This is a genomic window from Nocardioides cavernae, from assembly GCF_013410035.1.
Lineage (GTDB): Bacteria > Actinomycetota > Actinomycetes > Propionibacteriales > Nocardioidaceae > Nocardioides > Nocardioides cavernae_A.
In genome coordinates this window covers 55,324-112,994 of record NZ_JACCBW010000005.1, presented here as the reverse complement: position 1 = coordinate 112,994, position 57,671 = coordinate 55,324, and the positions used below count along the sequence as shown (strand labels likewise).

Genomic DNA, 57,671 nt, shown 5'->3' with positions numbered 1-57,671 from the left:
GCATCGCGACATCAAACCAACAAACGTGCTCTGGGATGGCACCGCCCCGATCCTCACAGATTTCGCCCTGAGCAAGATCAAAGACCAGGTCGCAGCCGCCCAAGATGCGACGGTCGTCGGCAGCACAAACGCTCCTTGGGCGCCGCCAGACCACGCGTCTCGTGGATCGACGCGATTCGACGTGTACGGGCTCGCAGCCACGCTCCTTCAGTGCGTTACCGACTCGCCCATTCGAGACTTCCCCGACATCGCCAAGGCGCTGGCTGGGGCGGACGTCCCGCCGGATGTACTTGATTTGCTGTCTCGTAGCCTCGATCCGGAGCCGAGTAGGCGCCCTGCCGACGGCCAGGTGATGCTTGTCGAACTGCAGGCCATTCATGAGGCTCGACTTAGCAGATGGCGGAAGCAGAAGACCATCGTCTTCGAGCTGTCCAATACGGCGCGGCGTGCTCTTGAGGAGGAGTCACCTGATCGGCGTCCCGAGTCCGCCGTTCCCGGACTCCTCGGCGATGGGACGGTGGTGCTCCCCCGCCTGGAGACAGGCGCCGACGGAAAGTCGTACTACAACGCTGAGGGCTTTCGGCTCATCGGCGACCGCTTGGAGCTTGGAATGGTCTTCACGGACCAGTACCGGCTCCTGGCAAAGTGGGCCAAAGTAACCGACTTTGAAGCGCTTGAGCGGTTTCGCGCCAACGAGGATGCCGTTCCGATCGACGCTCGAGACTTCGCCTGGTCAGCCGAGCGTCCTGCCAATCCCAAGCAAGCAGCTCAGGCAGCCCTGGAACTGCGCACCCTGCTCAGCAAGGCAGTCCAGGACTTCAGCGACCGCTTCGGCGAAAGGTTCAAGCAGGCGCGACTAAATAGCTGGTCGCAACTCATCGACGCGAAGGAGCAACTCGAGAAGCGGCTCGAGGAGCCAATCTCCTACGAGGTCGTCGGTAGAAGCGGCATGGAGTTCGAACTCGAGTCACCGGCGCCTGTGCCTCCTGCCGTCCTGGACCAAGAGCGTGTGGCCAGACCTGACGACGACCCAACCGCTCGCGGCGTTCCGGTCAACGTCGTCGATGTGGCGGGCACCGACTTGGTCGTGCGCGCACTCCAAACCACTCGGGACATGCCACGCCACGGCGTGCTCGTGCGTGATCGCCGTCCCTCGCAAGCCGCCATAAAGCGGCAGAAGACGGCCCTCGCTGCTCTCCGCGAGGGCAGCTCGGCACGACCACACCTTCGCGAGATCGTCCTCGACCCGGAGGTCGCGACGGCGCCTGATCCGGTTGCCTTCGAGCCGATCACGCCCGACCTCGACGACGACAAGATCGCCGCGGTCGCCAACGCGCTCGGTTCAGAGGACATCTATCTAGTCGAAGGCCCACCAGGAACCGGAAAGACGTCATTTATCTGTGAACTGATCAACCAGTACCTGCGCGCCCGGCCAGGCGACAAGGTGCTGTTGGTCAGCCAGATGCACGTAGCGATCGACAACGCCGTCACACGCCTGTTCGACTCCGGTGTCGCGGACGTCGTCCGGCTCTCGAGTCGCGACGACAAAGTCGACCCGGATGCTTCGCACCTCCTGCTCGCAAACAAGCTCAGTGCTTGGACGGCCGAGATCGCCAAGCGTGCGCAAAACGGCTTGAGCGTTCTCGCTGAGCGCGAAGGAATCGAAGTCGAGTCCGTGTCCCTCGCCCTTCGAGCCGAGGAGGCACGGGCGGCTCTGCGGGAGGCTGCAGATCGTCGAGAGGCCCTAGGGGTCTTGGAGCCGTCGGACCGGCTAGACAATGAGGATCTTCCGGACGATCGCGCGACGATGCTGGCGGACTACTACCGCGCGTCCGAGCGGTCTGAGGAGGCGGCTGCAACCGTTCGAATGGCCGCCGGACGACTGGGCGAGGAGCTCTCCGCCGAACCAACTGACTCGGAGCTCGCCTCACTCATCGATCGTCTGGTGGGCACGAGCCCGGGACATCAACGAATTCGAGAGCTCCTGCAGATTCAGGGCGACTGGCTGAACAGCCTGACCGACCCTGGGGCGAGTGAGCCCCTCTTCCTGCCAACGCAACGGGTCGTTGCAGGCACCTGCATGGGATTCCTGTCGAACGCGAAAGTCCAAGAGATGCAGTTTGACCTCTGCATCATCGACGAGGCATCACGGGCCACCGCGTCCGAACTATTGGTTCCGATGACGCGCTCCAAGCGGTGGGTCATGGTCGGTGATCCACAACAGCTCCCCCCGATGGCGGAGGAGGTCTTCGAGCACAAGGACCTCGTCGACGAGTTCGAGCTGGACAAGCTTTTCCACAACTCCTCGCTGTTCGACATCCTCCTGGCCGAGTCGCCTGAAGCGTGCCGAACGCGACTTACCACGCAGCATCGGATGGCCGTCCCGATCGGGCGCCTGATCTCCGACACGTTCTATGACGGTGAGCTCACCCACGAGCCATACCCTGCCCTGCTTCCTGAGTCGGTTGAGGACAACGACCGCCTCGTCTGGTTCTCGACCAGCCGCCGAGCCGACCGTGGAGAAGAGCCCAAGCGGGCCCGCGGCGAAAGTTCCTCGAACAAGACCGAGGCACTCGAGATCGCAAAGCTACTCGCGCGGCTCGAGGGCAGCACGCAGCAGGGCGGCATGCGTCGCATCAAGGGCGGACCAGTATCAGTGCTTGTTCTCACCGGATATCGAGCCCAGTGTCTGGAGATCGAGCGCGCAATTCGACGCCTCAACCTGACCGGACTCAGCGTCACCGTGAACACGGTTGACGCGGTTCAAGGTCGTGAAGCAGACGTCGTCATCTTCTCAGTGACGCGAAGCAATCTCACCGGCGACTTCGGCTTCTTGGACGAGCGCTACTCCGGGCGGATCAACGTCGCTTTGTCACGTGCGAGAGACGTTCTCTGGATCGTCGGCGACTCGGAGTTCGCCGGCAGTAAAGAAGGTCCACTAGGTAGGGCGCTGACCCATATTGGTCGGCCGGGGATCGGAAGGATCGAATACCTGTGAGCCGCGACATCTATGCCGACGCCGCACGGCGTCATGCGCACGCGCTACCGGGACACACCCTGTTGGCGGCGGAGCCCTGCTACATCCCGGCGTCGGTACTCACGGTCGATGTCCTCGCTGAGGAAGTCGAGGACCTGGACAAGGCACAGAAGTACGCGCTCGCTGCCCTGCTGAACGGCATCTACACCGTCGAGGATCTCGAGCTCTTCATGGGCCTCACCCCAGAAGACACCGCAACTACGGTCGCGGGCCTACTCCGGTCGGAGTTCGTCGACTACCGCCCCCCTGCCCCGGGGCAGCCGCGAGTCCTCAGCCTGCTCCCCAATGGCCTTGAGGCTGCACGTGACGCGCGCGTGCGACGCCCGAAGCCGACGACCATCCAGGTGGTATACGACCGGCTCACAGGCGGCGTCACCAGCTGGCGCAGAAACTCGCTCGTGCGCTCCGGTACCGCCAGGAAGTCCCAATTCATCGTTCTGCCGCAGAAAGGCGGCGTCGACGTAGAGCGTGCTGACCTCACAGTCACTGCCATCTCTGACGCAATCGATGGGTACGCCCGTTCCGACTTCAAGATCCTCGGGGTCACCGGTGTAACGGAGAGCCGGAACTTCTATCGCGACGCCATCTTGCTCGTCTACAGGGACATTGACTCGAGCTCAGTTCGCCTGGGAATCGAGGTCGACGGCCAGTGGAGAGAGGAGCATCTGGCTGCACTCGAAGACGTCGACGCAGTCGACAAGCTCGGCATCAGCTCGACCGAAGAGGTCAGTTACGAGCCTGCGGACGAGCCCGGTCCCCGACTCTCGCGCGACGAAGTGATCGCGATCCAAACCGCGCTGAATGACGCCGACACCGCGCCGCAGGCGGACGATGACCGACTAGATCGCACCGCCATCCGGTGGCTCTCCATGGCCGACCACCCCGCGTGGCTGGATGACGCACTAACGGGACCGAAGCGTCGCCTTCTCATCATCAGCCCCTGGATCACAGGCTCCGTAGTGACCCGGCAGTTTGTTGGACGCCTCGAGCAACTAGCGCGAAGTGCAGATGTCACGATCTTCTGGGGTTTCGGCGACAACGCGAAGACAGATCGCCACGCCCTCCAGTCGCTGCACGACGCAGCTGGGCGGTCCTCGCGGCTCGCCGTCGTGCGCGTTGACGACACTCACGCGAAGATCCTCGTGAGCGATAGTTACTACGTGAAGACGAGTTTCAACTGGTTGTCGTTCCGGGGGGACTCGAACCGGAAGTTCCGCCAGGAGGAGGGCGACCTCGTCAGCGATCAGGTGTTGGCGGACCGTGCCTACGACCGGTACATGCGTGAGAACTGTGGCCTCGCTCTGGAGATCTTGGGGACCCTGCCCGAGAGGTACCGCACCTACGTCAATCCGGCGTCTTCAACTACGGGGCCCCCGCCGTCGTCGCCTGACGCCATGTCGCCGCCACGGCAGTCGCGAGCGGAAAGGAAGCGGGAGGCACTGAAGTCCTTGAGCGTCGGCGAGGTCGTCTCGGGCACGGTCAAGACCATTACGAACTTCGGCGCATTCGTCGATCTGGGCGAGGTTGACGGACTGGTTCACATCTCCCAACTTGCTGATCGCCGCGTAGACCACCCATCCGACGTGGTGTCCGTCGGCGACGCGGTCACGGTTCTCGTCCAGGATGTCGACCTTGACCGTGAGCGTGTCTCGCTCTCTCTCCGCGCCGTCCCGCAGTAGCCGCATGTCCGCCGTCCACCGGGTTGATGACGACCTCGCCGCCGCTGCACTCGCGAATCTCCTTAACGGCAACTCTCGCAAGCGGCCCGTTGTCGTCGTAACGATTCCGGCCGGTCGGACAGATCCGTGGATCGACGTCGAGGAGGTCGCACGTGAGGCCGGGAGCCTCGCCGACGTCTATCTGATGCCCACCGGGCCGTTCACCTGGGACTTCTCCGATCGGATGGCGGCGGGAACCCAGGTCTACGGTGGCGCCGGCCGCGTCTACCCCGTCGGACATGAGTGGGCCTCTGACCTCTCAAAGTCGCCGCTCCGATTCGCCTTCAACGAAGACGACGGAGACCGCGCCACACAGAAGCTCATCTCCGACATGCTCCGGATGGCCGCAGCGGCCGGGCTCCTCCAGTCAGTCCCCACCCGTGAACTCCGCAAGGTCGATACCACGGTGAAGATGGTCGTCGCCGGCCGAGCACTCGTGGACGTCGGGAATCTGTTCCCCGCCGCGATCGCAGAAGAACTTGCGGTCGATGACGTCCCGATCGATCGCATCGTGGAAGCCGGTCTGCGGATCGAGGGCTGGTACGACGCCGACAGCAACCGGGTCGACATCAGACAGAGCCTCCGGCGGCATGGTGAGGCCCTCGCGGCGTACGCCGTCGGTGACGTCGTCCTCAGCAAGGTCGCGAAGGTGCGCAACGGGAAGGCGGAGCTGGTCCTCTATCCCCAGACCACCACACCCCCGGTTGTCGTCACGGTCCTTCGTGCCGACGTCACCGCGAACCCTGAGGACGACCTCCGCACGCTCATGACCGTCGGCGAGGTCATTCCTGCCCGGGTAACGGCGACAGGGCCGAATTGGGCACTCGCCCTGCACGATGTCGATGATGACGAGCCGATCGTGTCGGCTCCCTCGCTGCTACCGGGCGGGCCGCCGTGGCTCAGCGAAGAGCCGGACCACTCCGAGGTCGACGAGCCTAAGGCTGTCACGTCCTTGCCGATGCCGCCGCCGGCGCCGACACCTGTGCAGGTGATCGAAGCGCCGTCGCCCACGCAGCCGCCGGCAGCCGCGACGCCGCGGCCGAGCCCGGCCATGCTCGACAGGAGCCGCCCCGGCCCGAGCCAGCGGCCGGCATCGGCGTCTCCTGCCCCTCACCGGCCGACCGAATCGACCCGAGGCCTGCTGCTCAAGGTCGACGGGCTGACTGCCGAGATTGCCGGGCTCAAGCGCGAGGTCGTCAACCTCCAGACCCAGGTGCTCGCGGGGTCCGACGAGCGCGAGCAGCTCCGATACCTGCTGGACCAGGCCGAGCGGCGGGCGAACAAGGCAGAGAACGACCTGAAGTCCACGCGTGCGCGGCTCCGGAAGGCAACCAGCACCGGCAAGTCCGAGAGCCCGGCTGGAAACGGCCCTCGATTCGCCGACCCCGAGCAGGAGTTCCGGTACCTCGTACTCACCCAGTGGGCTACTCGCACCCTTCCCAGCGAACAGCGAAACCGCCCGCTCGCCGACTTCATCATTGGCCCACGATTCCTCGAGTCGCTGGAACGACTCCAGGGAATCAAGCCAGAGAAGGTGGCCGACGTCGCCTTCGAGATCGTCACAGGACTGGCACCGCAGCTCCCCAGCCGCGAGGTCCACCATCTACGCGCGGGTCCGGGAGGCGACGACCCGGTGCGCGTCCGGGATGACGGAGCCATCGCGTGGCGGGCAAGTCTCCAGGTCAACACTCCCTCCGCTCGACGCATCCACTACTGGGTGCTTCCAACCGGCCAGATCGAGCTCGCCCGGGTTGCGACACACGACGACTTCGAAATCTAAGGAGAGCCGTAGTCCGGCCACCCCGGACGGATCCGAGCGCGGAGATTCCGAATTCCCGGGACAGAGCCAGCCAACCTGCTCCATGATTCTGCCCAGACCCCGCAGGTGACCCGAGACGCCTGCGGGGTCTTCTGTTCCCCGGAACGTGTCGGGCGTGCGGCGTAGCCTTCCTTCCATGGCCCCGATTCCGCACCAACCCCGCCCTCCGTGGCGGGTGTTGTTCACGGATCGGAGTCGTCACGATGGCGCACTCGCCTCACCGGCAGCACAAGGGCTGCCAGCTCTGTAAGCCCCACAAGAACCGCCGCCACGGCCGTGCAGTCCGCCATCCTTGGCCGGTGCTTCGCAAGACCGGCAAGCGCCGCCGTGTCCGCCGCCGGGATATCGGCGACGCCGCCGACGAGTAGGCCGGATCAACTGCAGGGAGCGCCCTCGCAGCAGGGCCTGATGTAACCGCAGCCGTCACAGCGCTCGTGAGAGGTCTCCCAGCGCATCAGCGTGTCGCAGTTCGGGCAAGGCTCCGTCAGGTCGGCCACGACCACAGGCTAGGTCGGTCGCCGACCCTTCTCCCGGCGACACGGCGGAGCGCCCGGTGCACCTCATCGATGAAGCCATCGACCGAGGAGCCACCGATGCCTACCTTCAACGACCCGGTCGCCGACGCCGACGAACTCCGGGAAGCAGTCCGCGGGCTTGCTCACGCGACGCGCACGATCGACGATCCGACCGCGATCTACGCGGTTCTGGGTTCCATCAGCTCCGCTCTCGCATCGCTGAGCCAGTCACTGCACCAGCTCGGCGAGTTCCACGACGGGCCGACTCGCAAGCAGGCGTGGATGAACGGCGATGCCAACGCCGGGCGGGCAGCGTCGTACCGAGAGTCCTGGGAGCTTCATCGCGCCGCCGAGATGATCCACCAGATCGCCGAATGCGTAGATCGGGCACACGAGATCGAGGCAACGATCGCCTACGACATCCGCGACTACCCGTCGTTCGCTCCGGTTCAGCGGACGACGCACCAGCCAGGGATGTCGCTGTGACCGGCTGGCAGGACGGGCGCCTCCACTCCGCCGTGCTCGTCTCACCGGGACGAGAACGGCGGCACGATCGCAGGCTCCGCAAGGCCGCGGCGCGAGAACTCCTGTCCGCCGATCGCGAAGCCCGGCGCGCGGAAGCCAAGCGCAAGGCCGAAGAACTGTCCACCGAGAAGCGGGCGACCGTGACCCTCCCCCGCGCCGGCGAACACGGTCCCGCCACGCTGCGGACTCCCGGACGATTCCGAGTGCCACGCCACCAGGACACCTCGGCGACCCTGGCGGGCGCGTACCCGTTCCTCGCCGAAGGCGGCCTCGGCAGCGAAGGCGTTTTCGTCGGCCAGGACCTCTACTCCGGGAGTTCTTTCGTCTACGACCCCTGGATTCTCTACGCACGCGGGCTCATTACCGCACCGAACCTCGTGCTCGCCGGGATCGTCGGTTCCGGCAAGTCCTGTCTCGCCAAGAGCCTCTACACGAGGTCGATCCCCTTCGGCCGCCGTGTCTACGTCCCCGGTGACCCGAAGGGCGAGCACACCGCCGTCGCCGAAGCCGTCGGCGGTCGCGCCATCGCGCTGGGACATGGCATGGCCAACCGTCTGAACCCGCTCGACGAGGGCCACCGTCCGTCCGGGTACGACGATGCCCAATGGGCCAGCCAGGTCGCATCTCGTCGCCGTGACCTCGTCGGTGCCCTGGCGGAGACCGTGCTCGAACGCCGGCTCACCCCGCTCGAGCACACGGCCGTCGACATCGCCATCGACCGCACCGTCCGCGGAGCCGACGTACCGGTCCTCCCGATGGTCGTCGACAGGCTCCTCGCCCCGGGCCCGGCGGACGACCCCGACGGCCGCCTCACGGAGGATGGACGACTGGTCGGTCACGCACTTCGGCGCCTCGTCGCGGGCGACCTCGCGGGACTGTTCGACGGGCCCTCGACTGTCGCGTTCGACCCGAGTCTGCCGATGATCTCCCTCGATCTGTCTCGCGTCACCGAGAACGCCACCCTCATATCCGTCCTGATGACCTGCGCGTCGGCGTGGATGGAATCGGCGTTGCTCGACCCGAACGGTGGCCAGCGCTGGGTCGTGTACGACGAGGCCTGGCGCCTGATGTCGCACCCGGCGCTGCTGCGCCGGATGGACGCCCACTGGCGCCTCGCGCGGCACTACGGGATCGCGAACATGCTGATCTTCCACAAGCTCACCGACCTCGACAATGTCGGCGACTCCGGCTCCGCCATGCGCGCTCTCGCCTCGTCGCTCCTCGCCAACGCCGAGACCCGCATCGTCTATCGCCAGGAAGCTGACCAGCTCGGCGCAGCGTCGGCGGCACTGGGGCTCACTGGCACCGAGCAGTCACTGATCCCCACGCTCGGCACCGGCCAAGGACTGTGGCGGATCAAGAACCGCTCTTTCGTCGTCCAGCACCAGATGCATCCCGCCGAACTCGAGCTCTTCGACACCACCGGACGCATGACAGGAACAGCGTCATGACCACTCAGGTTCGCGGTCGAGCGGCCCGCGAAGCGAAGCTCGAAGCGCTCCAGGAGCAGTTGTCCGAGTCCGTCGCTGCGCTGGTGACCGGCGAGGACTGGAAGCGCGCCCTGACCTTCGCCGCACAGTTCCGCGGGCGCAGCTTCGGGAACTCGATGCTGATCGCGGCGCAGCACTTCGCGGCGTACAAGGAGGGCAGGGTGCCCGAGCCGACGCCGACGTACGTCGCCGGCTTCCACCAGTGGCTCTCGCTCGGCCGCAGCGTCTCGAAGGGTCAGCACGGCTACGGCATCCTCGCACCAGTCACCGGCCGGTTCGCCTCGTTCACGCCCGACGACCCGAACTCCTGGCGACGCTTGGCGCGCAACGAGAAGCCGATGTCCGGCGAGTACGCCCGCACCCGAATGATCGGGGTCAAGCCGACCTACGTCTGGGACATCTCCCAGACCACAGGCGACCCTGTGCCCGAACTCCCCCGCCCATCCTTACTCCAGGGTGAGGCCCCGGCTGGACTCTGGGACGGGCTCGCCGACCAGATCACGGCCGCCGGCTTCGAGCTCCGTCTGGTCTCCTCGGCGGCGGCGATCGGCGGTGCCAACGGGCTGACTGACTTCCTCTCCCGCGAGGTCTCGGTCCGCGTGGACATGGACGAGGCGGCCCAGGTGAAGACGCTCGCCCACGAGCTCGGCCATGTTCTTCTCCACGCGCCATCTGAGAGCGCCCTGTCGACCGAGTCCGCCGCCGACGCGACCTTGCACCGTGGGATCGCCGAGGTGGAAGCCGAATCCGTCGCGCTCATGGTCGGTGCCGCACACGGGCTCGACACCTCCTCCTACACGGTGCCGTACGTTTCGACCTGGGCAGCGAGTGTCCCCGGCGAGAGCCCGGTCGAGGTCGTCCAGGCAGCCGCCGAACTTGTCCGCGCGACCGCGCTCGGCGTCCTCGACAAGGTCGACACCCAGCAGGTCGGCGACGGCAACCCGCCTAGGCTCGACCGAGAAGCCCTCGGCCACCGCACTGGGACAACTGCTGTCAGCACCACTGCACGCCGTGATGGGGCGGTGCTCGGGCTATGAAGATCCCCGTCGTGCTGAGCGTCGTTCACGTCGCCATCGACGCCGAGGGCGTGCTCGCGGTCGACGTTGATGGTGTCCCGCGCGATTCCGAACAGGACAGAACCCGCGGCGACCTTCGGGCCGTCATCGACGAGGTCACTTCAGACCTCGGCGCGCCTGTGCGCGTCGAGGTACGCGAGGCCGACGGCTCGACGTTCACCGACGTTGCGACTCCCCCGACGCCGGCACCAGCCGCCGCGGCGCAGCCACCCACTCCGCCACCGCCTGCGCTCGCTGGTGCCGGGTTTCAGCCCGGCGAGGAGGTCGCGCTGGCGTACGTCGTCGTACGTCAGAACGCCGATGCCGAAGGCAACGCGTCGGTCAACCTCCCTCCCGCGCTGCTCGCCGCAACCCGCGGCGGACTCGTGCTCCTCGGGATGACCTCACGGACAGTCACCCCGTTCGAGGCGCCGGCATGACCCCTCCGTCACGTGGTGCGAACGACGAGCTCGTGAACTTGGCGCTCATCGGGATGGTGGCGGCGCTCGCGTTGGCGCTCGTGCTCCGCACGGCTGCAATGGCCGCCGCGGTCGCAACGGGCGCGACGACGCCCGAAGGCGGGATCGCGAGCGGACTGCGTGTGCTCGCCGATCCGAGCCGACCGGCGCGGGCGTTTGAGGCGCCCGGGTTGTCAGCGATCGCGTACTGGTGCGTGGTGACGCTGTTCCTCGGCGTCTTCGCAACAGTCGCCTGGTGCGCGTGGCGAGTGGTCGCTCGGCTGCGGCACCGGGCTGCTCGTGATCCCCACCGCATCCACGGCACGGCAACCGCTCGTGACATCGAGACGGCCGCGTCGAAGAAGGCGCTCGTACGACGCGCCGCCACCCTCCGCCCCTCGATCCCCCACCCCCGCGCGAACGACGTCGGCTACCTGATCGGACGCAGTTGCGGCCGCGAGATCTGGGCATCGGTCGAGGACTCAATCCTCGTGATCGGACCGCCACGTTCCGGCAAGGGACTCCACCTCGTCATCAATGCCATCCTCGACGCGCCCGGCGCAGTCGTCACTACCTCCACCCGGCCGGACAACATCGCCGCCACCATCGACGCCCGCAAGGAACGAGGGCCGGTCGCCGTCTTCGACCCTCAACATCTCACGGCAGGGCTGCCTGTCGTCGGCGGCTGCGGCGTCCGATGGTCACCGATCCGCGGCTGCGAACACCCTCTGACCGCAATGATCCGCGCTGCGGGTCTCGCGTCATCGACCGGACTCTCCTCCGGCGGCACCGAGTCCGGCGGCTTCTGGGAAGGCAAGGCCCGCTCCGCACTCCAAGCACTCCTCCATGCAGCCGCGCTCGAGAAGCTACCGACTCGGGCCCTCTTCGAATGGTCGCTGTCCGCGTCTGCCGCAGCTGACGCCGTCGGCATCCTCGCCAGTCACCCGCAAGCCGCTGCAGGATGGTCGGACTCGGTCGAAGGCATGGTCAGCTCCGACCCTCGCACCCGTGACTCCATCTGGATGGCCGTCGCCCAAGCCCTCGCCTGCCTCGCCGACCCCGCCGTACTGGACGCCGTCAGCCCCGAGGCGGGCGAGGCGTTCGACCCGCGCGATTTCCTCACCCAGGACAGCACGCTCTACCTGCTCGCCACGGGAGCCGGCGCCGGTGCGTCGGGGCCGCTCGTCGCCGCGTTCATGGAAGACCTCACCGAGGTCGCACGCCACCTCGCCGCCGCGTCACCGGGCGCGCGCCTGGACCCTCCCGTCCTCATGGCGCTCGACGAGATCGGCAACCTCGCCCCCCTCCCCTCGCTGCCGGTCCTGATGGCCGAGGGCGGTGGGACCGGCATCACCACGATGCCAGTGCTGCAATCACTCGCCCAGGCGCGCAACAAGTGGGGAGACCATGCTGCCAACACCATCTGGGACGCCTCGATCGTGAAGGTCGTCCTGGGCGGAGCGTCGGCTTCCAAGGATCTGCAGGAACTGTCCGTCCTCATCGGCGAACGCGACGAGCGTTCGGACACCGTCACTATCAGCGACTACGGCGCGCGATCGCTTCAACGGTCGACACGGCGAGTCTCTGTGATGCCGCCGGAGCGCATCCGGACCCTGCCGTTCGGCACAGGCCTCGTCTTGCTTCGCAGCGCGCCGCCGATGGTCACCGATCTCCGTCCATTCACGGCACGGCAGGGCGTGGGCTGATTCCCACTCGGGCCTCGTACGCCTGTGGAAGGATCTCGATCATGCCTGCCGCCGTTCCTTCTCGGGCGTCTGGACGCAAGAGGGATCCGGTAACCCGGCTGGCTGCGAACCTCATGCAGGTGGAAGCGTGGGCGCGCAAGGGCAAGGTCGACCGGGCACGCGACATGCTCCAAGCTTGCAAGATTCTTCACCTGCCAGCTGTGCCGGAAGAACTGCGCGAACCTTGGGAGCGAAGGATCCGCCTTCTCGACGAGCGGCTCCCGGAGACGAGCTGGGATCCCTCTGGTCCAAGTTCGCCTGACGCGCCGCACACGCGTCGCCAGGAGAGGACGAGACCTACGCCGACGAGTACGGACGTTGTTGCGGCAGAATCAGTTGCAGTTCGAAGTCCTGTCTGGGAGCGCCTGGCAAGGGCACTCGACGATCGCCGCACTGAGGCAGCAACGCTGACCATCTCCGAGTTCCAGGCCCGATTCGACTACGTCGCGGCCGAATCCGGGGTCCAAGTCTGGGCAACACTCCGAAATGCTCCGCGCGCTGCTTGGTCCGCGCACCACGAGAGCCGCTTCATCCGGGAGGCGCGTGCGATCGCCCCCTCAGCGCTGGGGCTTGTTCCCGTCCACACGGCGCCTGACGTTGATGCCTCCGCTTGGCTCCTCGTATGGGCCTTCACATCCATCCCGGACGCCAGAGTTGCCGTGAAGAGTCAGTTCCTCGAGGCGTCGCCGGACACCGCACCGGAGTTGAAGGTCGAACGCCATCCGGTAGCGGCTGTGGCGGAGTTTGATCGGGCAGTCGAACGGTTGGGCAGTCGGCAATACCGACCGGGACAGGGCCGCAAACGGTTCGCGGTCACCAGCTGCGCGAGGTGCGGCCAACCGCTGTCCGACCCGAACAGCCTCATCCTGGGCATCGGTCCAGACTGCCTCAAGTACTTCGACCCGACGGTGTTGGTCGCGGCCAAGCAGTGGAAGCCCGGATCAGTTCGTGCTGTTGGGCGGACAATCAACAACTTCCTGGCCGCCGTGACCGGGGATTGGTAGCCGATCGGCTGAGTGCCTAGCCGCGTTGGTTCGTTCGACGCACCTCACTCCTGAGCGCGAGCGCAGTCAGGGCGCCGCCCGGATTCAGGAGTCAGGATGTCCATTCCCACCCAGATGAGCCTTGTCGGCTTTGTCGCGTCCGCGCCGGAGCTTCACTTCACCAAGCAGGGCGCCGAGTGCTGCCGGCTGCGCGTCGGCGTCGAGCAGTGGCGCAAGGAGGTCGACGGCAGCTTCACGAAGCTCGACCCGACATTCCACGACATGGTCGCCTTCGAGAGCACCGCCCGTGAGACCTACGCCCGCTTCCGCAAGGGCGACTCCTTCGTGGCCAGCGACTACGTCCACGAATACGAGGTGGACGGCCGCGAGGCCAGCGTCATCAAGGAGGAGTTCGTTGCCCGCAAGATCGGACACAACGCCAACAAGACCGACTACGTCGTTCATCGCGGACATCACGCCGCCGACCGGCCCCTGACCGCTGTGCCGCAGCCGCCCGCCGTCGGCCTCTGACCGGATCCTTCGATGAGTCCGTTTCCGGACGAGCCCGACGACGGTGATGCCTGGCGCAGCGCGACCGATCTGCTCGAACGCCCTCCGGTCCCAATCAACTGGAACCTCCTCGACGCCGAGCAGGCCGAGATCGAGTGGCATGACCTCGATCATTGGGTGAAGTGGCTCAAGAGCACCTTCGGCCTGCCGCCCAACATTGTGCCGCCGTACTGGCACCGTCACGACGAGCTCGTCTGGGAGCTCTCCGCGCTCCACTGCCACTGGCTGAGCTGCTACCACGAGTCAGCGTCACCGTCGGCTCCTATCGCATGGATGCGCGAGTTCTCCGACGCTCGCTACCGCCTCCGGGACTGAGTCTCGATCTGCGGCACGCGGCTCGATCGCGACCGCCCCACGAGGCAGACGACATGGCCCGGCGAGCCGGTATCCCAGGCAGGCACCGAGATCGAGATCCGGAATCGGGACGAAGACTTCGCGGAGTTCGTCCGAGAGGACGTCCTGCGTAGGCGCCGGATCGCGGCGATCGCCAACCAGCGGCTCATCGGCTGAGTCCAGGAGCACGCCATAGGCAGCCCGCGCGCGGACTCATCCACAGAAGTCCGGGCAGCCACGGCCAGACGACGACTCCCAGCTCAGGGTCGGTATCCGACCCACTGAAGGAGGGAAGATGCTTCTCCCCCACGCACAGACGCTCGCGCAAGCGAGGTCCTACGTCGCGGCGCTCGCCGACCGCGCCCTGACGCTCGATGCATCCTCCGCGTACGAGCGCGTCCTGCTCGAACTAGACCGCGTCCATGGCGACGAGTGCCCGGCACTCGACACCGAGGACCTCACCGACGACCGCGCCATTCTGCTCGCCGTCGCGAGCAACGCCATCGAGGAGCTCGAGAGCTACGGCATCGACGCTCTGTCGATCGAACTGATCTTGGCGATGCTCGTTGACGCGCACGACCTGGACATCGGCTGATGTACGGCGAGAACGGTGCCCAGATGCGCACAGAGCTGGCGGCACTGCTGCGTCAACACCGCATCATGCGCCGCCTCGCTGATGCTTCGTCCGCTGAGCGCGCCGCGGCCGGCCCACAGATCCTTCGGTTCCGTAAGACCGTTCTCGTCTGGTGCGCACAAGCCATGGGAGTGGCGCGACCTCTCACGTTCCCGAACATTCCGCAGAAGCCTGCCGATCCGTTCCGTGCGGCGAGCGATCACGGCGCCGCAGTGGCTGAGCTCGCTCGAGCCTTGGAGGCGGCTCGCGATCAGGCGACACGGCAGGCGTCGAGCCAGGAGTTCACGACCCCGAGCGCGAACAACGTCGTCGAGCACTGGCGCCTCGCCGCACGCGCTGCAGCCCTCGCCGAGCACGACACCGCGCCAGATCAGGCGACACACCTGACCGCAGCACAGGCGCGGACGATTGCAGGCGACGTCGCCGCGATCAGCCAGGCCCTCGTCGTGCTCGATCGCCGGTATCGCAGCACCCCCGGATGGGAGCCCCTCGCCGGGTGCGATCGACTCGGCTGGGCGGCGCTCGCCACGGCGCTGGACGTCAGCCTCGGGCAGCCCGACTACAGCGTCGACCAGACGGGCTGGCGCCCGCGGACCAAGCCCATTGGCGGCCCCGCCAAGCCGGGAGTCCTCGGCGTCCTCCAGGCCGAGCACAACCTCCTCGTGAGGCTGGCGTCCTTCCCCGATGCGATGAATCTCCGCCTGGTCGTCGACTCGCAGCGACTACTGAGCGCTGGTCTGGTGCCATACGCCAAGCGGATCGACCCCAACCTTGCTGGGGAATGGGGTACCCGCGCCGAGACCTACTCGCGCATCCAGCGAGAACTCCTCAACATCGGAGGGCGGCTCGGCAACGGCACGGCCGCCGCAGGCGAGGCGGCGAACGCCGTCAGCCGACTGAAGGCGCTGCGGCCGGAGGCGGTGATCGAGCCGAGGATGCTCGGCGGCTTCCAGACGCTGTTTCGTGGGGTCGACTCGCGCATCACCGACGTTCTCGAATCCGGAGTCGAACGAGGAGCCTTCGTCCAGCGCGTGACGGTCCCTCGGCTCGTGAGCGGCGACGGGCGCTTGGTCCATCCGGTCCGCGAACGTTTCGTGCCCGTCGCACGCGCGGCTGACCTCGAGGTCATCCGGACCGCCCGCGAGCACCTGCGACCCCCGGAAGAGCCCTCAGCTTCGTCGGCGGGGACGAGCCGGGCAGACCTCCACGCCGCCCTCATCCACCGTCCGCCCGCGAAGGGAGCGCAGCCCGATGTCCCAGGTCTCTAACGCGAAGGGCGGCGTCCCCAGGGCGCGGCAGAACATGGAGCGACTTCTCTCCGCCGACGAGGTGGCCGAGTTCCTCGGCATCCCGGTCGCCACGCTCTACCAGTGGCGACACAAGGGCTGTGGCCCAGACGCGTATCGCGTCGGGCGGCATCTCCGCTACGACCCGGCGACTGTTCGCGCGTGGCTGCAGGAGCATCTGGCGGTGGATCGTGGCGTGGGTTGAACGTCGGGAGCGCACATCGACCAACGGGAAGCGAACCGTCACCTACCGGGTCCGCTGGCGGGAGACCGATGGCCGAGCCCGTGCCAAGACCTTCCGGAGGAAGGTCGAGGCAGATCGCTTCGCCGCCATGGTGTCCGCCGACATCGTCCGCGGCCACTACATCGACCCCGATGCCGGCAAGGTGCGTTTCGACGACTACGCCGAACAGTGGCTGGCGGCGCAGACCTTTGAAGAGGGAACCGTCGAGATGGTCAAACTCCGCTTTCGGCTTCACGTCATGCCTCATCTCGGAAGTCGCAACCTCGCCGACATTCAGCCATCGACGATCCAGGGATGGCTACGCACCCTCACCGGCCTCTCGGGGAACTATCAGAAGGTCATGTACGCCAACGTGTCCTCGGTGTTCACGGCCGCCGTCGACGACGGCCTGATCCCGAAGAACCCGTGCAAGGCGCCATCGGTTCGGCGACCGAAGTCAGATCCAAGCAAGCTGAAACCCTGGACGCACGAGCAGGCGATGGCGGTACGCGATCACCTGCCGGACCAGTTCAAGCTCGTCGTCGATCTCGGAATCGGACTCGGGCTACGCCAGGGCGAGATCTTCGGGCTGTCGTTGGACGACATCGACCTCAACACCGGTGAGATCGAGATCAAGCGCCAGGTAAACCTGCTCGGGAGCAATCGCCAACTGTTCGGACTGCCGAAGGGGCGCAAGATTCGCACCGTCCCGCTCCCGGACCGCGTCCTCGAGCTCATTAACGACCACGTCACGCGCTACCCGCCGCGATCGGTGACACTGCCTTGGGACAAGAGCGATGGGCCGGAACGGAGCTTCGACCTGATCCTGTACTCGCGGGAGTCGCGTGCACTCAACCGCAACTACTTCAACCCGAAGATCTGGCGTCCAGCGCTCCGCGCGGCCGGCTTGGAGGCAAAGCGCGAGAACGGCTGTCACGCGCTGCGACACTTCTACGCCAGTACGCTCTTGGATGCGGGTGAGTCGATCCTCGCGCTGAGCGAGTACCTCGGGCACGCGGACCCCGGCTTCACCCTGAGGACCTACACACATCTGATGCCGTCGTCGACGGAGCGCACGAAGGCGGCCATCGACGCGATGCTGAGCGTACCGAGTGCACCCCATTAGCCCTCGTAGGAGCTGTTTCCGCAGGTCAGCGCGCTGAGGTACTCATTACTACGACATCTGATCTCCACCACGTGGCGGCCCTTCGATGAACCACGAGTGATCGAAGAACACCGCCTCTGACCTGCGGAACGCCGCCGGGTGACCCTTCAGTCGTCCGGCGGCTTTCCCTGTGTCGGGGGGTTTGGCGTGTTCCGTTCTTGGTACGTGGACGACGCGGCGGCGCCGCTCGGGCGGCGCGGTCGCCGGCGTCAGTCAGCCAGCATCTCCCGCGAGTCGTCCTGGTGCCAGCCTGGCCGAGGCGGCGTCCGTCGACATGACAACGGTGGATGCACCCATCGCGGCGGGCCCGGTTGTTCAGTCGCCCTTGAACCAGACGTAACGGTGCGCCCGTTGCCTCGCCACCGCGAGGTGGCGGTCGAGCTCATCCAGCACGGGGCGATGCTCAGCAGTCTGCCGAGCAGGTTGATGGGCATGCGGACGTCGGCCCCCGCTCACGCGCCGGGCTCAGCCGCGGCGGACCCTCGGGCCGAGGGCCGCCTTCTCCACGTCGAAGCTGCCGTCGCGATGCGCGTCGTCGGAGTAGACCCCGCTCACCCCCGCGTCGTCCTCCTGGTCGAGGTCGATGCCGTACGCGACCACGCCGACGCGGACCCAGCGGGCGTCGCCCAGGCATGAGGTCGGCACCGACAGGGTCGTGGACCGGGTCGCGCGATGGACGTCGACCCTCAGGCCCCGGCAATCGATCTCCCTGCCCCGTGGGCAGCACCAGTCACGATCGGCTTGCCGCCGAGATGCTCGACGTACACGTCGACCCTGCCCCGGGGCAGCTTCAGGCGGGTGCCGACGAACACGAGGGGGTCGGTGCCGAGCTTCCGGAACTGCACGCGCACCGACACGGCTCCGCGGCGGTGGTCGACCACCGTACGGACGATGTCGAGCGCGCGCTGGTCCGGTGCGATGGTCGACTGCTCGACACCCTTCACCTCGGACGTGGCGAGAGCATCGCCCGCGGGGTCGCGAGTCACGACACGCTCGGCGTACGCCGTCGACGGCAGCAGTGCGACGGCGAGCAGGACGGCGACGGTGAGCCAGGATCCGGGACGGAACGACATGCGCCGCATGCTAGACGCCTGCGACCCCCGACAACGGCAGTCACGAGGGTGGGGCCCGGTCCCGTGCCGTACTCCTTCCGCGCCCGTTGGGGTGACCATCGGACGAGCGTCCGAGCTGTCGGGTGTCGGCGTCAAGGCGCTGCGCTACTACGAGCGCGAAGGACTGCTCCTCGACCCGACGGACCGCGACAGCGGAGGCAGGCGCCGCTACCACGAGGACGACCTGCGCTGGATCGCCGGACTGGTGATTGCGCCACCTCCGGACCGACGTCATCGACCTCTACTACCTCCACCGCGTCGACCCCGACGTCCCGAGCGAGGAGTCCGTCGGCGCGATGAGCGAGCTCGTGGCCGAGGGCAAGGTCCGCCACATCGGCCTCTCCGAGGCCTCTGCTGCGACCATCCGCCGCGCCCATGCCGTCCACCCGCTGGCCGCGGTCCAGTCGGAGATGTCGCTGTTCTCCCGCGACGTCATCGACAACGGCGAGCTCGCCACGGTCCGCGAGCTCGGCATCGGCTTCGTCGCCTTCTCACCGCTCGGCCACGGCACGCTCACCGACGGCATCCGCTCACTCGACGACCTCGCGCCCGACGACGCCCGACGCGGGCTCCCCCGCTTCCGACCCGACGCCTTCGCAGCCAACCTCGCGCTCGTCAAGCGGGTCGATGACATCGCCACCCGGCTCGGCGCCACCACCGCCCAGGTCGCCCTTGCATGGCTGCTCAGCGAGGGCGTCGTACCGATCCCCGGAACACGCCGGCCGGAGAGGCTGGCCGAGAACGCAGCCGCGGCGGACCTCGTGCTCGACGACCACGTCCTCAGCGAGCTGGCGAGCGCACTCCCGGACGACGAGATCCTCGGCACCAGGGACGTCGCCACCGTCCCTGCCGGGACAGATCGCTGACTCGCTGTGCGTCGAGGCAGCCGCTATCTCGAGACCGTGTCGAGCCGAACGGTGACGGACGTGGTCCCGTCCCTGTGGCCAGGGATGAGGACCACGCCGTTGCTGTACTCGACGGGTCGTCCCGCACCTGGCGCGGTGAGGGCGGGAACGGGCCGCGCGAACCCGTCGGGGTCGGTCCTGGTCGCGCCGAGGGCGGAGGCCTTCCAGCCGGTCGGCGAGTCCTCGGCGGCGTCCGTCACGACGGGGACGGCGTCGTGCACAGAGCCGTCTCGCAGCAGTGCCACGACCCACCGACCATCCGTCGACGTCAGGGCCTGCGGAACGCCGACCTCCAGAGGAGTCACGTCCACGGCCCGCACCACGGCGCGTACGGACTTCTTCGGGCGCGGCGTCCTGCCCAGGTTGAGGGAGAACCGCCCGTCTCGTGGCAGCCGCCACGGATTCGCGACCACGGAGTAGTCCGAGGTGTTCCCCAGCGCAAACACCCGGCGGCCGCTGGGGCCCCGCAGCTCAGCAGCCCACCTCTTGACACCCTTGAGGGCCGGCGCGTCCAACCGTACGACGTCACCGGACCGACCGGTGAAGCTCAGCCGGACAGGCCCCTTGCCCGACCACGTCGCCGGCTCAGCCGCGTCCACGTCCGTCCGGATCGTGCGGTAGGGAGTGAGCCGTACGGGTGCTGCCGCGAACACGACGTAGGTCGCGCCACGACGGACCTTCACGCCGCCGAGGCAACGCTCGTCGGTGACGGTCCTCGGTCGCTGACCGACCTCGAGGTAGGTCGTCTCGCACGTCCGCTCGGCCCGCGCCTCCTCGTCGGTGACGAACCGCTCGCGGAGGAGGCGTCCGACGGGCTCGACGGTGGCGGGGGTTCCGCCAGTGTCGGCGGTGACCGTCGCGGGCCCGACCTCGAGTGCGTCCGCTCGGGTCCGCAGCGTCACCAGACCGGCGTGCACCGTGGTCCTCGTGGTCCGCGTCGGCACCGTCTCGCCGACGGCGCGACGGTGGAGCACCACTCGCCTGAGTGCGATGCGCCGGTCTTCCTGGTACCCACCGCCACCTGGGCTGGTGTTGGTGGGGCACCGGTCATCGAAGCGCAAGGTGTAGCTGCCGGTACGCGGCAACATCCACACGCCCGTCGCGGACCGGGGCACGAGCACGCCCCGCGAGTGGAGGGTGGAGAAGTCGCACCGCTCCACGAAGCTCAAGGAGCCGAGGAGACCCATGCCCTCACCCTCGCGCCCACGGAACCTCAACGTCGCCTGTGCTGTCGTGCCGTTGCTCTCGACCAGGACCGACTGACCGAACTCCACTTCGCGCACAGACGTCGCAGTCGCTCGGGACTCGCCCGGCGCCGACGGGGCCACGACCAGCGCGGCCGACACCGGGGCAAGGACGCCACCCACGGCGAGGCAGCCTGCGGCAACAGCCAGGACCGCCATCCTCGATCGAGCACGCCTCCCGTGGACAGTCGGCGAGACGGGGCCGGGCGCCGTACGCAGGCGGTTCATCGCACTCCTCGAAGTAGGTTCGTCACGCGTGGGATGCCGCCGAGGACGAACAAGTTGTCATGCGTGTCCTGGCGGAGCAGATGCCTGACGAACGCACAGCGGCATGCGGGGATCGTGACCCCCGCGTACGCCGCACGTGCGGGCGGGGTGCGAGCGACAACGTCGCACACCCGGATCGGAACGCCGGTCGATCGCCCGGACATCTCCCGTGCATCGCCCGTCGCGACGCCCGCGGACGACACGTGCCCTCGCCTCAGCCCGGGTCGGCCGTCCCGGGCGTCGGACCGCCCCCGTCCGCCCCCGCCCCGGAAGGCAGCCGGCGGGTCGACACGACGTCGGCCGCGACGCGCGCGAGCTTGGCGTTGTGGACGTTGGAGTAGCGGCGGAGGAGCGCGAAGGACGTGTCGACGGTGAGGTCGTAGCGCTCCATCAGGATGCCCTGGGCGAGGCCGATCACGTGCCGCGAGGAGATCGCGCTCCTGAGGCCCTCGATCTGCCGGGTGCTGGTCAGCGCGAGCGCCGCGTGCGAGGCGTAGAGGAGGGCGAAGGCGATCTCGTCGTCGTCCCGGAAGAGATCAGGCTCCGGCGAGTAGAGGTTGAGGGCTCCGACGGGTTGGTCGTCCGAGGTGAGCTGGAGGCTGAGCAACGAGCTCACCCCGAGGCGGGATGCCTGCGGGCCCCAGGTGGGCCACCGCGGGTCGTGACCCACGTCGCCGGTGCGCAGCCAGCCGACCTCGGTCGCGGCATCGACGCACGGCCCCTCCCCCAGCTCGTACTGCAGCCGGTCGGCGGCGCGGGCCTCGTCGTGCGTCGAGGTGAGCGTCTCGAACGACCGACGGCCGCTGCGGATGGTGACGCTCGCCCACCGGGCGTCGGGGATGAGCCCGACCGCGGTGTCGATGACGGACTGGGCGGTCGGCTGCGCACCCGACGCGGGGCGCAGCTGTGCGGCCATCTCGCTGAGGGTGTGGGCTCGATCGTGGATCGACATGGGACCCGCTTCGCGCAGAAGTAGCAGCGCCCGCGGTCTGGACACCCCGTCAGCGTAGCGGCTGCTGCGGGCGGGCCTCGCCGAGTCCGTCGCGCCGGTGCTCGACGATCTGCTCGGCGAGGGTGCGCAGCTTGATGTTGCCCTCCTGCGACATGCGCGACAACACGCTGAAGGCGCGCGCCGGGTCCAGGTCGTAGCGCTCCATCAGCATCCCGGTGGCCTGACCGATGACGGTGCGGCTGGCCAGTCCCTGGGTGAGCGCGTCGACCTCCTGCGAGGCGGCCACGGCGATCGACACGTGTGCGGCGATCGCGTAGCCCTCCTCGACGGTGCGGTCGTCGAAGGCGTCCAACGACCTCGAGTAGAGGTTGAGGGCGCCGATCCGGTCCTCGTTGGTGAACAGCTGGTAGCACACGATGCTCCGCGCCTCCGTCGCGTCCGCCACGCGGGGCCCCCACGTCGGCCAGCGCCGGTCCGCGGCCAGGTCCCTGCTCCGCACGATGTGCCGCTCCCACACCGCGTCCAGGCACGGGCCCTCGCCCAGCTCGTACTGCAGCCGGTCGGCCTCGCGGGCCAGGTCGCACGTCGCGGCGACGGTGGTCACCTCACGACGTCGGTGCACCATCGACAACCCGACGCCGTCGCACCCGTCGACGGACTCCTGCATCACCTCGACCGCCGTCTGCCACGTCGCCTCGGGGTCGTCGTGGGTCTCCTGCAGGTGGCGTGCAGTGTCTGCGATCCGCTCGGCCTGCGACCCCGACGTCATGGTCCGACACTCCCACAACGCAATCCGCGGCGCGACCTGCGCCGCTTGGGCGCCGCGCGTCATTACGCTACGCTGGACGTATCGGAACTAGGCGGGGAGGCGGGACGCCTCCCGGGACGGAGCGGTCGAGGTGCCCAGCTGGGAGATCGTGGTGTTCATCGTCGCCGCAGTGGTGGCGGGAGGCCTGTCGATGGGTGGGGTGACCCTGGTGTACTTCCTCGACCAGTGGCGCGAGCACCCCGAGCCCCCGGACCGCCGGGCTGCGAAGGGCGAGACGGGCGGGGCGTGAGGACCGTGCACCCGCTCATGGTCCTGGCCGCCTTCAGCCTTGCGGCAGTGGTCGTCCACGTCCTCGTCGTCGCGGCGTTGGAGGCCACGTCGGTCCTCCCCCGCGACGCACGCGAGACGCGGGACGACGAGCCCGCTCCCGACCGGAGGTCGCATGTCCCCCACTGACGACACGTCCGGGCAGGCGCGTCCCGGACGGCCGCGTGCGGCCTCGGTCGACCACCGCCTGCACGACACGGTCCTGCAGCTGTTGCGGGAGGGCGGCCCGGGCGCGGTCACGATCGACGGGGTCGCGGCGCGGTCCGGCGTCGCCAAGACGACGATCTATCGCCGCCACTCCAACCGTGCCGAGCTGTTGAGGGCCGTCCTGGCGGAGGCCGTCAGCGCGCCGGAGGTGCCGCGCGAGGGGACTGTGCGGGACAGGATCTGCATCGCCCTCGAGCAGGTGTGGCACCAGATGGGCGACGTCCTCGGACCCGGCGGTCTCGCGGAGCTGCTCACCAACGGCGACCCCGAGTTCACCGACCTGTTCCGGACGGCGTTGCGCCCGCACGTCGACATGCTGGCCACCCGGATGCAGGAGGACATCGACGAGGGCCTGCTGCGCCCGGGGCTCGACACCGACGGCGTGGTGAGCCTGATGATCGGCGCCTACCTGGGGGAGCTGGTGCGCCACGGCGAGGTCGACCCCCGGTGGCTCGACCGCACCATCGAGCTCCTGTGGGTCCTGATGGCGCCGAGCGGCTGACTGCCGGGGGCCGGTCGTACCGGCCCCCGGCAGTCAGTCCGTCACCGGCGAACGGTGAACCTCCACTTCTCGACCGTCCGGTTGCCCACGGCGTCCTCGGCGACCAGCTTGACGGTGTGGCGCCCGGGCGCGAGCCCACGCTTCGGCGTCCACGTCACCTTGCCGGTCCGGGCGTCGTAGGAGATCCCCCGCGCCCTGGTCCCGTCGACGACGAGGGTGAGGTCGCGCCCACGGACGTCGGAGAGCCGGTCGGTGACGACCGCCCCGATCGTCGGCGTACGGTCCCGCGTCGAGCCGGTCGGCGAGGCCTTCCGCACCTTCGGGCCCGTGCGGTCCACGGTCCACGACACCGTCGCCGGAGTGGCGTCGGCACCGCCCGCGCCGACCGCGCGTACAGCGAACTCGTGCTCGCCGTCGCGCAGGTCGCGGTAGACCTTCGGCGACGTGCACGCCGCCCAGGCGGAGCCGTCGAGCGAGCACTCGAACGTCGCACCCGCCGCACCCGGGCCGGTGGCTGCGAAGCGCAGGTTGGCCGTCTTCGCCCGCGTGGTGTCGCGGGGAGACCCGGTGATGGTGGTGTCGGGCGCGGCCGGACCGTCGGGCTTCTTCGTCACCGTGACCGTCACCGTCCCGGTGTCGGAGTCGGTGCCGTCGGACACGACGTAGTCGAACGTGTCCGTCCCGGACCACCCGGCGGCCGGCGTGTAGGTCACCGTGCCGTCAGCGCCCGCGACCGCGGTGCCGTGGGCCGGCTTGGTCACCGACTGGACCGACAGCGCGTCGCCGTCGGCGTCCGTGTCGTTGGCGAGCACCTTGACGCCCACCGCGGTGTCCTGGGCGGTCGTCGCCGTGTCGTCGACGGCCACGGGGGCCGCGTTGCCCGGGTCGACCGGGTCCTCGCCGTCGACCAAGAAGGCGTCGAAGGAGACCTCGTCACCCTCCTGGAGCACGCCGGCCGCGAAGACTCCGAACCGGGGCTCGAACATCGCGTTCTCGACCGTCCTGGGCATGTCGACCCAGGTGTCACCGCCGTCGAAGGACGCCGAGCCGGCGTACGTCGACCCGTCCTTGGTCAGCCGGAGCCTCAGGTCGGTCAGGTCGGTCCCGGCCGGGACCTCGAGCTCGGGCTGGGGGTTGGCGCCGACGATGACGTTGTTGACCTCCGAGCGGAGCTCGACGCGGTTGGGCGAGGGCCTGTTCTCGTCGGAGATGGCGACGATCTTGACGTAGTTCGCGTCGTCGCCGTACGCCATCAGCCCGGCCTGGCTGTAGCCCCCGTCGAGCCCCGTCACGTCGGCGTGGGTCTCGAGCTCCCAGTCCGCGCCGGCGTGGTCGGCCGACTGGAGCACGAGGTTCGACTTGCCCGTGCCGGTCTGGTAGATCTCGCCGGGCGTCGTGGTGATGAAGAGGCGTCCGTCCGCCACCCGGCGCGTGTCCGCGTCGCCGGCGACGATCGCGTTCCACCGGCAGGTGTCGAGGCTCGCCCCGTCGAACGTGTCGTCCGGCGTCCGGAAGCCGCAGTCCTCGACCACCGTCACCGTCACGGTGCCGACGTCGCTGCCCCCGTTGCCGTCGGAGACGGTGTAGTCGAAGGTGTCGGTCCCGGTGAAGCCGGCGTCCGGGGTGTAGCGCACCGTGCCGTTGTCGTTGACGGTCGCCGTCCCGTCGCCGGGCGCGGTGACCGACTCGACGGTCAGGGTGTCGCCGTCCGGGTCGGTGTCACCCGACAGCACCGGGATGTTGACGGCCTTGCCCGCCGTGGTGGTGGCGGTGTCGTCGTCGGCGACCGGGGGGCGGTTCGCCGCCTCGGCCGGGGTGACCCTGAAGTAGTCGAACGACGCCGTCCGGTCCGGCTGCTGCACGCCGATGGCGAACAGGCCGAAGTCCATGCCCTCGTCGGGGTGGGTGACGGTGCCGACACTCTGCCACGCACCGCCGTCGAAGGCGACCTCACCGAGGTAGCTGGTGCCGTCCTTGGTCAGCCGGAGCCGGTACGACGACACGTTGGCCGGCGCGTCGAGCTGGGGCTGGGGGTCGAGGATCGCGGCGTTGCGCTCCGAGCGGAGCTCCACGCGGTTGATCCGCCCGGCCCCGGTGTCGGAGATCGGGTCCAGCTTCACGTAGTTGTCGTCGTCGCCGTAGACGATGAGCCCGGCCTGGGCGTAGCCGTCGGTGAACGTCGTCGACACGCGCGTCTCGAGCGTGTAGTCGTCCGTGGTGTTGCCCGCCGACTGCAGGATCAGGTTCGACGTGCCCGAGGCGTCGGAGTCCTGGTAGAGGTCGCCGCCGGTCGTGGTGATCGTCAGTGCCCCGTCCTCCACCTCGTAGCGCGACGGGTCCTCTCGCACGGAGGCGTTCCATCGGCAGTCGTCGAGGCCGGGGCCGTCGAACTCGTCGGAGGGGTCGGTGGAGCCGCTGGTGCCGTCGGGCTCGAAGCGGATCCAGTCGAACGTCGCCGTCGGGCTGCTGGGGGCACCGCCGGACACCGCCGCCGGGCCGATCTTCGGCGCGTCGAAGGTGCTCAGCGAGGCGGGCCGGCCCACCGGCGAGAACGCCTCTCCGTCCGCGGAGTAGAACGCCCGCAGGTCCGTGCCGTCCGAGACCAGCCGCACCCAGTAGGTGGAGGGGAACCCGGCGGGCACTCCCCCGAGCTTGTCCTCGGCGTTGTTGCGCGGGACGCCGTCGGCCTCGTAGATGAACTCCACGTCGCGAGCGCCGCCGGCCGAGATGAGGTGGACCGAGGCCCAGTTCTCGTCGTCGGAGTAGAGGCGCAGCCCGGCCTGGTGGTAGTTCTCACTGACCTCGGCGGTGATCTTCGCGGTCACCTCGAACTCCCCCTCGGGGGCGTCCTGGACGATGATGTCCTCGGCGTTGCCGCCGATGCCGTAGAGGCTGCCGCTGTTGATCGGCAGCTGGAGGCCGCCGTTCTCGACGCTCCACTCACCGCTGTCGCGGATCACGTCCCACTTCCCGTCGAGCGACGTGCCGTCGAACTCGTCGGACTGCTGGACGCCGCACGCGTTGAGCACCCGGATCGGCACCGTGGAGTAGCCGCTCAGGCCGTTGGAGTCGGTCGCGGTCAGCCGGGCCGTGTAGGTGCCCGGCTCGGTGTAGGTGTACGACGCGTCGAGGGTGGTGGCGGTGTCGGCGTCGCCCGGGACACCGAAGTCCCACGCGTAGGTCAGCGGGTCGCCGTCGAAGTCCGTCGCGCTCCCCGTGAAGTCCACCGTCAACGGGGCCGTGCCCTGGCGGGGCGTGCCCTCCGCGCCGACCTGCGGCCGGGAGTTGGCCGAGACACCCTTGCCGGCGGCGTCGAAGAAGTTGACGTTGAACAGGCCGGTCGCGGCCGGGTCGTCGTTGGTGAAGACCAGGAACAGCTCGTGCGAGCCCTCCTGCGCCGAGGCGGCGATGTCCATGTCGACGAACCGCCACTGCTGCCAGCCCCCCGTCACCGGGACGGCGACCGAGCCGGCGAGAGCGCCCGTGGGGCTGTCGAGGCGAGCCTCGATCGTGCCGCCGGCACCGGCGGAGGCGACCCGGAAGCGCAGCTTGGGCACCTGGTAGAGGCTGACCGGCTCGAAGGACACGTGGTCGCCCGCGTCGATGTTGGACAGGTTGCGCGACCCGCCGAGCGGGTCGGTCGTCGCCTCGGTGCCCACACCCTGCTGGCTGGAGAAGTGCTCGGCCTGCTTGCGCTTGGGCTGCAGCACCACCTCGTCCTCGCCGGACAGGGCGCGTACGCCGTCGGCGCCTTCGTCGGTGTAGCTGGCGTTGATGACGCCGAAGATGTTGGCCGACGGGTCGTGGCCGCCGTCCGCCACGGTGGGCAGCAGGACGTCGCAGCCGGTGCGCGAGCTGAGCGGGTGACCGTGCGAGTCGTGGCCGAGGATGTACTCGATGTCGACCTTCGTGCAGTCGACGTCGCCGTCCTCGGGGTCGGTCACGTCCACGGAGACCTGCACGGAGTCACCGAACTCGAAGAACCCGCCGTTGGGCGGCATCTCGATCTCGACGGTCGGGCGGGTGTTGCCGACCGTGATGACGACCGTCGCGACGCCGGTGCGACCGGTGGTGTCGGTGACCGTCAGCCGGGCGTCGTAGACCCCCTCGTCCTCGTAGACGAACGTCGGGTTCGGCTGCGTGGAGTCGACCGAGCCGTCGTTCTGGAAGTCCCAGGCGTAGGACGCGATGGAGTCACCCGTGTCGGGGTCGCTCGACCCCTCGCTGGAGAACTGCACGGTGAGCGGTGCGACGCCGGAGTCGGGGGTCGCGGAGGCCGTCGCCGACGGGGACCGCGCGCCGTCGTTGATGGCGTTGATCTTGTAGACGGCCGAGTTCTCGTTGCCCGTGAAGTAGCCGCCGTTGCCGTAGTCGAGGACGTAGAGGGACCCGTCGGGCCCGAACTCCATGTCCATCGCCGCGTACAGCGTCATCGAGTCGAAGAACGGGTCGATGCCGGCCACGTCACCGTCGGCCTCCATCGCGACGTCGCGGATCCAGCCGCGGGTCCACTCACCGGCGAAGAAGTGGTTGTCGAAGTACTCCGGGAACTTCACGTCGGAGTCCAGGTCGGGGTCGAAGTTGTAGACCGGGCCGGCCATCGGGCCCTCCCCGCCGCCGCCGAACTCGTTGGTGGTGACGCCGTTGTAGGTGACGCTGCCGCCGTCGTACTTGATCCAGGCGGGCTGCGCCGGCGGCAGGTTGGTCAGCCCGGTGTTGCGGGGGCTGTTGTTGACGGGCGCCGAGCAGTCGAACTTCGGGCCGGTGCTGTTGGTCGCGAAGTTCCAGTCGTTGTAGGTCTCCGCCGCGGTGTTGGTGCCGGCGCAGTAGGGCCAGCCGAAGTTGCCGGCCTCGCGGATCTGGTTGAACTCGACGATGCCGCCGGGCCCGCGGGTGGGGTTGGCACCGCCTGCGTCCGGGCCGTACTCACCGAGGTAGACGTAGCCCGTGCGCTTGTCGACCGTCATCCGGAACGGGTTGCGGAAGCCCATCGCGTAGATCTCGGGACGGGTCTTCTGCTGGGTGTCCGACGCCTCGGGGAAGAGGTTGCCGTCCGGGACCGTGTACGACGCCGCCGCGGGGTCGGGCGTGATCCGCAGGACCTTGCCGCGCAGGTCGTTGGTGTTGGCGGAGCTGCGCTGGGCGTCGAACGCCGGGTTGCGCGTGGCGCGCTCGTCGAGCGGCGCGTAGCCGTCGGACTCGAACGGGTTGGAGTCGTCGCCGGTCGAGAGGTAGAGGTTCCCGTCCGCGTCGAAGTCGATGGCGCCGCCCGCGTGGCAGCAGATGCCGCGGTCGGCCTCGACGCGCAGGAGCTCCTGCTCGGTCGTCGGGTCGAGCTCGTCGTCGACCAGCTTCATCCGGGTCAGCACGTTGTAGCCCTGCCACGTCGCGAAGTCCTGGGCGGTGCCGTTGACGGGCGCGTCGCCGGCCGGGGTCGAGAGCGGTGGGGCGTAGTAGAGGTAGACCCAGCCGTCCTCATCGAAGGTCGGACTCACCGTGAGGCTCTGGAGGCCGTCCTCGTCGTGGGAGTAGATCGGCACGTCGTAGAGGAGCGTGGTGTTGCCCTCGAGGTCGGTCAGGAAGATGCGACCGTCACGGGCGTTGTGCAGGACCCGCCCGTCGGGCAGCACGGAGATGCTCATCGGCTCGCCGACCTTGTCGACGCCCTTGGCGAGGGTGACCTGCTCGAAGGACTCGTCGGTGGGCGGCGGCGGCGTGCAGCCGTCCGGGGCCTCGCCCGCGGCGTACTGGATGCCACCGAGCAGGTGGAGCCGGAAGAGCGGCTCGGAGAAGGACTCGTCGGTGTGACCGCCGCCGGTGTAGAAGCTGCGGCCGCCGTCGAACTCCTGGTACCAGGCGATCGGGTGGTCGTCGTCGCCGGGCGCGCCGTCGTTCTCCTCGTAGGTCGACTCGTCCAGCGAGGCGATGACGTTGATGTTCTCGTTCACGCGCGGGCTGTAGTCGGCACCGCCGCCGTTGACGACGGGGTTGGCGGGCGACTGGAAGTTGTACCACTCGTCGGTGCGCTCCCAGCGGTCCGGCAGCGCGCACGAGGACGGCGTCGCCTTGTCCTCCACGTCGATCGTCGCCGTGGGGGTGCCGGCCGGGTGGCTCTGGAAGTACGCGCCGACCAGCTGGCCGTACCAGGGCCACGTGTATTCGGTGTCCGACGCGGCGTGGACGCCGACGTAGCCGCCGCCGGCCTGGATGTAGTCCTCGAACGCCGCCTGCTGGGTGTCGTTGAGCACGTCGCTGGTCGTGGAGAGCCACACGACCGCCTCGTACTTCTCGAGGTTGGCGGCGGTGAACTGGGTCGCGTCCTCGGTGGCGTCGACCGTGAAGCCGTACTGCGCGCCGAGGCGCCTGATCGAGCGGATGCCCGCGCCGATCGAGCCGTGCCGGAACCCGGTGGTCTTGCTGAACACGAGGACGTCGTAGGTCGGCTCCACCGCGAGCGGGGTGGCGTCGTGGTCGTGACCCGCGTGCGTGGGGGCCACGGACCTGGCCGGCGTCGACTGCTTCGCGGCGGGCCTCTCGGCCGCCGCCGCCGGGGCGGCGGCGAGGCCGCTCCCGGCGACGGCCGCGGCGAGGAGGCCGACGACGGAGGTCCTGGCGCGCTGCGACGGGGAACGGAACCTGCTCATGCTGTCCTGCCTTCTCGAGACCACGCGGGTGCGCACGTGCGGGGGCACGTACGGCGTGAGGTTCGTCACACTAGGGAGCAGCATTCGTCGGCGTCAACGCACAAGTCCGCCCACTTTTCTCATCCGACACGCAGAAGTGCGGATGCCGGTGTGGGGCGCCCGCTCCCGAACGGTCGCGGGCCGCCGCGTGATGCGCGTCATTGCTAGCATCGGTCGGCGCTCGATCGAGCCGGGAACGGGGTGGAGCGGTGCTGGACCTGCCTGCTCCCCCGCAGCACTCCCCCGAGTTCGGCCACGACGCGCTCGTCGTGTGCGACAACCTCGTGCGCATCTACCAGACCGAGAACGTCGAGGTGCAGGCGCTGCAGGGCCTCGACCTGCTGGTGCACGAGGGCGAGATGGTCGCCCTCGTCGGAGCGTCGGGCTCCGGCAAGTCGACGCTGCTCAACGTGCTGGCCGCGGTGGACTCCCCCACCGCCGGACGGGCACGGGTCGCCGGGCACGACCTGGTCGACATGTCCCGACGCGAGCAGGTGCACTACCGGCGTCACGTGGTCGGGTTCGTACGCCAGCAGACGGCCCGCAACCTGGTGCCGTACCTCTCCGCCCGGCAGTGCGTCGACCTCCCCCTGGCGATCGCGGGCCGTCACCGGGCCGAGCGTCGTGCGCGCGCCGCCGAGCTGCTCGAGCTCGTGGGCGTGGCGCACTGCGCGGACCGCCGTGCGCACGAGATGTCCGGCGGCGAGCAGCAGCGCGTCTCCATCGCGGTGGCGCTGGCGAACGCGCCCCGCCTGCTGCTGGCCGACGAGCCCACCGGGGAGCTCGACAGCGACACGGCGGCCGAGGTGTTCGGCGCCCTGCGCGACGTCAACCGGGAGCTCGGCGCCACGGTCGTCGTCGTGACCCACGACGCCGCCGTCAGCGACCAGGTGGCGCGCACCGTCGCGATCCGCGACGGGCGCACGAGCAGCGAGGTGCTCCGCAGCCACGCGACGGCGGACACGCCGGCGAGGGCGGAGGAGTTCGCAGTGATGGACCGCGCCGGGCGCGTGCAGCTGCCCCGTGAGTTCCGTGACGCGCTCGAGCTCACGCGGCGGGTCCGGCTGGCCCTCGCCGACGACCACGTGCAGGTCCGCTCCGACCGATGATCAGCGCACGCGGGCTCACCCGCACCTACGGCTCGACCGCGACCCCGGTGCACGCGCTGGACGACGTCTCGCTCGACGTGGCACCGGGCGAGCTGGTGGCGGTGGTCGGTCGCTCGGGGTCCGGCAAGACGACGCTGCTCAACCTGCTCGGCGGGCTCGACCGACCGGACGCGGGGACCGTCCGGGTCGCCGGGACCGAGGTGACCGCGCTCGACGACGAGGGCCTCAGCACCCTGCGCCGGGACACGGTCTCCTACATCTTCCAGACCTTCGGGCTGCTGAGCGCCCTCACCGCCGCCGAGAACGTCGGCGTGCCGCTCCGGCTGCGGCGTACGCCCGCCGCGCAGCGCGAGGAACGCGTGGCGCTGCTGCTCGACCTCGTCGGGCTCGGCGCCCACGCACTGCAGCGACCGGACGAGCTCTCGGGCGGGCAGCAGCAGCGCGTCGCCATCGCGCGCGCCCTGGCCGGCTCGCCGCGGGTGCTGCTCGCCGACGAGCCCACCGGCCAGCTCGACACCGAGACCGGGCTCGGCGTGATGGCACTGCTGCGCGCCGTCGTCGAGTCGGAGGGCGTCACCGCGGTCGTGGCGACGCACGACGCGGTGCTGATGTCGCTCGCCGACCGGGTCCTCGCGATCTCGGACGGCCGGATCGACGGCTGAGGCGCGGGTCGTGCTCGTCCTGGTGCTCCGCCGAGCGCGCGTCCAGTGGCGGCTGCTGGCCGCCGTCGTGGCGCTCGTCGCGACCGCGTGCACGCTGGTCGGCACCTGCGCGCTCGTCCTCGGCGTCACGCAGTCCCGCGGGTTCGACCAGGAGGTCCTGCGCACGGAGCCTGCCGACCTGGGCGTGACGGCGTTCCTCGTCGACCTCGGGAGCGAGGACGCGGCCGCGGCGCGCGACGAGGCGGCGCGGGTGGTCGCCGAGGTGCTCGGCCCGACGGAACCCACGCAGGAGACCACGCTCACCTCACGCCTCCGCGACCTGGTCGCGGACGCCGCCCGGACCGACAGCCAGGCCTACCTGCTCGCGAGCGACGCGCTCGCCGGCCGGGCCGACCTGACGGCCGGCCGGTGGCCCACGGCCTCGGCCGGCCGTACGGAGGTCGCCGTCCCGGACACCACCGCGCGCCTGCTGGGGCTGGGCCCCGGCGACCGGGTGGGGCTGGGCGACGAGCGCGGGCTCGGTGGGCTGGACCGGAGGGTGCCGCTCGTGGTGGTCGGCACGTTCCGGCCGCGTGCGGTCCTGGAGTGGGAGCGGGACCCCCTCGGCGGGGCAGGGTTCTCACCGTCGTACAGCGACGGGCTCGAGGCCGCCCCCACCTACGGCCCGTTCGTCGTCGACCAGCAGGAGCTCCTCGACTCCGGTTCCTCGATCAACGCGCTGCGCGTGACGGCGTACCCCTCGCTCGAGCTGGCCGGCGACTCCGCCCTGCGCCGGGCCGAGGAGCGACTCGTCGACGCACCCGGTCGTCTCGCCGCGGTCGTGGGCGAGCGGGCGCGACTGAGCCGGCTGGCCTCCGACCTGCCCCGCACGCTCGCCCACCTGCACGCCCAGAGCGCGAGCACCGCGTCCACCGTGCTCGTGGTCCTCCTCCTCGGGGTCGCACTCTCGGTCGCCGCGGCCCTGCTGACCGGCCGCCTGGTCGGGTCCGTGCGGGAGGACGAGCGGGACCTGCTCGCCGCGACGGGCCAGGGACGACGCCAGCAGGTGCTGCTGGCGTCCGCGGAAGGGGCCGTGCTCGCTGTGCTCGCCGCCGTGGTCGCCGTGCCCGCTGCGTCCCTGCTGCACTCCCGCCTGACCCACCGGCGCGACCTCGCCGCGGCCGGGCTCGCGCAGGGACCCGTCGTCACCTGGGTGCTCGTGCTGGCCGTGTGCGCCACCGCGGTGCTCCTCGTCGCGGCGCTGGTGGTCGCGACGCTGCGTCTGCGTCCCGTCGCCGATCCCTCCCCCCGCGTCGGGCTCGCGCGCCTCGGCCTCGACGCGCTGCTGGTCGTCGGCGCTGTCGTCGCCTGGTGGCAGCTGCGCGGTCAGCGGACCACGCCGGGTGGCGCGGGCGACGTCGTCCTCACCGTCGCGCCGGTCCTCTGCCTGGCCGTGCTGACCGCGCTCGGCGTCCGTCTCGTCGCCGCGTGCCTGCGCCGTGGCGCCGCGCTCGCCGGTCGCGCCCGCGGCTTCGTGGCACCGCTGGCCGCACGACGGGCCGCGGAGCGCGCCCGGGCGTCCACGGCCCTGCTCCTCGTCGCCGCCGCGGTCGCCGCCGCGGTGTTCGCGCTGGCGCTGCGGAGCACCTGGGACACCTCGCAGGACGACCAGGCCGCGCTCCGGGTCGGCACCGACCTCTCCCTCACCCTGCGCTCCCCGGCCGGCGTCGCCGAGGCACGCCGGGTCGTCGACGCGCTCGGTGCACGAGGCTCGCCACCCGTCGCGTCGCCGGTCATCCACCGAACGCTGGCACTCGGTCGCTTCATCGGACGTCAGGGGTCGCGACCCGTGCTCGTCGCCGTCGACACCCGGCGGGCCGGCTCGCTGCTGCGCGGTCGCCTGGGCGCCGGCCGGTCCTGGGGGCAGGTCGGCCGGGCGCTGGCCCCTGCGGCCGAGGTCGCCGGGATCGCGCTCCCCCACGACGGCGCCGGTGTCACCCTGCGCGGGCGAGGACCGGCAGGGTCCTCGCTCACCGCCCGGGTGACAACGGTGCTCGAGGACCCGACCGGCTTCCGGGCCGGGGTCCCCGCCGGCGAGGTCGACCTGGACGGCCGGCCCCATCCACTGGCGTGGTCGGCGGAGGTCGGCCCCGACCTCGAGCTCGTCGCCGTGCGGCTCGAGCTCGACGGCCCCACCGGCGCCACCCCCGGCGCGGCGAGCACCACCTCGACGGTGACCGCCACCGTCTCCGTGCCGACGGCCGCCCCGCGGAGCGAGACCGACGGCCCCGCCGAGGTGGCCGACCCGTGGGAGGTACGCCCGCTGCAGGACCAGGGGCCGGTCGGTGGGGCCACGACCGACGTCCGGACGACCGGCGGCACGACCGAGCTGACGACGTCCATGGAGGTCGACCTCACCTTCTTCGCCTACACCGGTGCCGACGTGCTCACGACCGTCCTCCCCGACCCGACGGCCGTACCGGTCGCCGTCTCGCAGGACCTGGTCGACGCCGTCGACCCGTCGGTCGGGGACGAGCTGGCGGCGATCGTGGGCGGCACCTCGCTGGCCCTGCGGGTGGCGACGGTGATCCCGGCCGTCCCGTCGGCGCCGGGCGAGGTCGCGGTCCTCGCCGACGCGGACACCCTGTCGCGCGCGCTCGTCCGCGCCGGGTCCCTCGAGCCGGTCGTCGACGGCTGGTGGGTGGCCGACCCGTCCACCGGCACGGCCGCGGCGATCGCGGCCGAGGAGCTCGGCACGGTCACCACGCGGGAGGGGCTGGCCACCGACCTGGCCCGCGGCCCGCTGCGCGTGGCGGCTCCCACCACGCTCCTGGTCCTGCTGGCGCTCGCCGTGGCCCTGTTCGCGGCCGCCGTCGTGCTGGTGGTGGGCGCCGACCGGTCCCGCGCCTCCACCGGCGTGGCCCGACTGCGGGCACTCGGGGTCTCCCGACGTCAGGCCGTCCGGCTGCTGCTCGCGGAGCACCTGACGCTCCTGCTGCCCCTGACCCTCGTCGGCACGCTCGTCGGCGCCGCCGCGACCGTGCTGGTGGCGCCTCACCTCGTCCGGTCGGACGTGGGCGCGGCACCCGTGCCGACGCCCGTGGTGGCGTGGCCGTGGGCGGCGGAGGTGACGCTCGTCGCCGGGCTGGTCGTCGGCGTGCTCGTCGTCACGTGGACCTCGACCGCACGGCTCGTCCGGCGGTCCACCCCCTCGCGTCTCCGGGACGGTGGGTCGTGAGCCCGACGTCCCGGCTGCACCTCCCCACGGTCCTCGGCCGGCTCCGTGCCGACCTCGGCCTGCTGCTCCTGGTGGCGACGGTCGGCGCGGCCACCGTCGCGATGATGGCCGCGGTCGACCCGCTCACGACGCGCTCGGCGGACGCCGCCGTGGCCGCCGCGGTGCGCGACGCGGGCCCGCGCGGCACCGTGCTGGCCATGCTGCCCGACTGGTACGACGACCCGTCGGGCCCGACGCGCGACCCCGGGACCGTCACGCAGGTCCGCCAGGACGCGGACCTCGCTCGGCAGGGCATGCCGGCCGGTCTGCGACGGGTGCTCCGGCCCGGCGTGGTCACCGTCACCAGCACGTCCCTGCAGCTCCTCGACGCCGGACCGGGGCGCTACCTCCAGCTCGCCTTCGTCGAGGCAGCCGACGGCGGTCCGGGGGTGTCGTACGCCGAGGGCGCGCCTCCACGCGCAGGCCCGCCGTCCGCACGGGAGCCGTCCGTCCAGGTCGCCGTGTCCGCCCCGGTCGCCCAGGCCCTCGGCCTGGAGGTCGGAACCCGCGTCCCGGCACGCGACGAGCACGGCCGCACGACCGTCGTCGAGATCAGCGGCGTCTTCGTGCCCGACGACCCGGGCGACGTGGCCTGGCAGGTCGCACCCCAGCTGCTCCAGGCCTCGACCGTCGCGGGGGCGGAGGGGCGCGCCTCGGCCACGGCCCTCGTCCCCGCGGAGTCGCTGGCCGACCTCAGGCTGGTCCTCCCGGGTGACGCGATCCGGAGGAGGGTCGTGTTCGCCCCCAGGGCGGAGGCCGTCACCTGGCGCGGGTCGCAGTCGCTCGAGCGGACGATCGCCGCACTGCAGTCGGGAGCCGGGACCGGGGTCGGTGACACCGCGTGGGACAGCCTGCTCGGCACCGTCCTGCGCGAGGCCCGCACCCAGGTCGGTGCCGCACGGGGCCAGGCCCAGGTGCTGCTCCTCGTGCTGCTCGCGTCCGCCGTCCTGGCGCTCCTGCTCGCCGGCCAGCTCCTGGTGCGCCGCCGCACCGGGTCCCTGCTCCTGGCGCGCCAGCGGGGGGCGAGCCTCGCCGGGATCGCCGGCGAGCTCGTGGTGGAGTCGCTCGTCGTCACGGCCGCCGGCGCCGCCGCCGGTCTCGCCGTCGCGTGGGTGGCGACGGGCTCCGTCGGCTGGGCCTGGTCGGCGCCGGTCCTCGTGGCATCGTCGCTCGCGCCCGCCGTCCTCGCCGTCGGCGTCGTCCGCGCCAGCGGGACGCGCGCACCGGCCAACCGGTCGGTGCGCCGCGCGAGGGCGCGGGCCGCGGGCCTGCGACGCCTCGGCCTGGAGGTCGCGGTGGTCGCGGCGGCGGGCCTGTCCTGGGTCGCGCTCCAGCAACGCGGGGTCGTCGGGGTGGGGGACGACGGCGGCGGCGAGCACCTCACCGCCGCCAGCACCGCCACCTGGCTGCCCGTGCTCGCGGGCCTCGTCCTGGTCCGGGCAGCACCGCCCCTCCTGTGCCGGGCCCTCCGGCTGGCGCGGCGCTCGCGCGCCGTGGTGCCCCTCCTCGTCAGCGCCCGGCTCGTGCGCAGCGCGTTCCCCGTGCTTCCCGTGGTCGTCGTCGTGCTCGCCCTCGCGGGCGCCACCTTCGCGGCCGCCTTCGCCGCCACCCTGCGCGACGGCCAGGCCGCGGGAACGCTCGCGGTGGTGGGCGGCGACGCGCGGCTCGACGCCCGCCCGGACGCTGCCCTGGCGACGGCTGCCGGCGAGCTGGCCGCCGCGCCCGGCGTCCGTGCCGTGGCCGCCGGACGCGTCGAGGACGGCGTACGCGTCTCGGCTCGCGGGAGCGCGGAGTCGGTGCGTCTCGTCGTCGTGGACGCGACCACCTATGGCGCGCTCGTCGGCGCGGGCGACCTCGCCGACGCCTCGCAGCTCGCGCGCCTGCGTGCTCCTGCCGGCGAGCGGGTGCCTGCCCTGCTGCTCGGTGGCCCTCCCGGGCTCACCGACGACCCGAGCCTGCGCTGGGAGGACACGAGCATCCCCCTGGAGGTCGTGGGCACCGCGCCCGACGTCGGGGCGTCAGGTGGCCCGGTGGTCGTCCTCGACCGGCGTGCCCTCGAGTCCAGAGGCCTCCCGGCGGAGCCGGACACGCTCTGGGCGGTCGGCCCGGGCTCCGCGGCAGCCCTGGAGTCGGTCGTGGACGAGGCGCCCGGCGGCGTGGTGCTGACCTATGCCGGCGAGCTGGACCGGCGACGCGGCGCGGCCCTGCCGTCGGCGCTGGGCGCGCTGGCGGGCGCTGCGTGCGTGCTGCTCCCGGTCCTGGCCCTGCTGGCCACGGCGCTGTCGACGGCGACGGGCTCACCCGCGCGTCGTACGTCGCTGGGCAGGCTCCGCGCCCTCGGCGCCACCGACCGGGACCTGAGGCGGGTGCTGCTCGGGGAGGTCGTCGTGCCCGTCGGCGTCGCGGCCGCGATGGGCGTCGGTGCCGGCATCGTCTGCGCCCACGCCCTGCTGGGCGCCCTCTCGTTGCAGCGACTCACGCTCGCACCCGACCCGGTCGACCCGGTGGTGCCGTGGTGGACGGTGCCGACCGTGGCGGTACTGCTCGCCTGGGCCGCCGGGCTCGCACTGCTCGAGTGGCGCCGGGTCAGGCGTACGCCGCTCGCCCGGCTGCTACGGACGTGACGCCACCACGGCCTCGCGGCTCGCGTCGCTGATCGGTGTGATCCACGACTGGTGCGTGGTGCTGTTCTTCGTGATCGCCAGCAGCTCGTCCATGTGGGGCTCGAGACCGGTGACCTTGTCGAGCGGGACGCCGACGATGAGCTGGAAGCCCAGCCCGCGCCACGCCTGGACCGCGCGGCCGGCGAACTCGGAGTCGGCCTTGACGAAGCCCTCGTCGAGGAAGACCGGGGCGAAGCGCGGCCTCGAGCGCATCTCGTCGCCGAGCCGGAACCGCAGCGCGGAGCCGACGATGAAGGCCACGAGCTCCTGGCTCTCGCCACCGCTCTTCTCCCCCAGCGTGCGGTAGGTCGCCCGCAGCTCGCCGGTCGTGTGGTCGTAGCGCTCGGCGCTGATCTCGACGTGACGGCGCACGTCGAGCAGCCGCTCGCGGTCGGTCAGGGCGGCGGTGGCGTCCCCGACCTGGCTCGGTCGGCGCAGCTGCTGCATGAACGCGCTGAGCTCGGCGAAGCGCTGCTCGAGCGCCTCCTCGCCGAGGTCGGCCGTCGAGCCGGACGACAGCGCACGCAGGTCCTTCATGAAGGCCTGCACGTGGGCCGGCGCCAGCCGGCGCAGCCGGATCCGGAGGCGGTCGCCCGAGGCGCCGAACTCGAGGCGTCGCAGGATGCCGTTGATCGGCTCGAGGCGGTCCTCGATCTCCTCGATGGACGCGGCCATCGCCCCGACGAGCGGGACGAGGTCCTGCCCGCTCCACTCGGTGAGCCGGCGACGCCACTCGGCGCGCCGGGCGGCGAGACCCTCCCCGCGGATGTCGTCGAGGATGCGCGCGTAGTCGGGGTAGGAGTCGGCCGTCGTGCCGAGGTTGGGCGAGTCCCACCGGAGCTTGAAGACGCGGAACACCTGGGTGAGGTCGTCGTCCACGCGCCGGACCTCGGCCTCGGCGTCGGCCACCGCGGTGCGGAGCCGCTCGGCCAGGCGCTGCGAGGTCTCGGCGAACCGGTCGAGGTCGTCGGGGTCGGCCGGCGCCGCAGCGGCCGCGAAGTCGGCCGCCAGGGAGGCGTCCTGCTCCTCGGTGAGCACGACCGTGCCGTCGTCGTCGATGGCCCGCAGCCGGTCGTTGACGTGGTCCTCGGCGTCGACCAGCTCCGCGTGGGTCGTGTTGAGGTCGCGCTGGCGCTGCTCGAGGGCGTACCTGGCGCGCCGCGCCTCCTCCAGCCGCGCGCCGAGCTCGGCGATCTGGGCCTCCAGCGCCTGGAGCCCGTCGTCGGACTCGAGGATCTCGGTGCGACGACGCTCGAGCTCGGCGATCCGGCGCTCGCTGCCGTCGACGTCGAGGTCCTCGAAGCGTGCGGTGGCGACCGCGTCGTAGGCCGTGCGCTGCTGGTCGAGCACCCGTGCCTCGCGGTCGAGCTGCGCGATGCGGGCGCCGACGTCGTCGAGCCGCTGCGCGAGCGCGTCGAGCTCCTCGTCGACCTCGGCGAGCGCGTCGGCGTTGGAGAAGCCGAGGATGCTGCGCGTGTCGTTGCGCCCGTGGGCGCCCCGACGACCGTTGCGGGTCTGGCCGGCGAGGGTCACCCGGAAGCCCGGACCGCCGAGGCCGTCGGCGGTCTCGACGCACAGTGCGTTGCGGGCCGGCTCCCCGACGTGCGCCTGGACCCAGCCCGCGAACGGCGAGTCCCGGAACACCAGCTTGCCGGCGACGCGCTCGGGGTCGCCGGGCCCGAGGTCCGGCAGGTCGAGCTCCGCGCCCTCGAAAGTGAGTCGTCCGCGCAGCCGCAGCCCGTCGATGGCGGTGGAGAAGTCGTCGAGGCGGTCCAGCGGCACGAGCATCGTCCGGGCGCTGGCGCCGAGGACCGTCTCGACGGCCGTGCGCCAGCGCGCCTCGTCGGGCGCCACGTCGAGCAGCTCGGCGACGAACGGCAGCTCCTCCACGGTGAGCCCGCTGGCCTGGGCGACCTCTGCGCGCAGCTCGTGCATCCGCGCCGGCACGCGGCCGGACCGCCCCTCCAGCGAGTCCCGCTCGCGGCGCAGCTCGGACTGGCGCTGGCTGAGGGGGAACTGGCTGCGCAGCACGTCGTCGCGCTCGCGCCGGATCCGCTCCTGGTCGCGCTGCCAGCCGGCGAGCCACTGCTGGGCGTGCAGCTGGAGCACGGCGAACGACTCGGCGGACAGGAGCGCGGAGTCGACGTCGGGAGCCTCGGCGTCGGTGGCGTCGATGAGCGGGAGGAGCCGCTCCTGCAGGACCGTGCGGCGTGAGAGCCGGTCCTCACGGACGACCTGCTCCTGCTCGAGGGACAGCGCGAGCGACTGGAGGCTCGACCCGCCGGCGGCGCGGTGCGACTCCTTCGCCGCCTCGAGGTCGGCGAGCAGGGTGCGCTCGGTGGAGGTCGTGGCGCTCAGCTCGTCGCTGCAGGCGGCGCGCTGCGCGCGGTTCTCGACGACCGCTGCCTCGAGGAGCCGCAGGTGGGTGCGCAGCAGCCAGGTGCGCAGCGGCGTGTCCCCGTCGCGCGTCACGCCGTAGGAGTCGAGCTCGGCGAGCCGTCGGGTCGCCGTCGTGCGGCGCTCGTGGAGGTCGACGATCGGCGCGAGCAGCTCGAGCTTCTGCTCCTCGGTCCGCATGGCCGAATGAGCTGTGTCGAGGTCGTCGAAGTGCTCGATCGCGCGGTCGGCCGCGGCGAAGGTCGAGGGTCGCTCGAGGACCATGTCCTTGTAGAGCTCGTCGACGCTGCGGACCTGGTTGCCGGCCTGGATCCGCGCCAGGAGCCGCAGCGCCTTGGCGCCGTCCCCGTTCGCGCCGATGCCGAGCCGCGCGTGCAGCACCGCGGCGAACTCGGCGTACGTGCGGTGCACGCGCACGCCCGGGAAGAGCTTCTTGAGGGTGTTGGCGTGGAAGCGCTCGGGCACGGCCACCTCGAGCGCGTCGAGGGCCACCGGGCCCTCCTGCGTCACGAGCTGCATCTGGACGTCGGCGGAACGGGTCGCGCGCCGCGGCACGTAGTAGGTGCGCAGCGCGGTGAAGCGACCGCCCTGGTCGTTGACGTACGTCATCGCGATCGCGCCCCACGTGTCGGAGCCCTTGCCGCGCAGGAGCTTCTCGACCGGCCGCCCGGTGCGGGGGTCGTCGACGACGTCGACCGCGCCGCGGAGGTAGGACAGCAGGTTGCGCTGACCGGCACCTCGGGCGCGACCGGCCACGGCGTCGTTGGAGGCACCGTTGAACTTGGTGTCCGAGGGCATCATCAGCGCGGTGTAGGCGTCGAGGATGGTGCTCTTCCCGACGCCCGAGGCGCCGGAGATCATCGTCGCGTCGCCGCGCAGCGGCACCACCGTCAGGCCGTCGAACCCGCCCCAGTTGACCAGCTGCAGCAGGGCCGCCCGCCACTGCATCGTGTCGTCGGCCGGGGTGTCGACGTCGCGGCGCGCGAAGAGCCCGTCGGCCGCGGTCTGCTCGATCTCGTCGATGGACATGCTCACTGCTCCCGCTCGTCGGGGCCGTCGACGTCGGCGGACAGGACGTCGGGGACGTCGTCGTGATCGTCGACAGGGTCGTCGAAGAGGTCGGCCGGCTCCCCGGCCTCGGGCACGGCCGTGGAGTTGGCCGCGACCAGCGCGTCGAGCAGCTCGCGGAGCAGCTCGATCGGGATCAGCGGCTCGACCGCCTCGCTGATCTCGAAGCGCTCGTCGGACCCGGCCGGGATCAGCAGGCCGGACTTGACGATGCTGGAGACCGCGTTGCGGGCACGCTTCTCGTCGCCCGCGACGTCGGTCGCGTGCGAGGGCCGGAAGCTGGCGACGTAGTCCACGACGTCCTCGCGGTCCACGAAGACCCGGGCGTCACCGGTGGCGAGCCCGGCGCGGAGGCGGTCGCGGAGGTGGACGAGCACGAGGGTCTCCTCGCGCGACCACGCCGCGTCGTAGAGGATCGTGGGGAACCGGCTGCCGGTCTCCGAGACGGCCTGCCGCTTCCACGCGACCTCCCGGCCCCGGTCGATCTGCAGGTCGAGGAAGAGGTCGTTGAGCCGGGACCTCAGGAGCCGCTCGTGCTCGACGAGCACGGTCCAGTCGCGCGGGTGCGTGCGCGCGCTGATGAAGCGCTGCTTGAGCAGGGTGACGAGCACGCGACGCTGGGCGTGCTCGAGGCCGCCCTCGTCGCCCTCGAACAGCGACACCGACCCACCGTCGGCGGCGTCGTCGGGGCCGTCGTCCGGGACGTCGTGCGGGGTCTTGCCCTCGAGCCAGGGCTCGACCTCGGCGTCGGTCGCCGGCTGTGCGGCCGGGTCGCGGTGGGTGTCGACGCTCATGCGGGGTGCTCCGTCTCGGTCCGGCGGTCGGGGTCGGGCAGGGGCGTGCGTGGCACGGTGAAGGCGCGTCGGGTCCCGTCGGGGCGGAGCGCGACGTACGCCTCGGTGGCGTCCTCGGTGCGCCACTCGCGCTCGGCCGCGAGGTGCAGGAGCCCGAAGATCTCCACGGGGCGGCGCAACGACGGCTCGAGCTCGTCGAAGAGCGCGCCCAGGGACGCGGCGGGGAGCAGCGAGGTGGTCGCCGCGTCGAGCCGCTCGCGCAGCGCGGCGAGCTTGGGGCCGCCCTGGGCCACGAGCTCGGACAGCGAGACCTGCGGGGCCAGGTCCGGGTCCGGGCGCCCGATCCGCTCGGGCAGGACGTCGTCGGCGGGGTCGTGGAAGCGCTCGCGCAGGTGCTCGACGCTCGCCCGGGCGGGGAGCAGCGGGACGTCGTGGGTGGCCCGCGGGCCGGTGCGCGCCATCCAGGTCATCAGCTCGGACTCGACCTGCCGCAGCGTCTGCTCGAGCTCGCGGTCGCGCGCGCCGTCGTGGGAGACGATGTACTCCTTGAGCGTCGCCGTGACGCGGGAGCGCTGCGCGAGCACCCGGTCGAGCCCGTCGCGCACCAGTCGCACCGTCCCCCGCAGCTCGGCGCGTTCGGCGTCGCTGAGGATCCGGTCCGAGAGCGGGTGCTCGAGCAGGTCGGTGAGGTCCTCGCGGAGCCGGGTGACCAGCCCGTCGTCGCGCAGGAGCGCGAACGCGCCCTCGAACGCCCGCCCCTCGTGGGTCGCGGTCATGAGCGCGTCGGCGCGGGCGAGGTAGTCGTCGATGACCTCGCCGGCGGGGCGGTCCTCGGCGCGGAACGCCGCCAGGATCTCGGTGCGGATCGTCGCGAACCGCTCCTCGACCCGGGCGAAGTCGCTCGGCAGCGCGGAGATCAGGGAGAGCAGCTCGGTGAAGCCCTCGAGCATGTAGTCCTCGGTCGCACCGGCGAGGTCGCCGCCGTCGACGAGGCGGTCCCGCTCGGCCCGCAGCCGGGCGATCTCGTCGTTGAGGATCGTCACCCGCGCTGTCCGGTCCGGGTTGGCCTCGGAGTTGAAGCGGCGGACCGTGCTGAGGATGGTGGCGACGCGGTGCTCGCTGAGGGTGGCCCGGTCGCGGGCGAGGTTCTTCACCAGCTCGAGCGCCTGCTGGGCGTGGGACGTGAGGGCGTACACCTCGTGACCCGCCTCGTCGAGCGACCGCACGAGCCACTGCCCGCGCATCCAGCGCTGGCAGATCTCGCGTCCGGTGCCGGCGGGGACGTCCTGCTCCCCCGCCCGCCGCATCTCGGCGACGTGCTCCTCGACCTGGGTGTGCAGGCGTGCGGTCGGGATCGGGTTGTTCGTGCGACCGAACGCGGTGCGGAAGATCGTGATCACCACCGGGGCCTGGCGCTGGTGCAGGAGGGTGAGCGTGGGCTGGTCGAACGCGCCCTTGACGCGCGCCAGCTCGCCGGCCGTCTCGCTCACTGCTCCGTGTCCCCCGCTCGTGCCTGCCTGTGGTCGGCCGCAAGCATCCCAAGGGACGCGACGCCGCGTGGCAGTGGGGTGACCGCGCCCCGTCCACCCCTGCTGTACACAGTTTGTCCACTCTTCTTCGTTTTCCGGCTGTTGTGCCGTCCGGCCCGTGGCGAAGGTGGGGGCACGCTCTCACCAGAGCCACGAACCGCGACCCCATTGCCGGAAGGAGAACCCTCGTGGCCACCGTCACGATCGTCCCCCAGACCCCCGCACCCCAGCGCGCCCCACGGTCCAGCACCGAGAGCGAGGGCCGGGCCCGCCGCACCGACGAGACCGTCGCCCGCCTGCGCGACGAGACGAGCCCCGCCGAGCGCCGGCGGCTGGTCGACGACCTCATCGAGACCAACCTCGCGATGGCGAGGTCGATGGCCGCGCGCTACCGCAACCGGGGGATCGACCTCGACGACCTCCAGCAGGTCGCGCTCCTCGGCCTCACCAAGGCCGCCCAGCGCTTCGACGCCGCGGCGGGGCACGACTTCCTGTCGTACGCCGTGCCCACCATCCGCGGCGAGCTGCGCCGCCACTTCCGCGACGCGGGCTGGATGATCCGGGCCCCGAGGCGGGTGCAGGAGCTCCAGGCGCGCATCGCCGGGGCCCAGGACGACCTCTACGCCGAGCTGGGCCGATCGCCGAGGCCGTCGGAGATCGCGGACCGCCTCGACGTGGCGCTCGACGACGTGGTCGAGGCGCTGTCCGCCGACGGCTGCTTCCGGCCGGCCTCGATCGACGGCGCGGCCGGCGACGGCTCCGCCACGATCGCCGACCTGCTCGGGTGGGAGGACCGCGGGCTCGAGTCCCTCGAGGCCAGGCTCGTCCTCGACACCGCGGTCGGCCGGCTCTCCGACCGCGAGCGCCGGATCCTCGAGTGGCGCTTCGTGGACGAGCGCACGCAGCAGGAGATCGCCGACCGCGTCGGGCTGACCCAGGCCCAGGTGTCGCGCATCCTCACGCGGATCCTCCGGCGGCTGCGCAGCGACCTCGCGGAGCCGGTCCCCGCCGCCTGACGTCCCCGCCGCCGACGGGCGGGTGACCGGCGTTCTGCCCTGAGCAGAACCGCTCGGCACCCGCCCGTCGCCCGGGCTAGGTTCGCCACATGGGCGAGATCCTGAGGTTCCCCGGTCAGCAGCCGCACCGCGCACCCGAGGCGCCCGAGCCGCTCTGGCGCGAGCTCGTCGGCCGCGAGATCCACCGGGAGCGGCTGCAGCGCGGCGAGCGACTCCTCGACGTGGCCCAGCGGGCGGGGGTCTCCGTGCAGTACCTCTCCGAGGTCGAGCGCGGTCGCAAGGACCCCTCCTCCGAGATGCTCCAGGCGATCTCCGGGGCACTCGACCTCGGCGTGGGCGAGCTCGCCACCCGAGCTGCCCGTCCGCAGGCGCTCGCCCTCGCCGCGTAGCCGCCTCCGACGCCTACGCCTACGCCTACGCGGGCCCCTGCTCGGTCAGCACGGTGTCGACGATCCCGTAGTCGACCGCGGCCGCGCCGGGGAGCACCAGGGTGCGGTCGGTGTCCTGCCGCACCTGCTCGGGCGTACGCCCGGTGTGGCGCGCCAGCACCTCCTCGAGCTCCAGGCGCACCCGGGCGACCTCGTCCGCCTCGAGGATCAGGTCGGGGATCGTGCCCCGGCCCTGGGTCGCCGGCTGGTGAAGCACCACCCGGCCGTGCGGGAGGATCGCCCGCCGTCCCGGGGCCCCGCCGGCGAGCAGGACCGCCGCGGTCCACGCCGCCTGGCCCACGCAGACGGTCTCGACCGGTGGCTTCACGAACTGCATGGCATCGTAGATGGCCAGCATCGCCGAGATCGACCCGCCGGGTGAGTTGATGTAGAGGCTGATCGGCGGCTCGGGGCTCTCCGAGGACAGGTGGAGCAGCTGCGCGATGACCGCGTTGGCGACGCCGTCGTCGATCTCCGTGCCGAGGTAGACGATGCGCTCCGACAGGAGCCGGGAGTAGAGGTCGAGGGTGCGCTCGCCGCGCGGGGTCTGCTGGACGACGTAGGGGATCGTGTAGGTGCTCATCGGGCACCCGCCAGCCCGACCGGCCGCTGCCGGTCGGGCGTCACGTGGTCGAGGGAGCTGATCACCTGGTCGACGAAGCCGTACGCCAGCGCCGCCTCCGCGTCGAACCAGCGGTCGCGGCGCGAGTCCCGCTCCACGGTCTCGCGGCTCTGGCCTGTGTGCGCCGAGACCAGGCCGATGACCGTGTCGCGGGTCCGGCGCAGGTCGTCGGCCTGGATCTCGATGTCCACGGCCGTGCCGCCGATGCCGGCGGAGCCCTGGTGCAGCAGGACCCGCGCGTGCGGGAGGGCGTACCTCTTGCCGGGAGTGCCCGCGGACAGCAGGAACTGCCCGGCGCTGGCGGCCATCCCCATCGCGAGCGTGCTGACGTCGTTGGGGATCAGCGTCATCACGTCGTGGATGGCCAGCATCGAGGACACGGACCCGCCGGGCGAGTTGATCCAGAGACTGATGTCGGCGCGCGGGTCCTCGGCGGAGAGCAGCAGCAGCTGGTGCATGAGGCGGTTGCCGTTGTCTTCGCGGAGCTCCTCGCCGAGCACGATGATCCGCTGGTGCATGAGCCGCCGGACGAGCTCGTCGCCGATCCGGTCGGGGGTGGTGGTCGTGGTCATGTCGCCACCCTGACGCGGCGGAGACCGGGAGCACAGGGCGTTCTGCCGTCGGCGGATCTGCCCACGGCAGAGCGACCACTCGCGCTGTGGCTCGCCGATTCCGGTGCGGACGGCTCCCGTCCGTAGGATGGCGCGCAGCAGAGGGTTCAGCGCGTCTTGGAGGTGGGTTCGGCGCGTCGTTCCGACGCACCCGAAGGACCCTCGTGACACCTCTCGCCTCCTACCGGCACCTCGTGCAGCTCGCCGGCCCCACCTACGTGCTGGTCGCCTTCGTCGGCCGGCTCCCCCTGGCGATGAGCCAGCTCGGCACGCTCCTCCTCGTCTCCACGGCGACCGGCAGCTACGGCCTCGGGGGCCTGAGCGCCGGCGCCCTCGCGGTGGCCAACGCGGTCGGTGCGCCGGTCGCGGGCACGCTGGCCGACCGCGTGGGCCAGCGGCCCGTCGTGCTCGTCCAGTCGCTGCTCGGTGCGGCGGGCCTGGTCACGCTGGTGAGCGTCGTCGGTGCCGGCGCCCCTGCGGCCGCGGTGGTCGCTGCGGCGGCCGCGACCGGCCTCGTGCTGCCGCAGGTGGGGCCGCTCGCCCGGGTGCGCTGGCGTCCCCTGACCCGCGGCACCGGTGTGCACCAGCGTCGCCTGGTCGACGCCGCCTTCTCCTACGAGGGTGCCGCGGACGAGGCCTCCTTCGCCCTCGGCCCGGCCCTCGTCGGTCTCTCCGTCGCGCTCTACTCCCCCAGCGGTGCCCTGCTGCTGGCCGCGGCGCTGCTGGCCGTCTTCGGCTCGGCGTTCGCCCTCGACCCGTCGGCGCGCGTCGCCCACGCGCCTGACCTGGCGGCGGCGCCGGGGCGGCTCCTCAGTTCCGCCCTGCTCGTCCTGGTGGGTGCGCAGCTCTCGATCGGGATGCTCTTCGGCGCCACGCAGACCGGTGCCACGGTCCTCGCGACTGCGGCCGGGCAGCCCGGGGTGGCCGGCCTGGTCCACGCCACCCTCGGCGTCGGCAGCGCGGTCGCCGGGCTGGCGACGGCCTACCTGCCGGAGCGGATCGGCCACGAGCGGCGCGCGCTCGTCGCGGCGTACGCCCTGCTCGTCCTGGCGCTCCCGCTGCTGCTCGTGGACTCCCCCGCCACCGCCGCCCCGGTCGTGCTGGTCCTCGGCCTGGCGGTTGCGCCCTACATGATCGCGGTGTTCTCGCTCGCCGAGCGTGCCGTGCCCGTCGCCCGCGTCGGCGCGGCCATGACGGTCCTCGCCAGCGCGACCGGACTCGGCTACGCCGTGGGGTCCACCCTGGCGGGTCGGTTCGCGGACGCCTCCGGGGCGACGGCCGCCTTCGGGGTGACCGTCGGTGCGACGGTGCTCGCGGCCGTGCTCATGACGACCCAGCAGGGCCGGTTGCGGCGTGCCACCCGGCCGTCGGTCCCGGAGGTCGACGCCGCGCCTCCGCTCGTCGAGCACCACGCCTGAGGGCCGGCGCCACCCCCGTGGTCGGGCGTCGGCTCAGCCGGCGGGACCGGACGTGTCGGCGAAGGAGTGGTGCTCGTGCGCCACGACCCACCGCCCCGCGTCGCGACGCAGGCCGAGCGTGAGGCGCAGCCGCTGGTCGGGATCGGCGGCGAGCTCGTCGGGGCTGCCGCAGCGCAGCAGGGCGAACGCGTAGGCGACGTCGTCCCCGGCGACGACGTCGAGCTCGTCGATCTCGAAGACCGCCCCCGACCGCTGCCACTCGAAGAACGGCGGCCACGTCTCCCGGTAGGTCGACAGTCCCCGGACCCCGCGGTGCGGCGGCGGCACGTCGAACATCACGATGTCCTCCGCGTGGTCGGCGAGCACCGCGGCGAGGTCGCCGCCGTGCACCGCCGCGGCCCACCGGTGGACCAGGTCGCGGATCTCCTGCTCGGCGCCCATCCGTCCCTCCTGGGTCGTCGGTCCCACCCCGACGAGGGTGGGATGCCACCGGTGTGAGGCTAGCGTGCAACGGATGACGAAGCTCTCGATCATCTACTACTCCAGCTACGGCACCGCCCACGCGATGGCCTCGCGCCTCGCCTCGACCGCGGAGGCGCAGGGGGCGGACGTACGCCTGCGCCGCGCGAGGGAGACCGCTCCCGACGACGTCGTGCAGGGCGTCGAGGCCTGGGCGGCCCACCTCGAGGCGACCCGCGACGTCCCGGAGGCCCAGCCCGAGGACCTCGCGTGGGCCGACGCCGTGATCATGGGGTCCGGCACCCGCTACGGGCACGTCACCAGCCAGCTGCAGGCGTTCATCGACACCCTCGGCCCGCTCTGGGAGGAGGGCGCGCTGGCCGACAAGGTCTACTCCGCCTTCACCTCGTCCTCGACGCTGCACGGCGGGCAGGAGTCCACGATCCTCGCGATGCACACGACTTTCTGCCACCTCGGCGGGATCATCGTGCCGCCGGGCTACACCGACCAGACCAAGTTCGACGACGGCAACCCCTACGGCGTCGGGGTCGTGACCGAGCAGGGCGGGGTCGACGAGACCGCGGAGACCGCCCTGGACCACTTGGTCACGCGGGTGCTCGACGTGGCGGGACGCCTGGCTACGCGCTGAGCGTGCGGCGCGTCAGCGTCCGCAAGGTGAGCTGCAGCGCGTCGAACTCGTCCGCGTCGAGGCCGAGCAGGTCCTTCATGCCGCAGTGGATGCGGGCCGCGTGCTGCCGCAGCTCCTCCCCCTGCGGGGCGAGGGAGACCAGGACCTGGCGCTCGTCGCGGTCGTCGCGGCGCCGCGCGACGAGCCCCAGGACCTCCATCCGCTTGAGGAGCGGCGTCAGCGTGCCGTGGTCGAGGTGGAGCTCGTCCGCGATCTGGCGCACGGTGCAGCCGTCGTGCTCCCAGAGCACGATGAGGACGAGGTACTGCGGGTAGGTCAGCCCCAGCTCCTGCAGGGCGGGGCGGTAGGCGGCCGTCACCGCGCGCGACGCGGCGTAGAGGTCGAAGCAGAGCTGCTCGGACAAGGTCGGTGCCGACGGGTTCCCCATGCGACCAGTTTGCCCCACACCGGCTACATTGTGGGCTATTGGCTTGTGCACAAGACACTCGCCTCGTCCCAGGGAGCGCACGTGCCACCAACGAACGACGCCACGACCGCGAGGGCGGGTGAGCTCGAGTCGGCGCTCCTCGCCTGCGGCAGGGGTGAGACCGATGCCTTCGCCCGGGTCTACGACCTGACCTGCCACCGCGTATACGGCGCGGTGCTCCAGGCGTTCGGCCCGGGCCGTCCGGCGGAGGACGCGACGTGCGCGATCTACGCCGACCTGTGGCACCACGCGCCGCACTTCGACCCCGTCCGCTCGACCGGGCGGGCGTGGGTCTCGGCGTTCGCCCGGGCGAGCGTGCTGCGCGAGCGTCGTACGGCCGCCGGCGGCCCGGCCGCACCGGACGGGGGCGAGGTCGCATGAGCCTCACCGTCGCGCTCGTCGACCTCGAGGAGGTCATCGCCTTCGGCGTGGCCGCGCAGGTCGCCCGGCACGCACCCGACGTCAAGGTCGTCGGGCTGCGCCGCGGCGTGCCGGCCCGCGTGGACCTCGCGCTGCACGACCCGGTCACCCGGGAGGGCGAGCCCCACGCCGGGGCCGGACGCCTCGCCACCGACCCGCTCGTCGGTCGCGTGGTGGCGTTCTCGTGGGACGTCGACCGCATCCCGGTGACGACGTTGGCCGCACGCGGCTACGACGCCGCCCTGTCGGCCCGGCTGCCCGGCCAGCTGCTGGTGGCGTCGTTGCTGCAGGTCCACCACGGACGGCTGACCCTGCACGCCGCGCCGAGCGGGCGTCGAGGCGCGGACTGGCCGGGACGCGAGCAGGGCCTGACGGTACGCGAGTCGGACGTGCTGTCCCTGATCGCCGGCGGCCTCAGCAACCACGAGATCTCGGTCCAGCTCAACCTCTCGATCAACTCGGTGAAGTCCTACATCCGCTCCGCCTACCGCACGATCGACGTCGACAGCCGCACCAAGGCGGTCCTGTGGGGCATCACCCACGGGCTGCGCACGCCGGGAGCCCCCACGGAGCGCGCTCGGCGCTGACCCGATACGTTCGGCGACCATGTCGACGATCGCGACCACGGACAACGAGAAGGGCCTCGCTCGCCTGGCCCAGCGCAGCGCCGCATGGACCGAGAAGTGGTTCCCCGACGCCTACGTCTTCGCCCTCGCCGGGGTGGTGCTGGTGTCCGTGGCCGCGATGGTCAACGGGTCGAGCCCGGTCACGGTCGCCGAGACCTTCGGCGGCGGCTTCTGGGACCTGGCCACCTTCACCCTGCAGATGGCGATGGTGGTGCTCACCGGCTACGTCGTCGCGACGTCACCGCCGGTCGCGCGGATCATCGAGCGGATCGCGCTCTACCCGTCGACCCCGCGCGGCGCGGTCGCCTTCGTGGCGCTGCTGTCGTGCCTCGTGTCGATGGTCAACTGGGGCCTGAGCCTGGTCTTCAGCGGCCTGCTCGCCCGTGCCATCGCGCGGCGCGGCGACCTCCGCGCCGACTACCGCGCCCTGGGCGCGGCGGCCTACCTCGGTCTCGGCGCGGTCTGGGCGCTCGGCCTCTCCTCGTCGGCGGCGCAGCTCCAGGCGACCCCCGCCTCGCTGCCGCCGGAGCTCCTCGAGATCACCGGCGTCCTCGACTTCGGCGCGACGATCCTCACCTGGCAGTCGCTGGTCATGGCCGCGGTGCTGATCGCCCTGTCGGTGGCCGTGGCGTGGGCGTCGGCCCCGCAGGGCAAGGCGGTGCGCACCGCGGAGGACATGGGCGTCGACCTGTCCGACGCCGTCGAGCCCATGGCCGAGCGCAGCCGCCCGGGTGAGTGGCTGGAGTACTCCCGCGTGCTGCCGGTCCTCGTCGGCCTGCTCACGCTCGGCTGGCTCGTGCAGCAGCTCGCGACGCTGCCCTTCCTCTCCGTGATCAGCAGCCTCAACGGCTACCTCATGGTGTTCCTCATCCTCGGCCTGGTCCTGCACGGCACGCCGCGTGGCTTCCTCAACGCCGTCACGAAGGCCGTGCCCACCACGGCCGGCGTGCTCGTGCAGTTCCCGCTGTACGCCGCGATGGCCGCCGTCCTCACGCGTGCCGAGGGCCGCGGGGGCGTCACCGTCTCCGAGCACCTCGCCGACCTCTTCACCAGCATCGGGGGCGGCGGCGCGTTCGCGGTCGTCATCGCGATCTACACCGCGCTCCTCGGCCTGCTCGTCCCCTCCGGTGGCGGCAAGTGGCTCGTCGAGGCGCCCTACGTCATGCAGTCGGCGACCGACGTCGGGATGAACCTCGGCTGGACGGTGCAGATCTACAACGCCGCCGAGGCGCTGCCCAACCTCGTCAACCCGTTCTTCATGCTGCCGCTGCTCGCCGTCCTCGGCGTCCGGGCCCGCGACCTCGTTGGGTTCACCTTCCTGCAGTTCCTCTTCCACCTGCCCGTCGTGCTGCTCCTGCTGTGGCTGCTCGGGATGACCTTCGAGTTCGTCCCACCCGTGATGCCCTGACCCGGACTAGCGTGGCGACGTGGACGAGGCGCAGCTGAAGCGGGCCGTCGACGCGGCGATGCTGCCGATCGTGGCGTCGCTCGCCCCCGCGGGCGTCCTCGGCGCGCACTGGCTCCCGGACCGCAGCGGCGACCCGGTCGTGTGGCTGTGCGTCGGCAACGAGGCGCAGCGCGTCGCGGTGCAGTCCTACAGCTGGGTGCTGCCGCAGGTGCAGGTGACGCTCACGAGGCTGGGGCTGGCTCCCGAGAAGGTGATGGCCCTCCGGCTGGAGGTCACCTCGGCCGAGGCCGAGGACCGCCTGTTCGACGAGTGAGGCCCGCCGCCGCGCCCGCCCCGCCCGTATCGTCGGAGGTGTGACACCCCCGGCCCCGACGCTCGCGCTCGACCACCGCTACGCCCGCGACCTCCCCGAGCTCGCCCTGCCGTGGCAGGCGGCGGACGTGCCGGAGCCGCGGCTGCTGGTCCTCGACGAGGCGCTCGCGGTCGACCTCGGTCTCGACCCCGCGTGGCTGCGCACCCCCGAGGGCACCGGGCTGCTCACGGGCACCCGCCTCCCCGACGACGCGACCCCGGTCGCCCAGGCGTACGCCGGGCACCAGTTCGGCGGCTACTCCCCTCGCCTGGGCGACGGGCGTGCACTGCTGCTCGGCGAGCTCGTCGACCGCGACGGCGGCGCGCGCGACCTCCACCTCAAGGGATCGGGACGCACGCCCTTCTCCCGCGGCGGCGACGGGCTCGCAGCGGTCGGCCCGATGCTGCGCGAGCACGTGGTCAGCCACGCGATGCACGCGCTGGGCATCCCCACGACGCGGTCCCTCGCCGTCGTCGCCACCGGACGCCCGGTGCAGCGCGAGAGCGTCCTGCCCGGCGCGGTCCTCGCGCGGGTCGCGAGCAGCCACCTGCGCGTCGGCACCTTCCAGTACGCCCGCGCGACCGAAGACACGGACCTGCTGCGCCGCCTCGCCGACCACGCGATCTCCCGGCACCACCCGGCCGCTGCCGAGGCGGACCAGCCCTACGTCGCGCTCTTCGAGGCGGTGCTGGGCGCACAGGCGTCGCTCGTCGCGTCGTGGATGCTGGTGGGCTTCGTGCACGGCGTCATGAACACCGACAACACCACGATCAGCGGCGAGACCATCGACTACGGGCCCTGCGCCTTTCTGGACGCCTTCGACCCGGCCGCCGTCTACAGCTCGATCGACGCCGGCGGGCGCTACTCCTACGGCAACCAGCCGCTGGTCGCCGAGTGGAACCTCGCCCGCTTCGCCGAGTCGCTCCTCCCCCTGCTGGCCGAGGAGCAGGACGACGCGGTCGAGGTCGCCACGGCCGCGCTGGGCGGCTTCCGCACCGCCTACTCCGCCGCGTGGTCGCGTGGGATGCGCGCCAAGCTCGGACTGCCCGACGGCCTCGAGGAGGCCGTGGCCTCCCCCCTCGTCACCGACCTCGTCTCGCTGCTGCAGGCCGGTCACCCCGACCACACCGGCTTCTTCCGCAGCCTCGCCGCGGCGGCCCGCGGGGACGTCGAGCCCGCCCGCAGCCAGCTCCTCGACCTCGCCGGCTTCGACGCGTGGAGCGAGCGCTGGCTCGCGGTGGGTCCCGATCCCGACGCGATGGACCGCGTCAACCCGGCGTACGTCCCGCGCAACCACCTCGTCGAGGAGGCCCTCGACGCGGCGACGGCGGGCGACCTCGGTCCCGTCGAGCAGCTGCTGGACGTGCTGGAGCGGCCCTACGACGTACGCCCCGGCCTCGAGCGCTACGCAGAGCCGGCACCCGACTCGTTCGGCGCCTACACCACCTACTGCGGCACCTGAGCCGGGCTCCCGACCGCACCCCGACCCCTGTGACGTCGCGCTCATCCCCGTCGCCGCAGGCATAGTCCTCGACCCGGTGCCGTTGTGCCGGGTGCAAGCACCCCCGACGGAAGGTCCCCCATGCGCGCACTCGTCCAGCAGAAGTTCGGCAACCCGGCCGAGGAGCTCTCGGTCGTCGAGGTCGACGACCCGCAGCCCGGTCCCGGCGAGGCGCTCGTGCGGGTGCTGCTCTCGCCCATCCACAACCACGACCTGTGGACCGTCCGCGGCAGCTACGGCTTCAAGCCCGAGATGCCGGCGCGCGCGGGCACCGAGCTCGTCGGCGTCGTCGAGGCCCTCGGCGAGGGTGTCGAGAACCTCACCGTCGGCCAGCGGGTCGCCTCCGGCGGCACCTTCGGCGCCTGGGCCGAGCGCGTCGTCGCGCCCGCCCGCGGGCTGGTCCCCGTCCCCAAGGGCATCGACGACGAGGCGGCGAGCCAGCTGGTGTCCATGCCCTTCAGCGCCATCGCGCTGCTGGACTCGCTGGACCTGGCCCCGGGCGACTGGTTCGTCCAGAACGCCGCCAACGGTGCGGTCGGACGCCTCGTCGCCCAGTTGGCCGAGGCGCGCGGCGTCAGGGTCCTGGGCCTCGTCCGGCGCGCCGAGGGTGTCGAGGAGCTGCGCGAGCAGGGCATCGACAACGTCGTCGCGACCGATGACGACGGCTGGCGTGAGCGCGTGCGGGAGATCGTCGGCGACGGCCCCGTCGTGGCCGGTGTCGACTCCGTGGGCGGCGCCGCCGCCGGCGACGTCGTGTCCCTGCTGGACGAGGGCGGCGTGCTCGTCGTCTTCGGCGCGATGGCCTCCCCGACCCTCGAGATCTCCTCGGGCGACGTGATCTTCAAGCAGGTCGTGGTGAAGGGCTTCTGGGGCAGCAAGGTCTTCCCCGCGATGGACGCCGACAAGCGCGCGTCCCTCATGGGCGAGCTCGTCACCGGCATCGCGTCCGGGACGTTGACGCTGCCGGTCGAGAAGGTCTACTCCCTGGAGGAGATCGCCGACGCCGCCCGCGCCAACGAGGCCCCCGGGCGTCGCGGCAAGGTGCTGCTGCGCCCCTGACCCGCGGTCGCCCGACCGGACCGCGTCAGGCGCGTCGGATCCTGATCGGCCCCTTGGCGGTCGACGGGTCGACGACGTGCCCGGCCTGGGTGATCTCCACCTCGCCCCGCTCGACCAGCCGGCGTGCGGCCCGTCGGGCGGGCTCCATGAGGTCGCGCCAGCCCTCGTCGTCGCTGCCACCGCCCGTGCCGGCAGCGACGGCGCGGGCGGCCTCGGACGGGCAGATCGTGGCCGACGCGGCGCGCTGGTCGAGCAGGTCGAGGATCGTCGACTCCAGGCGCCGGTCGACGTCGCTCACCCCGCGCTTGCGGCAGGCGGCCGAGCAGTAGCGCACCTGGTCCCAGTCGCGTTCCCACTTCTTGCGCCACTCGATGGTGCGTCCGCACGACTGGCAGGTCTTCGGCTCCGGTGGCATGGCTCCATCGTGCACCTCGGGCGGTGGCGGGACCGCCCGTTGGGAGGTCCCGGCACGGCGAGCCGACCCCCTAGCGTCCGGATGGGCCACGGCAGGAGGGGACCAGTGACGGGTGACGACGGACGCGACGGCGGAGCAGGCCCCGTGGTGGTCGGGCACCCTGACGACGACGAGCGTGCCCACCTCGCAGCGCTGCACGCCGCGGCACGACGAGCGGCCGGTGACGTGCGCGTCGCCGTCGGGCTCGCGGGCGACCTCGGCCGCCGGTTGCCCGCACCCGGCGAGGGCCGGACGGCACACCTCTGGTCGGCCCTCGCCACCCTGGGCGCGGCGGACCTCACCGTGGCGCGCGTCGTCGAGCCCCACCTCGACGCCCTCGCGATCCTGCGCCAGGCCGCAGAAGATGCCGGCGACGGGACCTGGGGCGTGTACGCCGCCGAGGGTCCCGGTGAGCCGCTGCGGGCGCGACCCGACGGCGCGGGCCACCTGCTCGACGGGCGCAAGCACTGGTGCTCGGTCGCCGCGGACCTCGACCAGGCGCTCGTCAGCGCGTGGGTCGGCACCGAGCGCCGGCTGTTCGCCGTCGACCTGCGCCAGGACGGCGTGGCACCCGTGCCCGGCACCTGGGTGGCGCGGGGCCTCGCCGCCGTCGACTCCGGACCGGTGGACTTCATGGCGGCCCGGGCGCGTGCGGTCGGCTCCGCCGGGTGGTACCTCGAGCGGCCCGGCTTCGCGTGGGGCGCGATCGGTGTCGCGGCCGTCTGGTTCGGCGGTGCCGTCGGCATCGCCCGGCGCCTGCTGGCCGCCTCGCGCAGCCGTACGCCCGACCAGGTCGCCGAGATGCACCTCGGGGCCGTCGACGCCCGCCTCCACGCGGCGGGGTGCGTGCTGGCGCAGGCGGCGGCCGACCTGGACGCCGGCGCGCTGGCGGGTGCCGCCGGCTGGCGCAGCGCGCTGCGCGCCCGCGAGGTGGTCGCCGGGGCCGCGGAGGACGTGCTCCGCCGGACCGGCCACGGGCTGGGCCCGAGTCCGCTCGCCACCGACGAGGACCACGCCCGCCGGGTCGCGGACCTCGACCTCTACCTCCGCCAGTGGCACGCCGAGCGTGACGCGGCGGCGCTCGGTCGCGAGGTGCTGCGCGACGGGACGCCCGCCTGGTGACGCGAGCCCTGTTCCACCACGACCGCCCCGGCACGAGCGCCGCGGCCTGGGACGCGGCGGTCGCCTCCCTGCCGGGCCTCGCGCTGCCCGACGCCCCGGGCCGGTTGGTCGTCGTGGCCGCCCACCCGGACGACGAGACCCTCGGCGCCGGTGGCCTCGTGCGCACGGCGTACGCCGCGGGCTGGCGCGTCGAGGTCGTCTCGGCCACCCACGGCGAGCGTTCCCACCCCGGCTCGCCCACGCACACCCCCGACCGGCTCGCAGCCGTCCGGGCGGTCGAGCTGCACCGGGCTGTCGACCTGCTCGCACCCGGCGCCCCGGCCACGGTGCTCGGCCTGCCCGACGGGGCGGTGGCCGAGCACGAGGACGAGCTGGTCGCTGCGCTCGTCGAGGTCGTGGGGACCCACGGTGACGACGTCGTGCTCGTCGCGCCCTGGCGCGGTGACGGCCACCCCGACCACGAGGCCGCGGGCCGGGCGGCGGCGGTCGCCGCCAGCCGCACCGACGCCCGGCTCTGGGAGTACCCGGTCTGGTGGTGGCACTGGGGCGACCCGTCCGCGCTCCCGTCCGCGGGCACGCTCCGGCTCGACCTCGGGCCGGACGCCGTCGCGGCCAAGTCCGCGGCCGTCCAGGCCCACGGCAGCCAGGTCCGCCCGCTCTCGGACGCGCCCGGCGACGAGGTGCTCCTCGGCCCTGGGCTGCTCGCCCACTTCGCGCGGCACGCCGAGGTGTGGTTCACCGGCGACGCAGCGCCGGATGCAGCGCCGGACGCAGCGCCGGACGATGCCCTCGACCGCGTCCACCGGGAGCGCGCCGACCCGTGGGACGTCGACTCCTGGTACGAGCGGCGCAAGCGGGCGGTGACCCTGGCCGCCCTGCCCGGCGAGCACTACCGCTCCGGGCTCGAGGTCGGCTGCTCGGTGGGCGCCCTCGCCGTCGACCTCGCGGGACGGTGCGACCGCCTGCTGGCGGTCGACGCCAGCCCCGCCGCCGTCGAGGCGGCCCGGTCGCGCGCGGCCGGGACGGGTGGCAGCGCGCTCACCGTCCGGCTGGCGCAG

General features: G+C 71.6%; 49 protein-coding genes and 1 pseudogene (2 of these 50 only partly in view). 36 read left to right on the top strand and 14 right to left on the bottom strand.

Translation table 11 applies throughout. The features are described 5' to 3' along the window. From F4692_RS18765 to F4692_RS18695, 15 genes are all read left to right on the top strand, one after another. A protein-coding gene (locus tag F4692_RS18765) for a serine/threonine-protein kinase (protein ID WP_179621263.1) crosses the window boundary here: on the top strand, window positions 1-2,998 show its 3' portion. Its footprint begins 392 nt before the window's first position; the window shows 2,998 of its 3,390 coding nt (coding positions 393-3,390); the start codon falls outside the window, past its left edge; its stop codon occupies window positions 2,996-2,998. Then, on the top strand, window positions 2,995-4,716 hold the full coding sequence (locus tag F4692_RS21970; RefSeq protein WP_374757310.1) for a S1 RNA-binding domain-containing protein: 1,722 nt from the start codon (window positions 2,995-2,997) through the stop codon (window positions 4,714-4,716). Before F4692_RS18765 ends, F4692_RS21970 begins: the two co-directional genes overlap by 4 nt. A gap of 4 nt (window positions 4,717-4,720) precedes the next feature. Continuing rightward, window positions 4,721-6,535, top strand: coding sequence for a hypothetical protein (locus F4692_RS18755; RefSeq protein WP_179621262.1), 1,815 nt, complete (start codon window positions 4,721-4,723; stop codon window positions 6,533-6,535). 632 nt (window positions 6,536-7,167) lie between these two features. Continuing rightward, on the top strand, window positions 7,168-7,575 hold the full coding sequence (locus F4692_RS18750) for a hypothetical protein (RefSeq protein ID WP_179621261.1): 408 nt from the start codon (window positions 7,168-7,170) through the stop codon (window positions 7,573-7,575). Beyond that, window positions 7,572-9,065, top strand: a complete 1,494-nt coding sequence (locus F4692_RS18745) for a TraC family protein (protein WP_179621260.1) — start codon at window positions 7,572-7,574, stop codon at window positions 9,063-9,065. Before F4692_RS18750 ends, F4692_RS18745 begins: the two co-directional genes overlap by 4 nt. Further along, window positions 9,062-10,141, top strand: coding sequence for an ArdC-like ssDNA-binding domain-containing protein (locus F4692_RS18740; protein ID WP_179621259.1), 1,080 nt, complete (start codon window positions 9,062-9,064; stop codon window positions 10,139-10,141). The genes F4692_RS18745 and F4692_RS18740 overlap by 4 nt, the downstream gene beginning before the upstream one ends. Next, complete coding sequence (locus tag F4692_RS18735; RefSeq protein WP_179621258.1) at window positions 10,138-10,599, top strand: hypothetical protein; 462 nt, start codon at window positions 10,138-10,140, stop codon at window positions 10,597-10,599. The genes F4692_RS18740 and F4692_RS18735 overlap by 4 nt, the downstream gene beginning before the upstream one ends. 32 nt (window positions 10,600-10,631) lie before the next feature. Beyond that, window positions 10,632-12,323, top strand: coding sequence for a type IV secretory system conjugative DNA transfer family protein (locus F4692_RS18730; RefSeq protein WP_308645379.1), 1,692 nt, complete (start codon window positions 10,632-10,634; stop codon window positions 12,321-12,323). A gap of 698 nt (window positions 12,324-13,021) precedes the next feature. Beyond that, on the top strand, window positions 13,022-13,366 hold the full coding sequence (locus F4692_RS21885; RefSeq protein WP_179621256.1) for a DUF6011 domain-containing protein: 345 nt from the start codon (window positions 13,022-13,024) through the stop codon (window positions 13,364-13,366). Between the two features lie 96 nt (window positions 13,367-13,462). Next, window positions 13,463-13,876 (top strand): single-stranded DNA-binding protein, encoded by a 414-nt coding sequence (locus F4692_RS18720; RefSeq protein ID WP_179621255.1) that lies wholly within the window; start codon window positions 13,463-13,465, stop codon window positions 13,874-13,876. 12 nt (window positions 13,877-13,888) lie between these two features. Beyond that, window positions 13,889-14,230, top strand: coding sequence for a hypothetical protein (locus F4692_RS21370; protein ID WP_257030050.1), 342 nt, complete (start codon window positions 13,889-13,891; stop codon window positions 14,228-14,230). 313 nt (window positions 14,231-14,543) lie between these two features. Beyond that, the gene (locus F4692_RS18710; protein WP_179621254.1) at window positions 14,544-14,843 is read left to right on the top strand and encodes a hypothetical protein; all 300 of its coding nucleotides are present in this window, start codon (window positions 14,544-14,546) and stop codon (window positions 14,841-14,843) included. A gap of 23 nt (window positions 14,844-14,866) precedes the next feature. Then, window positions 14,867-16,150 carry a hypothetical protein gene (locus F4692_RS18705; protein WP_179621253.1) on the top strand — a complete coding sequence of 428 codons (1,284 nt, stop codon included), beginning with the start codon at window positions 14,867-14,869 and terminating at the stop codon, window positions 16,148-16,150. After that, on the top strand, window positions 16,134-16,373 hold the full coding sequence (locus tag F4692_RS18700) for a helix-turn-helix transcriptional regulator (RefSeq protein ID WP_257030049.1): 240 nt from the start codon (window positions 16,134-16,136) through the stop codon (window positions 16,371-16,373). The genes F4692_RS18705 and F4692_RS18700 overlap by 17 nt, the downstream gene beginning before the upstream one ends. Beyond that, window positions 16,360-17,517 carry a tyrosine-type recombinase/integrase gene (locus F4692_RS18695; protein WP_218858779.1) on the top strand — a complete coding sequence of 386 codons (1,158 nt, stop codon included), beginning with the start codon at window positions 16,360-16,362 and terminating at the stop codon, window positions 17,515-17,517. Before F4692_RS18700 ends, F4692_RS18695 begins: the two co-directional genes overlap by 14 nt. Window positions 17,518-18,021: 504 nt before the next feature. Here the strand turns inward: F4692_RS18695 and F4692_RS18690 are convergent. Further along, window positions 18,022-18,201 (bottom strand): hypothetical protein, encoded by a 180-nt coding sequence (locus F4692_RS18690; RefSeq protein ID WP_179621252.1) that lies wholly within the window; start codon window positions 18,199-18,201, stop codon window positions 18,022-18,024. A gap of 41 nt (window positions 18,202-18,242) precedes the next feature. Then, window positions 18,243-18,629, bottom strand: coding sequence for a hypothetical protein (locus F4692_RS18685; protein WP_179621251.1), 387 nt, complete (start codon window positions 18,627-18,629; stop codon window positions 18,243-18,245). Here F4692_RS18685 and F4692_RS18680 point away from each other — a divergent pair. Then, window positions 18,628-18,855, top strand: a pseudogene (locus F4692_RS18680) (MerR family DNA-binding transcriptional regulator); the annotation flags it as partial. The gene F4692_RS18685 and the pseudogene F4692_RS18680 overlap by 2 nt on opposite strands. Window positions 18,856-18,877: 22 nt before the next feature. Further along, window positions 18,878-19,534, top strand: coding sequence for an aldo/keto reductase (locus F4692_RS18675; RefSeq protein ID WP_179621250.1), 657 nt, complete (start codon window positions 18,878-18,880; stop codon window positions 19,532-19,534). Between the two features lie 23 nt (window positions 19,535-19,557). Here F4692_RS18675 and F4692_RS18670 read toward each other — a convergent pair whose 3' ends face one another. The 3 genes from F4692_RS18670 to F4692_RS18660 form a co-directional block, all read right to left on the bottom strand. Continuing rightward, complete coding sequence (locus tag F4692_RS18670) at window positions 19,558-20,547, bottom strand: hypothetical protein (protein WP_179621249.1); 990 nt, start codon at window positions 20,545-20,547, stop codon at window positions 19,558-19,560. A gap of 751 nt (window positions 20,548-21,298) precedes the next feature. Continuing rightward, on the bottom strand, window positions 21,299-22,000 hold the full coding sequence (locus tag F4692_RS18665; protein WP_179621248.1) for a GAF and ANTAR domain-containing protein: 702 nt from the start codon (window positions 21,998-22,000) through the stop codon (window positions 21,299-21,301). An 85-nt stretch (window positions 22,001-22,085) separates the two neighbouring features. After that, the gene (locus F4692_RS18660; RefSeq protein ID WP_179621247.1) at window positions 22,086-22,805 is read right to left on the bottom strand and encodes a GAF and ANTAR domain-containing protein; all 720 of its coding nucleotides are present in this window, start codon (window positions 22,803-22,805) and stop codon (window positions 22,086-22,088) included. Window positions 22,806-22,935: 130 nt separating this feature from the next. Between F4692_RS18660 and F4692_RS18655 the strand changes: the two genes are divergently transcribed. Genes F4692_RS18655 through F4692_RS18645 form a run of 3 tightly spaced genes read left to right on the top strand, consistent with a single transcriptional unit; the run spans window position 22,936 to window position 23,841 of the window. Further along, complete coding sequence (locus F4692_RS18655; protein ID WP_179621246.1) at window positions 22,936-23,094, top strand: hypothetical protein; 159 nt, start codon at window positions 22,936-22,938, stop codon at window positions 23,092-23,094. Then, a complete protein-coding gene (locus F4692_RS18650; protein WP_179621245.1) occupies window positions 23,091-23,261 on the top strand; it encodes a hypothetical protein in 171 nt (56 codons plus the stop codon). Before F4692_RS18655 ends, F4692_RS18650 begins: the two co-directional genes overlap by 4 nt. Beyond that, entirely contained in the window at window positions 23,248-23,841 is a 594-nt protein-coding gene (locus F4692_RS18645; RefSeq protein ID WP_179621244.1) for a TetR/AcrR family transcriptional regulator, read from the top strand. Before F4692_RS18650 ends, F4692_RS18645 begins: the two co-directional genes overlap by 14 nt. 41 nt (window positions 23,842-23,882) lie before the next feature. Here F4692_RS18645 and F4692_RS18640 read toward each other — a convergent pair whose 3' ends face one another. After that, the gene (locus tag F4692_RS18640) at window positions 23,883-30,485 is read right to left on the bottom strand and encodes a ThuA domain-containing protein (RefSeq protein ID WP_179621243.1); all 6,603 of its coding nucleotides are present in this window, start codon (window positions 30,483-30,485) and stop codon (window positions 23,883-23,885) included. Between the two features lie 248 nt (window positions 30,486-30,733). On the opposite strand from F4692_RS18640, the gene F4692_RS18635 reads away from it, so the two are divergent. From F4692_RS18635 to F4692_RS18620, 4 genes are read left to right on the top strand one after another with little or no spacing between them, the layout of a single operon-like run. Next, the gene (locus F4692_RS18635) at window positions 30,734-31,633 is read left to right on the top strand and encodes an ABC transporter ATP-binding protein (RefSeq protein WP_308645378.1); all 900 of its coding nucleotides are present in this window, start codon (window positions 30,734-30,736) and stop codon (window positions 31,631-31,633) included. After that, window positions 31,630-32,295 (top strand): ABC transporter ATP-binding protein, encoded by a 666-nt coding sequence (locus tag F4692_RS18630; protein ID WP_179621242.1) that lies wholly within the window; start codon window positions 31,630-31,632, stop codon window positions 32,293-32,295. Before F4692_RS18635 ends, F4692_RS18630 begins: the two co-directional genes overlap by 4 nt. Window positions 32,296-32,305: 10 nt before the next feature. Next, entirely contained in the window at window positions 32,306-35,512 is a 3,207-nt protein-coding gene (locus F4692_RS18625; RefSeq protein WP_179621241.1) for an FtsX-like permease family protein, read from the top strand. Further along, window positions 35,509-38,175: an FtsX-like permease family protein gene (locus F4692_RS18620; protein ID WP_179621240.1), complete on the top strand. Its 2,667-nt coding sequence runs from the start codon at window positions 35,509-35,511 to the stop codon at window positions 38,173-38,175. The genes F4692_RS18625 and F4692_RS18620 overlap by 4 nt, the downstream gene beginning before the upstream one ends. Here F4692_RS18620 and F4692_RS18615 read toward each other — a convergent pair. From F4692_RS18615 to F4692_RS18605, 3 genes are read right to left on the bottom strand one after another with little or no spacing between them, the layout of a single operon-like run. After that, a complete protein-coding gene (locus F4692_RS18615) occupies window positions 38,164-41,640 on the bottom strand; it encodes an ATP-binding protein (RefSeq protein ID WP_179621239.1) in 3,477 nt (1,158 codons plus the stop codon). The genes F4692_RS18620 and F4692_RS18615 overlap by 12 nt on opposite strands. Window positions 41,641-41,642: 2 nt before the next feature. Beyond that, entirely contained in the window at window positions 41,643-42,473 is an 831-nt protein-coding gene (locus F4692_RS18610; RefSeq protein WP_179621238.1) for a DUF4194 domain-containing protein, read from the bottom strand. Then, window positions 42,470-43,963, bottom strand: a complete 1,494-nt coding sequence (locus F4692_RS18605) for a DUF3375 domain-containing protein (protein ID WP_179621237.1) — start codon at window positions 43,961-43,963, stop codon at window positions 42,470-42,472. The genes F4692_RS18610 and F4692_RS18605 overlap by 4 nt, the downstream gene beginning before the upstream one ends. A 227-nt stretch (window positions 43,964-44,190) precedes the next feature. Between F4692_RS18605 and F4692_RS18600 the strand changes: the two genes are divergently transcribed. Continuing rightward, window positions 44,191-45,018, top strand: coding sequence for a SigB/SigF/SigG family RNA polymerase sigma factor (locus tag F4692_RS18600; protein ID WP_308645377.1), 828 nt, complete (start codon window positions 44,191-44,193; stop codon window positions 45,016-45,018). Between the two features lie 89 nt (window positions 45,019-45,107). After that, complete coding sequence (locus tag F4692_RS18595; RefSeq protein WP_179621236.1) at window positions 45,108-45,407, top strand: helix-turn-helix domain-containing protein; 300 nt, start codon at window positions 45,108-45,110, stop codon at window positions 45,405-45,407. Window positions 45,408-45,432: 25 nt separating this feature from the next. On the opposite strand, the gene F4692_RS18590 is transcribed toward F4692_RS18595, so the two are convergent. Both F4692_RS18590 and F4692_RS18585 read right to left on the bottom strand, forming a co-directional pair. Then, a complete protein-coding gene (locus F4692_RS18590) occupies window positions 45,433-46,029 on the bottom strand; it encodes a ClpP family protease (RefSeq protein WP_179621235.1) in 597 nt (198 codons plus the stop codon). After that, a complete protein-coding gene (locus tag F4692_RS18585; RefSeq protein WP_179621234.1) occupies window positions 46,026-46,640 on the bottom strand; it encodes a ClpP family protease in 615 nt (204 codons plus the stop codon). The genes F4692_RS18590 and F4692_RS18585 overlap by 4 nt, the downstream gene beginning before the upstream one ends. Window positions 46,641-46,843: 203 nt before the next feature. Here F4692_RS18585 and F4692_RS18580 point away from each other — a divergent pair, with 203 nt between their 5' ends. Beyond that, complete coding sequence (locus tag F4692_RS18580; RefSeq protein WP_179621233.1) at window positions 46,844-48,097, top strand: MFS transporter; 1,254 nt, start codon at window positions 46,844-46,846, stop codon at window positions 48,095-48,097. 33 nt (window positions 48,098-48,130) lie between these two features. Here F4692_RS18580 and F4692_RS18575 read toward each other — a convergent pair whose 3' ends face one another. After that, a complete protein-coding gene (locus F4692_RS18575) occupies window positions 48,131-48,565 on the bottom strand; it encodes a YybH family protein (RefSeq protein WP_308645376.1) in 435 nt (144 codons plus the stop codon). A 46-nt stretch (window positions 48,566-48,611) separates the two neighbouring features. Here F4692_RS18575 and wrbA point away from each other — a divergent pair, with 46 nt between their 5' ends. Then, complete coding sequence (wrbA, locus tag F4692_RS18570) at window positions 48,612-49,205, top strand: NAD(P)H:quinone oxidoreductase (RefSeq protein WP_179621232.1); 594 nt, start codon at window positions 48,612-48,614, stop codon at window positions 49,203-49,205. Here wrbA and F4692_RS21650 read toward each other — a convergent pair. Further along, window positions 49,195-49,632, bottom strand: coding sequence for a MarR family winged helix-turn-helix transcriptional regulator (locus F4692_RS21650; RefSeq protein WP_179621231.1), 438 nt, complete (start codon window positions 49,630-49,632; stop codon window positions 49,195-49,197). The genes wrbA and F4692_RS21650 overlap by 11 nt on opposite strands. An 81-nt stretch (window positions 49,633-49,713) precedes the next feature. Between F4692_RS21650 and F4692_RS18560 the strand changes: the two genes are divergently transcribed. The 6 genes from F4692_RS18560 (at window position 49,714) to F4692_RS18535 (ending at window position 55,037) form a co-directional block, all read left to right on the top strand. Next, on the top strand, window positions 49,714-50,052 hold the full coding sequence (locus F4692_RS18560) for a sigma-70 family RNA polymerase sigma factor (protein ID WP_179621230.1): 339 nt from the start codon (window positions 49,714-49,716) through the stop codon (window positions 50,050-50,052). Beyond that, window positions 50,049-50,678 (top strand): helix-turn-helix transcriptional regulator, encoded by a 630-nt coding sequence (locus tag F4692_RS18555; protein WP_179621229.1) that lies wholly within the window; start codon window positions 50,049-50,051, stop codon window positions 50,676-50,678. Before F4692_RS18560 ends, F4692_RS18555 begins: the two co-directional genes overlap by 4 nt. Window positions 50,679-50,697: 19 nt before the next feature. Beyond that, complete coding sequence (locus F4692_RS18550) at window positions 50,698-52,125, top strand: short-chain fatty acid transporter (RefSeq protein WP_179621228.1); 1,428 nt, start codon at window positions 50,698-50,700, stop codon at window positions 52,123-52,125. A gap of 19 nt (window positions 52,126-52,144) precedes the next feature. Then, a complete protein-coding gene (locus F4692_RS18545; protein WP_179621227.1) occupies window positions 52,145-52,438 on the top strand; it encodes a hypothetical protein in 294 nt (97 codons plus the stop codon). A gap of 40 nt (window positions 52,439-52,478) precedes the next feature. Further along, window positions 52,479-53,939: a protein adenylyltransferase SelO gene (locus F4692_RS18540; RefSeq protein WP_179621226.1), complete on the top strand. Its 1,461-nt coding sequence runs from the start codon at window positions 52,479-52,481 to the stop codon at window positions 53,937-53,939. Window positions 53,940-54,059: 120 nt separating this feature from the next. Next, window positions 54,060-55,037, top strand: a complete 978-nt coding sequence (locus F4692_RS18535; protein WP_179621225.1) for a zinc-binding dehydrogenase — start codon at window positions 54,060-54,062, stop codon at window positions 55,035-55,037. A gap of 25 nt (window positions 55,038-55,062) precedes the next feature. On the opposite strand, the gene F4692_RS18530 is transcribed toward F4692_RS18535, so the two are convergent. Further along, on the bottom strand, window positions 55,063-55,452 hold the full coding sequence (locus F4692_RS18530; RefSeq protein ID WP_179621224.1) for a DUF2256 and DUF3253 domain-containing protein: 390 nt from the start codon (window positions 55,450-55,452) through the stop codon (window positions 55,063-55,065). Window positions 55,453-55,557: 105 nt separating this feature from the next. Between F4692_RS18530 and F4692_RS18525 the strand changes: the two genes are divergently transcribed. Together F4692_RS18525 and F4692_RS18520 are read left to right on the top strand one after the other, a co-directional pair. After that, window positions 55,558-56,613, top strand: a complete 1,056-nt coding sequence (locus F4692_RS18525; RefSeq protein ID WP_179621223.1) for an acyl-CoA dehydrogenase — start codon at window positions 55,558-55,560, stop codon at window positions 56,611-56,613. Then, window positions 56,610-57,671 carry the 5' portion of a bifunctional PIG-L family deacetylase/class I SAM-dependent methyltransferase gene (locus F4692_RS18520; protein ID WP_179621222.1) on the top strand. It continues 279 nt past the right edge of the window, so the window shows 1,062 of its 1,341 coding nt (coding positions 1-1,062); its start codon is at window positions 56,610-56,612; the stop codon falls past the right edge of the window. Before F4692_RS18525 ends, F4692_RS18520 begins: the two co-directional genes overlap by 4 nt.

Coding starts and splice junctions, on each gene's coding strand:
- F4692_RS18755 (WP_179621262.1), top strand. CDS start 4,721: ATGTCCGCCGTCCACCGGGTTGATGACGACCTCGCCGCCGCTGCACTC.
- F4692_RS18750 (WP_179621261.1), top strand. CDS start 7,168: ATGCCTACCTTCAACGACCCGGTCGCCGACGCCGACGAACTCCGGGAA.
- F4692_RS18740 (WP_179621259.1), top strand. CDS start 9,062: ATGACCACTCAGGTTCGCGGTCGAGCGGCCCGCGAAGCGAAGCTCGAA.
- F4692_RS18735 (WP_179621258.1), top strand. CDS start 10,138: ATGAAGATCCCCGTCGTGCTGAGCGTCGTTCACGTCGCCATCGACGCC.
- F4692_RS18720 (WP_179621255.1), top strand. CDS start 13,463: ATGTCCATTCCCACCCAGATGAGCCTTGTCGGCTTTGTCGCGTCCGCG.
- F4692_RS21370 (WP_257030050.1), top strand. CDS start 13,889: ATGAGTCCGTTTCCGGACGAGCCCGACGACGGTGATGCCTGGCGCAGC.
- F4692_RS18710 (WP_179621254.1), top strand. CDS start 14,544: ATGCTTCTCCCCCACGCACAGACGCTCGCGCAAGCGAGGTCCTACGTC.
- F4692_RS18705 (WP_179621253.1), top strand. CDS start 14,867: ATGCGCACAGAGCTGGCGGCACTGCTGCGTCAACACCGCATCATGCGC.
- F4692_RS18700 (WP_257030049.1), top strand. CDS start 16,134: ATGTCCCAGGTCTCTAACGCGAAGGGCGGCGTCCCCAGGGCGCGGCAG.
- F4692_RS18685 (WP_179621251.1), bottom strand. CDS start 18,629: ATGTCGTTCCGTCCCGGATCCTGGCTCACCGTCGCCGTCCTGCTCGCC.
- F4692_RS18665 (WP_179621248.1), bottom strand. CDS start 22,000: ATGGCCGCACAGCTGCGCCCCGCGTCGGGTGCGCAGCCGACCGCCCAG.
- F4692_RS18660 (WP_179621247.1), bottom strand. CDS start 22,805: ATGACGTCGGGGTCGCAGGCCGAGCGGATCGCAGACACTGCACGCCAC.
- F4692_RS18645 (WP_179621244.1), top strand. CDS start 23,248: ATGTCCCCCACTGACGACACGTCCGGGCAGGCGCGTCCCGGACGGCCG.
- F4692_RS18640 (WP_179621243.1), bottom strand. CDS start 30,485: ATGAGCAGGTTCCGTTCCCCGTCGCAGCGCGCCAGGACCTCCGTCGTC.
- F4692_RS18630 (WP_179621242.1), top strand. CDS start 31,630: ATGATCAGCGCACGCGGGCTCACCCGCACCTACGGCTCGACCGCGACC.
- F4692_RS18615 (WP_179621239.1), bottom strand. CDS start 41,640: ATGTCCATCGACGAGATCGAGCAGACCGCGGCCGACGGGCTCTTCGCG.
- F4692_RS18610 (WP_179621238.1), bottom strand. CDS start 42,473: ATGAGCGTCGACACCCACCGCGACCCGGCCGCACAGCCGGCGACCGAC.
- F4692_RS18595 (WP_179621236.1), top strand. CDS start 45,108: ATGGGCGAGATCCTGAGGTTCCCCGGTCAGCAGCCGCACCGCGCACCC.
- F4692_RS18590 (WP_179621235.1), bottom strand. CDS start 46,029: ATGAGCACCTACACGATCCCCTACGTCGTCCAGCAGACCCCGCGCGGC.
- F4692_RS18585 (WP_179621234.1), bottom strand. CDS start 46,640: ATGACCACGACCACCACCCCCGACCGGATCGGCGACGAGCTCGTCCGG.
- wrbA (WP_179621232.1), top strand. CDS start 48,612: ATGACGAAGCTCTCGATCATCTACTACTCCAGCTACGGCACCGCCCAC.
- F4692_RS21650 (WP_179621231.1), bottom strand. CDS start 49,632: ATGGGGAACCCGTCGGCACCGACCTTGTCCGAGCAGCTCTGCTTCGAC.
- F4692_RS18555 (WP_179621229.1), top strand. CDS start 50,049: ATGAGCCTCACCGTCGCGCTCGTCGACCTCGAGGAGGTCATCGCCTTC.
- F4692_RS18550 (WP_179621228.1), top strand. CDS start 50,698: ATGTCGACGATCGCGACCACGGACAACGAGAAGGGCCTCGCTCGCCTG.
- F4692_RS18535 (WP_179621225.1), top strand. CDS start 54,060: ATGCGCGCACTCGTCCAGCAGAAGTTCGGCAACCCGGCCGAGGAGCTC.
- F4692_RS18530 (WP_179621224.1), bottom strand. CDS start 55,452: ATGCCACCGGAGCCGAAGACCTGCCAGTCGTGCGGACGCACCATCGAG.